Here is a 54,514-nt window from a genome sequence, read left to right as displayed (position 1 = left end):
CGGACGCAAGCACCGTTTCGCCAACGAACCGGGCAGATCCCCGGTCTGCCATATCAAAAGCTTCCACCCGCAGGACGACCACTACGGCCTCTCAGCCCTGCAGTCGGCGGCAATGGCGATTGACGTTCACAACGCCGCCTCCCGCTGGTCCAAGGCGCTCTTGGACAACGCAGCCCGTCCCTCCGGCGCGCTGGTCTGGACCGGCTCTGACGGCCAGGGCCAGATGTCAGACGATCAATTCCGCCACCTAAGTGAAGAGATTCAAACAAATTTCCAGGGTGCCCAGAACGCCGGCCGCCCGATGGTGCTGGAGGGCGGGCTGGATTGGAAGCCGATGGGGTTTTCGCCCTCCGACATGGAATTCCAGAAAACCAAGGACACTGCCGCCCGCGAAATCGCGCTGGCCTTTGGGGTGCCGCCGATGCTGATCGGCATCCCCGGCGATGCGACCTACGCCAATTACCAGGAGGCCAACCGCGCCTTCTACCGGCTGACCGTGCTGCCCCTGGTCTCCAAGGTGACCGCCGCGCTGAGTGACTGGCTGGCCACCTGGACCGGCGACGCGCTGACACTGAAGCCTGACCTCGACCAACTGCCCGCATTGGCGGCAGAGCGCGAGGCGCAGTGGCGGCGGGTCGCTTCCGCGGATTTCCTCACCCATGAGGAAAAGCGGCGTCTGCTGGGGTTGCCCACAGAAACCCTGCCCACAGAGCAGACGGAGGGCGGACAGGATGACTGAGCACCCGATGCACGCATTCGATTGTTCACCGGGATTGCGCCTGTCCGCCCATGAGCGGGTGGCCCAGATCCAGCATGAGGCCATGAACCGCCGCCTCGACCGGATCGAACAGATGATGGAGCGGCTGGAAAAACGCCTCTGGCTCACTGTCTACGGTGTCGCCGCGGTAATCCTGGCGCAGGCCTTCCAATCCTTCCTGGCGGTGCAATTGCCGTAACTCCAAAGACTTGCGAGGCAGACATGATGCAGGGAACACCCCAGCTGGAACACAAATTCGCACGCTTCGGCGAGGATCTCTCGCTGAAGGAAGCAACCGAGATCAAGGGTTACGCCAGCCTGTTCGGCCAGGCCGATCAGGGCGGCGACGTGGTCGAGCGCGGCGCCTATGCGGCCTCGCTCAAGGCGCTCCGCGATCAGGGCCGCAGCGTCAAGATGCTGTGGCAGCACGACCCGCACCAGCCCATCGGCGTCTGGGACGAGGTGCGCGAGGATGCGCGCGGTCTTTATGTGAAAGGCCGCATCCTCACCGCCACCCCCAAGGGCGCCGAGGCTGCCGCGCTGATCGAGGCAGGCGCCATTGACGGCCTCTCGATCGGCTACCGGACCCAAAAGGCCACCCGCGCCCCGGACGGCACCCGCCACCTGACCCAGGTGGAGCTGTGGGAGGTGTCGCTGGTCACTTTCCCGATGCTGCCGGCCGCGCGTGTGGCGGGCAAATCCTCCGCCGCGGAAGCCGAAGCCGAAGCGCTGCGCGCCCTGGCCGACGGCCTGCGCCAGATCACCCGCGGCCTCAAAGCAGGCCAGACCTAAAACAGGCCAGACTTAAAACAGGACAGACATCATGAGCAATCAAGACCTCCCGGCCCAAACCGGGGATGCAGCGCCCCTGGCGCATGAAGTGAAACAGGCCATTACCGGCTTTCTTCATGAATTCAAGGGGTTTCAGGACGACGTGCAATCAAGGCTGAAACAGGCAGAAGAGCGAGTGAACATGCTGGACCGTAAGACTATCTCTCCGAACCGCCCCCATCTGGCCGCCAGCCAGGACGCCGGCGCCCCGCATCACAAGGCGTTCAACGCCTACCTGCGCAGCGGCGACGACGACGGCCTGCGCGGCCTCGAACTGGACGGCAAGGCGATGTCCACAGCCGTCAACAGCGACGGCGGCTACCTGGTCGACCCGCAGACCGCGGAGACCGTGAAATCGGTGCTGAACGCCTCCGCTTCGATCCGTTCGGTGGCCTCGGTTGTGCATGTGGAGGCAACCTCCTATGACGTGCTGATCGACCACAGCGAAATGGGCGCCGGCTGGGCGACCGAAACGGATCCCGCAGCAGAAACCGCCACCGGCTCGATCGACCGCATCACCATCCCGCTGCACGAACTCAGCGCGCTGCCCAAGGCGTCGCAACGGCTGCTCGATGACAGCGCCTTTGATATCGAGGGCTGGCTGGCCGGGCGCATCGCCGACAAATTCGCGCGGTCCGAGGCCGATGCCTTCATCAACGGCGACGGCATCGACAAGCCCACCGGCTTCCTCAGCTACACCGTGGCCGAAAACGGCAGCTGGACCTGGGGCAACCTCGGCTACATCGCCTCCGGCATTGATGCCGACGTCGGCGACGGCGATGCGGTCATCGACCTGGTCTATGCGCTGGGGGCGGAATACCGCGCCAATGCCACCTTCATCATGAACTCCAAGACCGCGGGAATGCTCAGGAAGCTGAAGGACGCCGATGGCCGCTTCCTGTGGTCCGACGGGCTGGCCGCGGCGGAGCCTGCGCGCCTGATGGGCTACCCGGTGCTGATCGCCGAGGACATGCCCGACCCGGCCTCCAACAGCTTTTCCATCGCCTTCGGCGACTTCCGCGCCGGCTACACCATCGCTGAACGCCCGGACCTGCGCGTGCTGCGCGATCCCTTCAGCGCCAAGCCGCATGTGCTTTTCTATGCGACCAAGCGCGTCGGCGGCGACGTCAGTGACTTTGCCGCGATCAAGCTGATGAAATTCGGCGTGAGCTGACGCTTGCGCTGATGGCGGACCGGCAGCCCGGTCCGCCGGCTGGCACGCACCCAATATTTCCCTGCCGTCTAGCTGCTCCCCCTCCGTCCGAGCGGCAGGGAACGGTGCGTGCCGGCCGAACCTTGGAAACGGACAGCAGACCCGGGCCGGCTCAGGGGGAGGCCCGCAGGAGTGAGATGATGATGCTGAGCGAAGTGACCCCCGTGCCCGAGGCCGCCCTGCCGCTGGCCCAGTTCAAGGCGCATCTGCGTATGGGCACCGGCTTTGGCGAGGACAGCCTGCAGGACGAGGTGCTGTTTGGCTTTCTGCGCGCCGCCCTGGCCGCGATCGAAGGAAGGACCGGCAAGGCGCTGATTACACGCGATTTCGAGCTGGAGATCCGCCACTGGCGCGACCGCGCCCGGATGGTGTTCCCCATCGCCCCGGTACAGGAAGTGACAGAGGTGGTGGTCCGCGACGCCAGCGGTGCGGAGACGGTTCTGGATCCCGCCGCCTACCATCTGGAGCGCGACAGCCAGCGCCCGCACCTGTGCCCAGCCGCCAGCCTGCTGCCGGCCATTACCGCCGGCGGTCTGGCACGGATCACCCTGCAGGCCGGCATGGCCGCAGATTGGGGCGGTTTGCCCGCCGATCTGGCCCAGGCGGTGATGCTCTTGGCCGCGCATTACTACGAATACCGGGCCGACACCGGCCTGCATGGCGGCTGCATGCCCTTTGGCGTCACCAGCCTGATCGAACGCTACCGCAGCCTGCGGCTGACCTTGGGAGGCCTGGCATGAAACGCCCCCCGAACCTGACCCGCAAGCTGGTGCTGGAGGACCCCCAGCGCAGCCCCGACGGCGCCGGCGGATACACGGAAACCTGGGTCGCGCTTGGCACCCTCTGGGCTGAGGTGAAACCCCTCAGCGGGCGTCTGAGCAGTGACAGCCTGTCTTTGCAGAAATACCGCATCACCCTGCGCGCTTCCCCGGATGGTTTTGCATCCCGCCCGCGCCCTGATCAGCGCTTCCGCGACGGGAACCGCCTCTACCGCATTGATGCGGTTGCGGAAAGCGAACCCGCAGGCCGGTACCTCACCTGTTTCGCGGTTGAGGAGGTGAGCACATGACCTACGCCATCGCAGGCGGGCTGCAATCCGCCGTCTACACCCATCTGACCGGCGATGCGGATCTGACCGCCCTGGTCGGCAGCGCCATCTATGACGCTCTCCCCGCAGGCCCCTTGCCGCAGACCTATGTGGCGCTTGGCAGCGAAGAGGTGCTGGACCGCTCCGACAAGACCGCAGGCGGGGCCGAACACCGCTTCTTTGTCACCGTCACCACCGACATGGCCGGCTTTGCCACCGCCAAATCCGCCGCCGCGGCCGTCTGCGACGCGCTGGTCGGCGCCGCGGTGCCTTTGCCGCGCGGCCAGATGACGGGCCTCTGGTTCGACCGGGCCAAGGCGGAGCGGCTCAGCACCGGCGGCCGGCAAATCACCCTCCGGTTCCGGGCGCGGGTGGATGATATTTGAACCGCAGAAACCCATGAAACCAATTGAAATACATGGAGAAACCCCATGACAGTTCAAAACGGCAAGGACCTCTTGGTCAAAGTGGACATGAACGGCGCCGGCCTGTTCGAAACCATCGCCGGCCTGCGCGCCACCCGCATCAGCTTCAACGCCGAAAGCGTCGATGTGACCAGCCTCGAAAGCCAGGGCGGCTGGCGCGAACTGCTGGCCGGCGCCGGCGTGCGGTCCGCCAGCATTTCCGGCTCCGGCATCTTCCGGGACGAGGCGACGGACGAACGCGCGCGGCAGTTGTTCTTTGACGGGCTCACGCCGGAGTTCCAGGTCATCATCCCCGATTTCGGCATCGTGCAGGGGCCGTTCCAGGTGACCGCCCTGGAATACGCAGGCAGCCACAATGGCGAGGCAACTTATGAGCTGTCGCTCGCCAGCGCCGGCCAGCTCAGCTTTGCGGCGGTGTGATCCGATGGTGAACCCGCACGCAGGCGAGGCAGAATTGCTCGTGAATGGAACCCCTTACGCGCTGAAGCTGACGCTGGGTGCGCTGGCGGGGCTTGAGGCCGCGCTGGAGGAAGGCACGCTGGTGGATCTTGTGCAGCGGTTCGAGCAGGGCCGGTTTTCCGCCCGCGACGTGCTGGCGCTGCTGGCAGCCGGACTGCAGGGCGGCGGGCATGAGCTCAGCCGCGAGGACCTCGCCTCCGCCGCCATAGACGGCGGCCCGATGCAGGCGGCACGGGTGGCGGCGGAACTTCTGGTGCGCAGCTTTGCCGTGCCGGACAGCCCATGAGCGCGCTCGACTGGCCCGCCCTGATGCGCGCCGGGATCGCGGGGCTGAAGCTGCTGCCGCGCGATTTCTGGCAGCTAACCCCGGCTGAGCTGCGGCTGATGCTGGGCGACGCTGCTGCGCCGCAGCCGCTGGGCCGCGACCGGCTGGCGGCGCTGATGAGGAACTTCCCGGACGCCGCCAGCCCGGCAAGCCCGCAGGACAAGGAGACAACAGATGACTGACTCATCCGCGATGGCGGAACTGGAACTGCAGGGCGAGGCGTTGGGAGAAGCGCTCGACGGCGCCTCTGGCATGGCCGCCGCCTTTGCCGAGGTGCTGGCGCGGGTCAAGGAAGGCTTTTCCGAGACCGGCCGCGACGCCCAGATTCTGGACCGCAGTCTTTCCAAGGGCTTGCGGCGCGCTTTTGACGATCTTGTGTTCGATGGCGCCAGCCTGTCAGAGGCGATGGACACGCTGGCGCGCTCAATGATCCGCACCACCTATAACGCGGCGATGAAACCGGTCACCAACCATGTGGGCGGGCTGATATCCGACGGTATCGGCAGTCTGATCGGAACCATTCTGCCTTTCGCCAACGGTGCCGCCTTCAGCCAGGGCAAGGTGATGCCATTTGCCAAGGGCGGCATCGTCACCGGGCCGGTGGCGTTTCCGATGCGCGGCGCCACCGGGCTGATGGGCGAGGCCGGGCCGGAGGCGATCCTGCCGCTGACCCGCGGCGCCGACGGCTCGCTGGGTGTGCGCAGCCAGGGCGGCGGCGCGGTGAACGTGGTGATGAATGTCTCCACCCCCGACGTCAAAGGCTTTGAACGCAGCCGCAGCCAGATCGCCGCGCAGCTGTCGCGGGCTCTGAGCCGCGGCGGGCGCAACCGTTAAGGATGGAGGTTAACACCATGAATTTTCACGAAGTCCGCTTTCCCGCCTCGCTCAGCTTCGGCTCCGTCGGCGGACCTGAGCGGCGCACCGATGTGGTGACCTTGGCCAACGGGTTCGAGGAACGCAACACCCCCTGGGCGCACTCCCGCCGCCGCTATGACGCCGGGCTGGGCCTGCGCGCGCTGGAGGATATCGAGGTGCTGATCGCCTTCTTCGAGGCGCGCCAGGGGCAGCTTTACGGCTTCCGCTGGAAGGACTGGAGCGACTACAAATCCGCCCGGCCCAGCTCCGGGGTAGCGTTCGACGATCAGGTGATCGCCACCGGTGACGGCAGCACCGTGGCGTTCCAGCTCGCCAAGACCTACCGGTCCGGTGAGTTCACCTACCAGCGCCCGATTGCCAAGCCGGTTGCGGGCACCGTGCGGGTTGGGATCGAGCAGGATGAGCTGCGCGAAAGCGTCGATTACGAGCTGGACACCGCCACCGGCCTCATCACCCTGGCGCACCCGCCGGAGAAGGGGCTGAGCATCAGCGCCGGGTTTGAATTCGACGTGCCGGTGCGCTTTGACACTGCCAGCATCCAGACCAGCGTGGCGTCATTCCAGGTCGGCGAGGCACCTGCCGTTCCGGTGGTGGAGGTGCGGGTATGAGCAGTGTTCCCAATAACTTGCGCGCCCATCTTCAATCCGGCATCACCACCGTCTGCCGCGCCTGGGCACTGACCCGGCGCGACGGCGCGGTGTTGGGATTCACCGACCACGACTGCGTCCTGTCCTTTGACGGCATCACCTTCCAGCCCGGCAGCGGGTTGACGGCGCGGGCGGTGCAGCAGGCCACCGGCCTGTCGGTCGACAACACCGAGGCTTTGGGGGTTCTGAGCGATGCCGCGGTGCGCGAGGAGGACATCGAGGCGGGCCGCTTTGACGGGGCCGAGGTGCGCTGCTGGCTGGTCAACTGGCGGGATGTTTCGATGCGCTGGCTGCAGTTCCGCGGCTCCATCGGCGAGATCCGCCGCGCCGGCGGCGCCTTTGAGGCGGAGCTGCGCGGGCTCACTGAGGCGCTGAACCAGCCGTTGGGGCGGGTTTACCAGAAGCCCTGCACCGCGGTGCTGGGCGATGCCGCTTGCCGTTTTGATCTGGAGACACCCGGCTATGCCGCGGAGCTGGAAGCGGCAGAGGTGGTGCGCAGCCAGGATTTCCGCTGGGACGCGCTGCCGGGGTTTGAGCCGGGCTGGTTCGACGATGGCCGCCTGACGGTGCTGAGCGGCGCGGCAGAGGGGTTGTGGGCCGCGGTGAAGGCGGATCAGGCCGACGCCGCGGGGCGCAGGGTTTCGCTGTGGGAGCCGATCCGCGCACGGGTTGCGCCGGGCGATCTGGTGCGGCTGGAGGCCGGCTGCGACAAGCGGCTGGAAAGCTGCCGGCTGAAGTTCAACAACATTCTGAATTTTCAGGGCTTCCCCGACATCCCCGGCGAGGACTGGGTGATGGCGGTGCCGCGCCGTTCGGGCTCCAACACCGGGGGCAGCAGGCGATGAGCCGGGTGGTGGCAGCGGCAAGGGGCTGGATCGGCACGCCCTATGTGCACCAGGCGTCGTGCAAGGGCGCGGGATGCGATTGCCTGGGCCTGATCCGGGGCCTGTGGCGGGAGCTTTACGGGGCTGAGCCCGAAGCGCCGCCCGCCTATACGATGGACTGGTCGGAGCCGCAGGGCGCCGAGGCGCTGTGGCAGGCGGCGGCGCGGCATCTGCTGGCGAAACCCCTAGGTGAGGCCGCCGCCGGCGATGTGATCCTGTTCCGGATGCGCGAAGGATCGGTGGCAAAGCATCTGGGTCTTCAAAGCATTGCTGAAGAACGAAACGCGAGGGCAGCAACCGTCCCGCTGGCCCGGGCGGTTAAATTGGCAAAAGGCCCCGCATTCATCCACGCCTACGCCGGCCACGGGGTTGTCGAAAGCCCGCTGAGTCCGCCCTGGCAGCGCCGCATCGTGGCGCGGTTTCATTTCCCCAAGGAGCTGATCTGATGGCAACCATAGTTCTTTCCGCCGCCGGCGCGGCGATTGGCGGCGCAATCGGCGGCAGCGTCATGGGCCTGTCCTCTGCGGTGATCGGCCGGGCGGTGGGCGCCACCCTGGGGCGGCTCATCGACCAGCGGCTGATGGGCAGCGGCGCCGAAGCCGTGGAGACCGGCAAGGTCGACCGTTTCCGGCTGACCCAGGCCAGCGAAGGAGAGCCGGTGGCGCAGGTCTATGGCCGGATGCGGCTGGGCGGCCAGGTGATCTGGTCCTCGCGGTTTCTGGAGACCTCCACCACCACCGGCGGCGGGGGCGGCGGCAAGGGGCGGCCGCGGCCGCCGGAGCCGGAGGTGACCACCTACAGCTACTCCGTGTCGCTGGCGGTTGCGCTCTGCGAGGGGGAGGTGGCCCATGTTTCGCGGGTCTGGGCCGATGGCGAGGAAGTGTCGCCCAAGGATCTGAACATGCGCGTCTACCGCGGCACCGCCGATCAGCTGCCCGATCCGGTGATGGAGGCGGTCGAGGGCGCGGGCAAAGTGCCTGCCTACCGCGGCACGGCTTACGTGGTGATGGAGGATGTGCCGCTGGCGCGCTTCGGCAACCGGGTGCCGCAGTTCTCCTTTGACGTGCTGCGCCCCGAACAGCCCGCCAGCAGCACCCATGCAGAGGATCTGGGCCAGCTGGTGCAGGGCGTGGCGCTGATGCCGGGAACCGGCGAATACGCGCTGGCGGTCGGCCGCGTGACCTATTCCGGCGGGCCGGGGGATGCCAAGGCCGCCAATGAGCATACGCACGCAGGGATGTCCGACCTCAAGACCTCTTTGACCGCATTGCGCAAGGAACTGCCGGCCTGTGGCGCGGCCTCGCTCATCGTGTCGTGGTTCGGCAATGACCTGCGCTGCGGCAGCTGCCGCTTGAAACCCAAGGTGGAGCACAAGGACGCCGAGGGCGACATGGCGTGGTCCGTCAGCGGCCTGAGCCGCAGCGCGGCGGAGCGGGTGCTGACCAAGGACGGCACGCCGCAATACGGCGGCACGCCGGCCGACGGCTCAGTAATCCAGGCGATCCAGGAGATGCACAAGCGGGGCCTGCGGGTGATGTTCTACCCGTTCATCCTGATGGACCAGGCGGAAGGAAACACATTGCCCGACCCCTGGACCGGCGGCGTCGGCCAGCCGCATCTGCCCTGGCGCGGGCGCATCACCCTGTCCGCGGCACCGGGCCAGCCCGGATCGCCGGACGGCACCGCCGCGGCGGATGCGCAGGTGGCGGCGTTCTTTGGCAATGTCACGGCCAGCGATTTCAGCGTCAGCGGCGGCAGCGTCAGCTACAGCGGCCCGCAGGAATGGACCCTCAGCCGCTTCATCCTGCACAATGCGGCGCTGTGCAAGGCGGCTGGCGGGGTCGAGGCCTTCTGCATCAGTTCCGAAATGCGGGGGCTGACCCAGATCCGCGGCGCCAATGGCTTTCCGGCGGTGGCGCGGCTGCGGGCGCTGGCGGCAGAGGTGCGCCAGCTGCTGGGGGCCGGGACCAGGATCAGCTATGCCGCCGACTGGTCGGAGTACTGGGGCTACCAGTCGCCGGAGGGCGACCGGTATTTCCACCTCGACCCTCTGTGGGCGGACGACAACATCGATTTCATCGGCATCGACAATTACATGCCGCTGAGCGACTGGCGCGGCGGCGAGGATCATCTGGATGCGCAGGCGGGCGTGCCGGCCATCTATGACCTTGGTTACCTGCGCGGCAATGTGGAGGGCGGCGAGGGGTTCGACTGGTACTACCGATCCGGCGGCGCGCGGGCGGCGCAGATCCGCACCCCAATCACCGACGGGGCGCACGGCGAGCCCTGGGTGTGGCGCTACAAGGACATCCGCGGCTGGTGGGGCAATCCGCACCACGAGCGGATTGGCGGGGTGCGGCAGGAGGCGCCCACCGCCTGGGTGCCGCAGTCGAAGCCGGTGTGGTTCACCGAACTGGGCTGCGCCGCCATCGACAAGGGCACCAACCAGCCCAACAAGTTCCTGGACCCGAAAAGCTCAGAATCCAGATTGCCGTATCATTCCAACGGGATGCGGGACGATCTGATGCAGATCCAGTATCTGCGGGCCATTCTGGGCTATTGGGGCGCGGCGGAAAACAATCCGGTTTCCGAGGCATACGGCGGGCCGATGCTGGACATGGCCAACGCCTATGTCTGGGCCTGGGACGCCCGGCCGTTTCCGGCCTTTCCCAGCCGCAGCAAGGTCTGGAACGACGGCGAAAACTACCTGCGCGGCCACTGGCTGAACGGGCGGGCCGGGCAGCGCACGCTGGCCTCGATTGTGGAGGAAGTGTGCCGTCGCGCCGGGCTGCAGGACATTGATGTCTCGCAGCTTTACGGCGTGGTGCATGGCTATGTCGTGCCGGATGTGGCCGACGCCCGCGCGGTGCTGCAGCCGCTGATGCTGCGGCACGGGTTCGACGCGGTGGAACGCGGCGGCGTCCTGATGTTCCGGTCCCGCAAGGGCAGCAGCGGCACGTCGCTGCTGCCGGAGCATCTGGCGGTGAGCGATGAGATGGACAGCAGCCTGGAGCTGAGCCGCGCCAGCGAGGCGGAACTGGCGGGCAGGGTGCGGCTGCGCTTCACCGAGTGGGGCGGCGACCATGCTGTGCGGTCGGTGGAGGCGGTGCTGCCGGATGAAGCAACGCACAGCGCCAGCCAGAACGAGCTGCCGCTGTCGCTGACAAGGGCCGAGGCGCGCCAGACCGTCAGCCGCTGGCTGGCAGAGGCGCGGATCTCCCGCGACACGGTCCGGTTCGCGCTGCCGCCCTCGATGCTGCATCTTGGTGCGGGGGATGTGGTCTCGCTGCCGGTGGAGGGCAAGGACCAGTTCTACCGCATCGACCGGGTCGAGCAGGCAGAGGCGCAGATGCTGGAGGCGGTGCGGATCGAGCCCGGCACCTATGACCTGGCCGCGGTGGCGGAGGAGCTGCCGGGGGTCAACGCCTTTGCCGCGCCCGGGCCGGTGCTGCCGTTGTTCATGGATCTGCCGCTGATGCGCGGCGACGAGGTGCCGCATGCGCCGCATCTGGCGCTGACCGCCGCGGCCTGGCCGGGCAGCGTGGCGGTCTATGGATCGGAAGCGGATGAGAATTACGCTCTGGAACAGGTGGTTGCGGCGCGGCAGGTCATTGGCGTCACGCAGACGCCGCTGTTTGCCGCCGGACCCGGGCGCTGGGACCTGGGCAAGGATCTGCAGGTGAAGCTGATTTCTGGCACGCTGGAGAGCCGCAGCGCCGAAGCGGTGCTTAACGGCGCCAATGCCGCGGTCATCGGCGACGGCACGGCCGGCAACTGGGAGCTGTTCCAGTTCCGCGAGGCGGAGCTGATTGCGCCGCAGACCTATCTTCTGCGCGGCCGCCTGCGCGGCCAGCTGGGCAGCGACGCGCTGATGCCGCAGGTCTGGCCTGCCGGGTCGTATGTCGTGCTGCTCGATGGCACGCCGGTGCAGATGGACCTGTCGCCGGAGCAGCGCCGCAGGCTGCGGCACTACCGGATCGGCCCGGCCCAGCGGGGGCTGGAGGATCCGTCCTACCTGCATCTGCAGGAAGCGTTTGAGGGCATCGGCCTGAGGCCCTATGCGCCGGTGCATCTGCGGCTGGACGGGGGGCTGGGGCAGGACACCGGCGTCACCTGGGTGCGCCGGACCCGGATCGAGGGTGACAGCTGGGACCTGGAAGAGGTGCCGCTCGGCGAAGAGACCGAATCCTACCGCATCCGGGTGCTGCGCGGCTCCGCGGTGCTGCGCGAGGCGGTTTCCGCCAGCACCTCCTGGAGCTATCCGGCCGCTTGGCAGGCGGCGGACGGGGCGCAGGCGGGTGACGTGATCGAGGTGGCGCAGCGGTCTGCCCGGTTCGGTGCGGGCCTTGCAGCCAAGGTTGTGCTGGCATGAGGCAGCCGGTGCTGCCCGGAGATGTGTCGGCGGTGGCGCGGGCCCTGCTGCGGGTGCCGCAGGATCAGCGGCTTTCCCTCTGCCGCCGGATCTTTGGCGGCGCGGCGGAGGCGGCAGCGCATTGCGCAGTGCTTGGCAGGCTGCACCGGAGCTGGGGCGACGGCAGCCTGAGCGCAGCGGCCCGGCGGTTCGAATTGGCGGAGGAGCCGTTTCTGGATGATGCGGCCTATCTCAGCTGCACCCGGCTGGTGCTGCGGGAACTGTCGGCAGTGCTGGAGACGGGCGGGGAGGCATCCACCCGTCAGGCTGGCGGGGTCAAGGAGGGCCGCAGGCCCCCGCGCCCGGGCGCGGCTTGTCCTTGAGGCTGTCAGACTGGTTATACACTTGGGCAGGCGTCTTGAGGACGCAGGATGCGCCCTCAAGCGCTTCCCAGCAAAATCTCTGCACCATCAGGCGCTGCCTGCCCTCCGGCCAAGCGGCTGACCATACCTGCGGATGCATGGCACCTGCGCCGTCCGCCGCAGGCGCGCGGCGCGGGCCGTTCCGGGCAAAGCCCAAAGCAAAAAAACCTCAAGGCCGACCTATCCGGAGGCGCAGGAGATGCATTTGAGCGCCGCCGGGTCCAGCGCCAGCCGCTTCAGAGAGATGTCTTCGCCGCAGTCCTCGCAATAGCCGTATTCGCCCTCCTCGATGCGGGCCAGCGCGGCCTTCAGGCGCCGGGTTTCCAGCTGGCGGCGGGCGGCTTGCGCCTTGGCCATCGCCTGCATCTGCAGGGCGTCCATGCGCGACAGCCGTCCCACCATCTGCTGGTCCAGCGCCACCACGCCCTGCGCCTCTGCGCCGCGGGCGTCCTCTGCCGCAAGCTCTGCCAGCCGGGCGGTGATCTGCGCCTGCAGGCGCTGCTGATCCGGGTCATTCATATCAGAAATATAGCCCATCACGGGTTTGCGTTTGCCGAAAAAGACCTTAGATGGCTATCTTGAGCGGAGAAAGGATGCATCGCCATGTTCAAAACGCAGCAAGCCGTCGCCTCGCTGGATCCCGTCTGGGACCGGATTACCCAGGAAGCCCAGGACGCTGTCGATTCGCAGCCGCTGATGGGCGGGCTGATCCATGCCTGTATCCTGCACCACAAATCGCTGCAGAAGGCGCTGTCCTACCGGATTTCCGCCAAGCTGTGCTCCAACGAGATGTCGATGACCATCCTGCGGGAGATCGTCGATGCGGCCTATGAGTCCGATCCCGGCATCGTCGAAGCCTCGCGCGCCGACCTGATGGCGGTCTATGAGCGCGACCCGGCCTGCCACCGGCTGTTGCAGCCGATCCTCTACTTCAAGGGGTATCAGGCGGTTCAGGCCTACCGCATCGGCCACTGGCTGTGGCAGCAGGGCGACTGGGACCTGGCCTATTTCTTCCAGATGCGGATCTCCGAGATCTTCGGCGTCGATATCCATCCGGCGGCGGTGATCGGCAAGGGGATCATGATCGACCATGCCCATTCCATCGTGATCGGCGAGACCGCGGTGGTGGGCGACAACGTGTCGATGCTGCATTCGGTGACCCTGGGCGGCACCGGCAAGGAGGAAGAGGACCGGCATCCGAAGATCGGCGACGGGGTGCTGATCGGCGCCGGCGCCAAGGTGCTGGGCAATATCAAGGTCGGCCATTGCAGCCGGATTGCCGCCGGCTCGGTGGTGCTGGCAGAGGTGCCGCCGTGCAAAACCGTGGCAGGCATCCCGGCGCGCATCGTCGGCGAGGCGGGCTGCGATCAGCCCTCGGTCAACATGGACCAGCGGTTCCCGAACGGCACCAGCAGCGACTGAGGCCTGCGCCGCCGGCGTTGGCGCATCTCGTATTTCTGCAAAGAAGAAGGGGCGCGGAATGCGCCCCTTTTTTCTGTCCGGCCTGCCTGGCCTGTCCGGGAAAATTGTTTTCTAATAGCGTGTTGGCGGCGGTAAATGATCTGCGGGGCGCGGCTGGCGGCCGCTGCGGTTCCGCATTGCGGCAAGGGCGGCGGAGGCTGGTCCTTATCGCTGCCCGCGGCCCCGGGCTGGCTTGAACCTGGCTGCGCCGGCGCGCATATTCCTGTGGAACACGATAGTTATCTGCAGTTTCGATTTGGGGGACAGATCATGATTTATACAACCGAAGGCCGCGGGCGGCTGTTTGGCTCGATCCTGGAGACGGTGGGCAACACGCCTGCGATCCGGCTGAACAATATCGCTCCGGCGCATGTGACCATGTATGTGAAATTCGAGGCGTTCAACCCGGCGGGATCGGTGAAGGACCGGCTGGCGCTGAACATCATCGAGGCGGCGGAGCGCGAAGGCCGGCTGAAGCCGGGCCAGACCGTGGTGGAAGCCACCAGCGGCAACACCGGCATCGGCCTTGCCATGGTCTGCGCCGCCAAGGGCTACCCGCTGGTCATTACCATGCACGACGGCTTCTCGGTCGAGCGGCGGCAGCTGATGCGGATGCTAGGCGCCAAGGTGGTGCTGACCCGCAAGGAAGACAAGGCGGTCGGCATGGTGGTGAAGGCCAAGGAACTGGCGGAGGCCAACGGCTGGTTCCTGGCGCATCAGTTCGAGACCAAGGACAACGCCGACATCCACGAGAGCACCACCGCGCGGGAAATCCTGGGCGATTTTGACGGGCAGCGGCTGGACCATGTGGTGCTGGGCTATGGCACCGGCGGCACGGTTTCGGGCCTGGGGCGGGTGCTGAAGGGCGCGCGCCCCGATCTGAAGATCACCCTCAGCGAGCCGTCCAATGCGGCGCTGGTGCAGTCGGGACAGGCGCAGGAACGCAACGAGGAGGGCGAGCCTGCGGCGACCCATCCGGCCTTCACCCCGCACCCGATTCAGGGCTGGACCCCGGATTTCATCCCGCTGGTGCTGCAGGAGGCGCTGGACAACGGGTATTTCGACGCGCTGGAGCCGGTGAGCGGCGAGGACAGCATCAAGTGGTCCCGGCGGCTGGCGGCGGAGGAAGGCATCCTGGCGGGGATTTCCAGCGGCGGCAGCCTGGCGGCGGCGATGAAGGTGGCCGAGACCGCACCGGAGGGCTCTGTGCTGCTGGCGGTGCTGCCGGATACCGGCGAGCGCTATCTGTCGACGCCGCTGTTTGACGGCATCCCGGCGGATATGGATGAGGCGGAGCAGGCGCTGTCGGCCTCGACGCCCGGGTTCCAGTACTGAGCGGCGCGCCGCCGCTGGCATGGCGCCGCCGCTGGCGGGGTGCTGGCGGCGGCTGTGGCGCAGGTGAGTATTTTGGGAAAGGTGAAAAGGGGGCGGGGGCGCTCCCTTTTTTGAGTCCCGATGGCTGATGGCTGAACTGTAGATCTAGCTGTCTCAGTGCACACTGTGCGGGACCTTGCTGCCGTTCAATTGAGTCACCCTGACCGGTAGATCTATTCTTGGGGTATGAACTCTAGACGAAGTGCAAGGAGCTCTGCGGCAAGTGCAGATTGGATGCAGACGTGATCAACCACGTCATCCAGTTTATCGCAATGAGTTGTAATCTCGCCAACCACTTTTTCCGCTTGGGAATTGCTAAAGCCCTTCTCGATCAACTCTTCCCTCAATTGAGTTGAAAGGAAGCGTGTTTCCTCAAACAGGCAAGGCGAGATATCTTCCCCAACCGGGACATCCCTGACGCAAATTCCTGTAATATGTCGATAACAATCAATGAGTTGACTTCCATCATCCACCCCCTTGGAAATGCAACTATCCAGTTTTTCAAGATGCTCATGGAAGTTGGGCGCTGAGTGTAGATCGCCTCGATCCTCGGCAAATGTTATGCTTGGCAGGATTAAGCAGAAATAAATTGCGGACAACTTCGGTCCGAGACTGAACTTACTCAACAACAGCATAAGAAAATCTTCACCTAACCTTCAGTATTCCATCGAGTTCAAATTAGTTTCGGAAAACGAACACGGCATTAATTATTGCTACGAAGGGCGGCGGCTTTGGGCTCGTTGCTGCCTTCGTCCAGAAAACGCCGCCCCTGAAATAACAAAAGCCCCCGTGAGGTCGTCATCTTTTTGGATGCTCTGGCGCGCCTCTTCGGAAGGGATCAGAAGTCGCGGGAATTTCGCAGCATTGACAACGAACCTATGCAATCTCATGCTTCCGAGTTCACTGTTTTATCTTGCAGTCAGTGGCCAATAATCGCTCGACCGATTTAACAGACTGCCCCCTTGTCGATCCAATTGGAATTTCTTTCCAGTACAAAATTTTTAGAAGAAGCAAATCGAAACTTGAAAGCTCAACATCATCCGCGCCATGCGAAAAACGGAAATCAAAAATGCTTCCAACCTCTACACCCTCTGACAGCCCGAGCGAGTTATAAAACTCTTCCGCAATGCATCTTCGCATCTGGACTTCATCCAAATCTGCACGGATCCAGATTTGCGCTCTCTCAATCCTGTTGTGGTCAGTTAGGTGATTAATCACCATGCAGGGTTGATCGACATCTAGGAAGTTTTGGAAAATCCTTCGAAGCTCAGCTTTACCGTCAGCATTTGCTGCAACGCTATCCGGTGTGATCCAACCTGTCACATAGTCGTCGAACCTGTCGTTGGCTATCTCTTTGTCAACAAAAACTAGGTAAGCAAAGTTACTGGCCCCGCTGGGTCTAGTGAACAAAGGCCTAATCCCTGTTGTTTTCAGTACTTGTTTAGCAACGTTGACCAGGGCATCCCCTGCTACCTGCGACAACTGATCAGAAGCGAAATGTCTTTCCCCTCGAACAACAACATAGAAATCTTCTACACGCTTCATCAAAGGCACTTGGCATGCAGCACCATCATCAAAGCAATATTCGCGCTGATGTGCCATTTTCGCAAACCGCTCTGGAAAGGACAGACTATTTTCTCGGTCGTAAGCGGAAATAGATTCACAGTCCTGCCTTTCTAGTAACCCACCTGCACCTGTAGCTGCAGGAAGAAAGGTGGCGAAGAAAAGTGAAGTAAGAAATTTGGAATTCATTATCCGCACCTTAGCTGCGAGCGCCCTTGCTCAAACAGTATTGACCTATGTCGGAAGTCACATGAATCTTCTACCAAGGCAACCTGCTTACTGGAGAGTTGCAGACCTACAGGAACCCAATTCTGGCTGTCCGCTGTGCCACACGAAGGTCGGGTAACCGTCGTTCGCGACGTGTTGCACATGCGAGGTGCTACTGGGTGGCCAAGGACTGCTGTGGGCTCGAAGCGGCCAATTGAGACGAGCGGCTGTATCACACACAAAAAACCCCGGCGCTGAGGCCGGGGCTTTGGTGTTTTGCACTGATGCGTCGGATCAGGCCAGCATCACCATCGGGTTTTCCAGGTTGTCGACGATCGCCTTCAACAGGTCCGCGCCGAGGGCGCCGTCGATGACGCGGTGGTCGACCGACATGGTAACGCTCATCACGGTGGCGACCTTCAGCTCGCCGTCCGAACCCACAACAGGTTTCTTGACGCCGGAGCCGACCGCCAGGATGCCCGCGTGCGGCGGGTTCACGATGGCGTCGAAATTGTCGATGCCGAACATGCCGAGGTTGGAGATCGCGAAGCTGCCGCCCTGGTATTCATGCGGGGCCAGCTTGCGGTCGCGGGCGCGCGACGCCAGGTCCTTCATTTGCGAGGACAGCGCCGAGAGCGATTTGCTGTCTGCGTCCTGCAGCACCGGAGTGAACAGCCCGCCTTCGATGGCGACGGCCACCGCCACGTCGGAGGCTTTCATCTTGAGCACCCGGTCGCCGGCCCAGACCGCGTTGGCGTCCGGCACCGCTTGCAGCGCCAGCGCAACCGCCTTGATGATGAAGTCGTTGACCGAGAGCTTCACCCCGCGGCCCTCAAGCTGCTTGTTCAGCTCGCCGCGGAATTTCAAGAGCGCATCGAGCTGGATGTCGCGGCGCAGGTAGAAATGCGGGATGGTCTGCTTGGCCTCGGTCAGGCGGGCGGCGATGGTCTTGCGCATGCCGTCCAGCTTGACCTCCTCAAACTCGCGGCCCTCGTACATGCGGGCAACCATGTCGGCGGAGGGGCCGGCAGGGGCTGCTGCGGCAGCGGGGGCTGCTGCGGCGGGGCCAGTGTCGGTGCCGCCTGCCTTAGCTGCGGCGGCGGCCTGCGGCTTGGCGTCCATGACGTCGGCCTTGACGATGCGGCCCTTGGGGCCGGAACCGGTGATCTGGCTCAGGTCCAGGCCCTTGTCGGCGGCGATGCGGCGCGCCAGGGGGGAGGCGAAGATGCGGCTGCCGTCGGCGCCCTGCGGCGCGGCGGGGGCGGCTTTGGCCTCTTCCTTGGGGGCGGCTGCGGGGGCTTCTGCGGCGGCAGGGGCGTCAGCCTTGGCCGGGGCGCCGCCGCCGTCAGAGGTGCCGGCGGACGGGATGTCGTCGGCGCTTTCGCCGTCTTCCAGCAGCACCGCGATGGGGGTGTTGACCTTCACGCCCTCGGAGCCTTCGGCGATCAGGATCTTGCCGACCACGCCTTCGTCCACGGCTTCAAATTCCATGGTGGCTTTGTCGGTTTCGATCTCGGCGATCAGGTCGCCGGAGGAGACGGTGTCACCCTCCTTGACCAGCCATTTGGCAAGGGTGCCTTCCTCCATGGTGGGAGAAAGCGCGGGCATCAGGATTTCGGTGGGCATGTCAGCGCTCCTCAATCAGAACAATTTGGTCATAGGGCGCCCTGGGGCGCCGGGTGCCGCGGGCAAGCAAAGTGATCGCGGCTTCGATCTTGTCTTTCTTCTCCGCCATCCAGACGTAGGCTTCCTGATGGGAGGGCCGCGAGCCGATCAGCCGTGTGTCTGCTGCCAGCCGTTCGGGAACCAGTGCGGTGACTGTGCGCCCGTCGACGGTCAGCGTGACGCGGTAGCATTCGGTTTCGGGATCGCGGCCCCTGATTTCCATCTTCGTCCTTAGCGGTAGGTCACTTGCTTCACGGCCTCGACCACTTCATCCGTGGTGATCAGCGCGTGGCGTTCCAGGTTGGCGGCGTAGGGCATCGGAACGTCCTTGCCGGTGCAGGTGATGACCGGCGCGTCCAGATAATCGAACGCCTGCTGCATCACCTCGGAGGCGATGTAGCTGCCGACGGAGCCCTGCGGCCAGCCTTCTTCGACCGTCACCAGGCGGTTGGTCTTTTTGACCGATTCAATCACCGTGGGCAGGTCCATCGGGCGCAGGGTGCGCAGGTCGATGACCTCAGCCGCGATGCCGTCCTGGGCCAGCTTGTCGGCGGCTTCCAGCGCGTATTGCATGCCGATGCCGAAGGAGACGATGGTGGCGTCAGAGCCTTCGCGCCAGATCCGGGCCTTGCCGAAGGGGATGGTGAAATCATCCAGTTTCGGCACGTCGAAGGCGCGTCCGTAGAGGATTTCATTCTCCAGGAAGATCACCGGGTTGTTGTCGCGGATCGCGGTCTTCATCAGGCCTTTGGCGTCGGCGGCGGAGTAGGGCATCGCCACCTTGAGGCCCGGGATCTGCATGTACCAGGCGGCGTAGTCCTGGCTGTGCTGGGCGGCGACGCGGGCGGCGGCGCCGTTGGGGCCGCGGAACACCATCGGGGCGCCCATCTGGCCGCCGGACATATAGAGCGTCTTGGCCGCCGAGTTGATGATGTGGTCAATCGCCTGCATGGCGAAGTTGAAGGTCATGAACTCGACAATCGGGCGCAGGCCGCCGAAGGCCGCGCCGGTGGCGATGCCGGCAAAGCCGTGCTCGGTGATCGGGGTGTCGATCACCCGCTTGGAGCCGAATTCGTCCAGAAGCCCTTGGGACACCTTGTAGGCGCCCTGGTACTCGGCGACTTCCTCGCCCATCAGGAACACGTCCTCGTCGCGGCGCATTTCCTCGGCCATGGCGTCGCGCAGCGCTTCGCGCACGGTGGTCTGCACCATCTCGGTGCCTTCCGGGTAGTCCGGCTCCAGCACGCGGCTTTCAACCGGCGCAGGCGCGGCAGCAGCGGCGGCGGGGGCTGCGGGAGCCTCAGCTGCGGGAGCCGGGGCTTCAGCAGCCGGGGCAGGGGCAGCGGAGGCATCGTAGCTTTCGCCGTCTTCCAGCAGCACCGCGATCGGGGTGTTGACCTTCACGCCTTCGGTGCCTTCACCGATCAGGATCTTGCCGACCTTGCCTTCATCGACGGCTTCGAACTCCATCGTCGCCTTGTCGGTTTCAATCTCGGCGAGGATGTCGCCGGAATTCACGGTATCGCCTTCCTTGACCAGCCATTTGGCCAGGGTGCCTTCCTCCATGGTCGGCGACAGGGCGGGCATCAGAATTTCAGTTGCCATGTCTCAGTTTCCCTCCGGGGCCGGGGTGATCATCCCGACGATGTTTCCTTGTCCGTCTTCCACATAGGCGCAGCGGCCGATGCCGGGGTAGTCGGTCGGCGGCAGTGCCTCGGCGCCGCCATTGGCCAGCGCCCAGGCGTAACGTTCGTCGCAGTCCGCGACCTCAAAGGTCATGGTGCCGCCGCGCACAGGGCTGCCTGCATCCGGCGCATCGCCGAGGCGCTGCATCAGACCGCCGGTGAGGCCGAGGCCCATGCCGATCTGGTTGCCTTCGATCAGGTGATAGCCAACGTCTTCGCCGCCGGGCATCGGGTCGAAGCTCCAGCCGAGCAGGCCGGTGTAGAAGGCCTTGGCCTGCTCTACGTCGCTTGCGTGAATTTCAAAATGAGGCATCGGTCACGCCTCGTCGTAGATGTCGGTCCACAGCTCTTCCAGAGCCGGTTCCGGGCTCTCCTTGGCGAATTCTGCGGATTTGCTGACGATCTCCTTGATCTCCTTGTCGATCGCCTTGAGATCCTCTTCGGTGGCGTGCTTGCCGGTCAGCAGCATCTCGCGGACCTGCTCGATCGGGTCGCGCTCCTCGCGCATTTTCTGGACCTCTTCGCGGGTGCGGTATTTAGCCGGGTCCGACATCGAGTGGCCGCGGTAGCGGTAGGTCTTCACTTCGAGGATGTAGGGGCCGTCGCCGCTGCGGCAGTGGGCCACGGCGCGCTCGCCGGCCTCCTTGACGCTTAGGACATTCATGCCGTCGACCGCTTCGCCCGGGATGCCGAAGGCCTTGCCGCGTTCCCAGATCTCGGCGCTGGAGGTGGAGCGCTGCTGGGCGGTGCCCATGGCGTACTGGTTGTTCTCGATCACGAAGACCACCGGCAGCTTCCACAGGGCGGCCATGTTGAAGGTCTCGTAGACCTGGCCCTGGTTGGCGGCGCCGTCGCCGAAATAGGCGAAGGTCACGCGGCCGTTGCCCTTGTACTTGTCGGCAAAGGCGAGGCCGGCGCCAAGCGGCACTTGGGCGCCGACGATGCCGTGGCCGCCATAGAAATGCTTCTCTTTCGAGAACATGTGCATGGAGCCGCCCTTGCCCTTGGAGTAGCCGCCCTCGCGCCCGGTCAGTTCGGCCATCACGCCGTCGGGGTCCATGCCGCAGGCCAGCATGTGGCCGTGGTCGCGGTAGGAGGTGACCCGCTTGTCGCCTTCCTCGGCGGCGGCCTCCAGGCCCACGACAACCGCTTCCTGGCCGATGTAGAGGTGGCAGAAGCCGCCGATCAGGCCCATGCCGTAGAGCTGGCCCGACTTTTCCTCGAATCGGCGGATCAGCAGCATCTCGCGGTAGTGTTTCGTCAGTTCTTCGGCAGAAACGTTTGGTTTCTTTGCGCTTTTTCTAGCGGCCATGGTGGTCAGCTCCCCCTGAAGGCTAGATAGTTTAGTGTTAAACAAATTCATAGCGGGTTTTGGCGCGGCTGAATAGTGCTATTCTGACGCGGCCCGGACGCAGGGTAAAGATCCGCCGATCAGCGCGCAAAAATGCCACGCTTGGATGCAGCAGGCACAGCCGCTGGCAGGGCGGAACCGGAGGATTTCAGAAGGGAGCGGGGAGGTGCGGAAGTCCGGCAAAACCCGGCCCCCGAAAACCGTCGGCTAGTCTAGCCGGTTTTCTTGCAGCGCAACGGCGTGCCGGTAGCGGTCTTTGCAGAGAGGATCAGCGGATCACGATCTCGTCCGCGCGGACGAGACCGAGAACCGTGCGTGCCTGTTCGTCAAGGAGGTCGAGGTCGAGGTAGTCATCGGACAGGCGGCGGGTCAGGTTCTCCATCTCGCCGATGCGGGACTGGAGACGGCCGAGATCCTGCTGAAGCTCTTGTGCCTCGGCCTGGATCTCGACCCTCCGGAACAGCCCGAAGTCGCCCTGTACCGCCGCAAACGTGAAGTAGGCGCTGAGCGCGAATGCGATGGCAAAAAAGGCGATGGCGCCGAGGGACGGCCGTGTGCTTCGGGTCACTTTGGAGGTGCCTGTATGTTACTGCTCTTGATGTATTTTGCGCCGTTTGCCGGCGTCTAAAATCAGAATGCCACAAGCGAATCTGCTTGGGAATCCCAAATCTGTCCAAAGCGGGGAAAATTTGCGGAAGATGCTAAGCAACGGAAGGCGTCATAGGATTACGTCCTCCAGCGCCTTGGGGTGGGAAGTGATCTGCTCGTAGCCGTCCCGGGTGATGATGAAGCTGTCGCCGACCTGGGCGCGGAACGTGTCCGTCGAGACGGAGCCGTCGACGGCAAACACCATGCCGGGCTGCAGCACGGTGGTGTCGCCGGTGACCAGCTGCGGGCGTTCGAGAAAGCTGAAGCCGGTGGCGCGGCCGCAGCGGAACGGGTAGCTGAAGCCCGCGTCCTGGATCGCTTCGGCATAGGCGCGGTGCACCTCCTGCGCCTCGACGCCGGGGCCAAGTCGGTCCAGCGCCGCCCGCTGGCTGGCCACCGCCACCTCGTAGATGCGGGCCTGTTCCGGGTCTGCTTCGCCGATCCAGAAGGTTCGGTCGAAGCCCAGCTTGAAGCGGTGGAAATTGGTCATCCCGCAGAAGCAGAGGAATACCGGCTCGCCGTGCTGCATGACGCGGGTGGAGGCGCGGTGGTGGGTCTTGGTGATGTCCTTGCCCGAGGCCATGATCTGCAGGAAATGGGTGCTGGGCGACATGTTGGCATCGCTGTAATGGCTGCGCAGCAGCTCAGCCGCGGTGCGGGTGCCGGCCTGGGAGGTGGCGATGGCGACCTCGTATTCCGGCACGCCGGCGGCAATGGCACCGCGGCCTGCCGCCATCATGGCGCCTGCGACCTGGCCTGCGTGGCGCGCGAGCTGTAGCTCTTCGGGGGATTTGATCATCCTGAGGCCGGACAGAGCCGGGGTGATGCTGGTGATCTCCGCGCTGCCCGCCAGCTCATTCACGCAGGCGCGCACCATTGGCGGCATGTGGTCCGTTTCCAGGCCGATGCGGCGGGCCGGGGCGAGGGCGGCCGGCAGTTCTGCCCGCCACTCGGCGCCGTCGCCGTCGTTCCAGGCGGCGATGCGGTCCACCTGCGCAACCTCCTCCGCCATCACCACGTCGATCACCGGGGTGATCAGCAGGGATTGCCCGTCGCGCGGGACCACCAGGATGGTGGGGCGGCCGAACTCCATATGCAGGTAGTCGTAGTAGCCGGTCAGGTAATAGACGCTGTCGTCGTCAGTGATCAGGGCCACGTCGATGGCGGCCTCCGCCATTTTCTGCCGCAGGCGGCTCATGCGGTCCTGGAACATGGCGGGCCTCCCTGCTGCGCCAGTGGTTGCAGCGACGCTACGGGGAAGGACTGTCACGGGGCAAAGCTTTTATTGTCCCGTGACAATGAAAACGCCCCGGCGGGAAGGCCGGGGCGCGGTTATGCGGGAGGGCGTGTGGCTTACTGGTCCAGCGCCGCGACGCCGGGCAGGGTCTTGCCTTCCATCCATTCCAGGAAGGCGCCGCCGGCGGTGGAGATGTAGCTGAAGTCGCCGGCCGCGCCGGAGGCGTTCAGGGCCGCCACGGTGTCGCCGCCGCCGGCAACCGAGATCAGCTGGCCGGAGCGGGTCATCGCCGCTGCCTTCAGCGCCGCCGCGTTGGTGGCGGCGTCAAACGGCTCCAGCTCAAACGCGCCCAGCGGGCCGTTCCAGATCAGCGTCTTGCTGCGCGCAAACACCTCGATGATGCGGGCGAGGCTTTCCGGGCCTGCGTCCAGGATCATGCCGTCCTCGGGGCACTGATCGGCGGGCAGGATCTGGTGCTCGGCGTGGGCCTCGAACTTTTTGGCGACCACGATGTCGGAGGGCAGGATGATCTCGCAGCCCGCGGCCTCTGCCTTGGCGAGAATTTCGGCGGCGGTGTCCTTCATGATGCGCTCGGCCAGCGAGATGCCGACCGGCATGCCCTTGGCCACCAGGAAGGTGTTGGCCATGCCGCCGCCGATCACCAGGTGGTCGACCTTCTCGATCAGGTTGCCCAAGAGTTCCAGTTTTGTGGAGACCTTGGCGCCGCCGACGACGGCGGTGACCGGGCGCTGCGGCTGGCCCAGGGCGCTTTCCAGCGCTTCCAGTTCCGCCTGCATCAGGCGGCCGGCGCAGGCGGGCAGCAGGCGGGCGATGGCTTCGGTCGAGGAATGCGCGCGGTGGGCGGCAGAGAAAGCGTCGTTGCAGTAGACCTCGCCCAGGCGCGCCATGCCGGCGGCCAGATCGGGATCGTTCTTGGTTTCTGCCGCGTGGAAGCGGGTGTTTTCCAGCAAAAGCACTTCGCCCGGCTGCAGCGCGTCGGCTGCGGCCTCGGCGCCTGCGCCGACGCAATCGGCGGCAAACAGCACCTTGGTTTCAAAGGCGCGTTCCAGCGTCGGCACCAGCTGATTGAGCGACAGGTTCTCGCGGCGCTCGCCGCCGGGGCGGCCGAAGTGCGCCAGCAGGATCGGCTTGCCACCCGCGGCCAGAATGTCGCGCACGGTGGGGGCGATGCGGCGGATGCGGGTGGAGTCGGTCACCACGCCGTCGACGATCGGCACGTTGATATCCACGCGCACCAGCACGCGCTTGCCGTTCAGATCCATGTCGTCGAGTGTTTTCCAGCCCATCTCTCGAGCCCCCTTATGGTGAAAGTGCAGTCAAATCCGCGGGCTGTTTCGGGGGTTTTTGCGCATCAGTCAATGCTCCCTTGGCATTTCCGGGCGCTGGCCTTAACTATCGTTGCAAATTTCGACGACAGGAGGGCCACATGGCCGAGATCAAAGATCCCGAAAACACCATCATCATCGAGCTGAAAGACGGCAACGTGGTGATCGAACTGCTGCCCGACGTGGCGCCGAAGCATTCCGAGCGGATGAAGGAACTGGCGCGTGCCGGCGAATATGACAACGTCTGCTTTCACCGGGTGATCGACGGCTTCATGGCGCAGACCGGCGACGTGGCCAACGGCGACATGGAAGACGGCTTCAACATCCGCATGGCGGGCACCGGCGGCTCCAGCCTGCCGAACCTGCCGGCCGAGTTCTCCAAGCTGCCGCATGACCGCGGCACCCTGGGTGCGGCGCGGTCTGCCAACCCGGACAGCGCTAACTCGCAGTTCTTCATCAACTTCAAGGACAACCACTTCCTGAACGGCCAGTACACCGTTTACGGCCGTGTCATCGAAGGCATGGAGCACGTCGACGCGATCACCCGCGGCGAGCCGCCTGCGAACCCGGACCGGATGATCTCCGTCAAGGTGGCTGCGGATGCGTAACGCGCTGGCCGCATTGGCCCTGCTGGCGGCAGGGCCTTCCTTTGCCACCGGCCTGGAGGTCCAGGTCGAGGGCGAAGCCAACGGCACCGTCAAGATCGACCTGTTCGAGGATGTGGCGCCCAAGCACGTGGAGCAGATCACCGCGCTGGCCGCCGAAGGCCAGTATGACGGGGTGGTGTTCCACCGGGTGATCGAGGGCTTCATGGCGCAGACCGGCGACGTGCAGTTCGGCAAGGCCGGCGGCGACATGCGCCGGGCCGGGCAGGGCGGCTCTGACCGTCCCGACCTGCCGGCCGAGTTCTCGGATATCACCTTCGGCACCGGCGTGGTCGGCATGGCCCGCGCGCAGGACCCGAACAGCGCCAATTCGCAGTTCTTCATCATGTTCGAACCGGGCCCGTTCCTGGACGGCCAGTACACCGTGGTCGGCAAGGTGACCGAGGGCATGGATGTGGTTGATGCGATCAAGCGCGGCGAAGGCCCGAATGGCGCGGTGATCGGCCAGCCCGACACCATGACCAAGGTGACCGTCACCGAATAAGCTCTTCCGGCTTCCCGGAAGACGCAGGCCCGCGCCCGGCACCCCGGGGGCGGGCTTTTTTGCGTCCGGGGTGATGACGGTCGGTCACAAGCCCGTGCCGGCACCTGTTCCGCGCCTGCCTGGCGCCGTTTACTGGGGCAGGGAGGCGCTGGTCATGTTCAAGAGTTTGCTGTTGTGTCTCGCTTTGCTGCTGCCCTGGAGCGCGCAGGCGGATCCGCAGGTCTGGAAGCGGGAGTGGCCGCAGACCGATTTCAGCCGCACCGCGGTGCCGGAGTGGCGCCAGATCCGGTCCGGCGGGGTGCGCAAGGATGCCATTCCGGCGCTGGATTCGCCCAAGTTCGTGACGGCTGCCGAGGCCCGGCGGCTGAGCGCGCGGGAGCCTGTGATCACGCTGGAGCTGGACGGCGCCCGTCCTCGGGCCTATCCGCTGCGCTACCTGACCTGGCATGAGATCGTGAACGACGTGGCGGCGGGGGTGCCGGTGGCGGTGACCTATTGCCCGCTGTGCAATTCGGCAATGACATTCGACCGGCGCACCGCGGCGGGGACGCTAAGTTTCGGCGTCAGCGGCAAGCTGCGGTTTTCCGACATGGTGATGTATGACCGCGAGAGCCAGAGCTGGTGGCAGCAGGCGACCGGCACCGGCATCGTCGGGCGGATGACCGGGACCCGGCTGAAGACGCTGCCGAGCTGGGTCGAAAGCTGGCAGGAGTTCACCGCCCGCAACCCGGACGGGCTGGTGATGGCGGAGCCGCGGTGGAACCGGGACTACGGGCGCAACCCCTACCGCGGCTATGACACTGCGAAATGGCCGTTCCTGTATGACGGCAGCCCGCCGCCGCACGGGCTGGCGCCGATGCAGCGGGTGGTGCGCGTCGGCAGCCGCGCCTGGCCGCTGGCGCGGCTGGCGCGGGAGGAGGAGATCCGCGAGGCGGGGCTGGTGCTGAGCTGGCGGCCGGGACAGGCCTCGGCGCTGGACAGCGGCCGGATTCCTGCGGGCCGTGACATCGGCAGCGTCCGGGTGCGGGACGCGCAGGGGCGGGACGTGGCCCATGACGTAATGTTCGCCTTTGCCTTCCACGCCTTCTGGCCGGACGGCAAATGGATGCTGAAATAGCAAAAGGCGCGCCGGGCTGGCGCGCCTTTGCCTGGTTTCAGAACCTAAGACCCGTCAGAACAGGAAGTTGTCCGCGTCCTGCAGCTGCGCCACGGTGATGTCCTCGACCAGGATGGTCACATCGGCAAAGGACACCAGCACGTCATCGCCCTGGGCCTGGAATTGGAGGCCGCCGAGATCGTCCGCACCGCGGCCGATGCGGATATGGTCCTCGCCCGCGGTGAAATCGGTGATGGTGTCATTGCCGTGGCCCTGGTGGAAGACAAAGATATCGGCGTGGGCGCCGCCGGCCAGCAGGTCGTCGCCCTTGTGGCCGAGCAGCACGTCGCGGCCGTTGCCGCCCATCAGGGTGTCGTCACCGGTTCCGCCGGACATCGTGTCATTGCCGCCGCCGCCGGACATCCGGTCATGGCCGCCGCCGCCCTTCATATTGTCGCGGCCGGCGCCGCCAAAGAGCCTGTCGCCCCCGCGGCCGCCATCCAGGAGGTCGCCGCCGGAGTCACCCTTCAGCTTATCCTGATCATCGCCGCCGAGAAGCGTGTCGTTTCCGCTGCCGCCTTGCAGCGTGTCGTTGCCTGCGCCGCCTGCAAGCCTATCGTGACCGTAAGTGACAGAGCTTCCACCGCCTTGAATGGTGCCATCGCCTAGAAGAGAGTCGTTGCCGTTGCCCCCAAACAGGCTGTCGTCGCCAAGGCCTCCGTACAGGCTGTCTCTCCCAGCGTTGCCAAAAACTCGGTCATTCCCATAATCGCCATGGATAATGTCGCCACCACCTTCACCAAACAAATGGTCGTTGCCATATCCCCCGAGGATCAGGTCATAGGCCTTGCCGCCGAAAACGCTGTCGTCACCGTACCCCCCCATGATGAAATCGAAGGAAGCGCCGCCGGTTATCGTGTCATTCCCGCCGCGGCCATGGATCATGCCTTTGCTGTTAACATCACCGGTGGTTCTGCTGATGATAGTGTCTGCCGAGTCGCTACCTTCCTGGATTTCTCTGGTTACGCTTCCGTTTTCAATCACCTCGACGTTTAAAAGGTAGTCTTCTACCTCGCCCGTAGAGGAAAAAACGTATACGCCATAGGTAGGGTGAAAGCCGTAACCGCCAATTTCTTTGTCTGCGTCAATAACAAAAGTGTCATGCCCGCCGCCGCCGTTGATGGTGTCATCGCCGGTGCCGGACTGGATGGTATCGTCGCCGCCGTAGGTCTCGATATACTCGCCGCCGTTCCAGGCTGAGGTATAGGTGTCATTCCCGGCCAGCTGCTGCTGCAGCAGGGTCTCCAGGTCCTGCGTGGCCAGATCCTCGTAGGTGAGGTCGAGGCCCGTCACGGACAGAACGGTTGTCCCGTCATAGCGCATCGTGAAGGCGGATATGGTGCTGCCTGCCGTGACCTCGTTCGAGGAATTGTAGTTAAAGGACCCTTGAAAGGTGATGGTGAAGCCGTTGAAACCCACCACCAGCCTGGAGGCCGTGGCGTCAATCACGTCCACATCCGCGGGGTCGAAGGCGGAGAGATCATAATCGGGTACGGAATTGGAGGCGTCCGTTACAACGACGTTTACCATAATGCGTCCTGTCTATCGGCTTAAATCTTGCAAGAGTTGTTTGCGGTATGGGTAAATCGCTTAAAGGGAATGGTAAAGCCGGGACTGCTTGACGTGGCGTCCCCCAGATGCCGGAGCGCAACAGAAAACGCCGCAGGGAAACCCTGCGGCGTTCTGGAGGTCCCTGTCAGACCCGGCCGTTCTGAAGGCCTGCCGGCGGGCGGCTCAGCCTTCTGCCTTGTGTGCCTTGGTGGCGGCCTGGACCGCAGCCGACGGCGCCGGGGCTGGCGCTGCAGCCGGGGCGGCTGCCGGAGCGGATTTGCGGCCGCCCGGGTTCAGCGGGTCGTCCTGGCGCTGCACGGAGCCTTCGAAATGGGCGCCGCTTTCGATTGCGATGGTCTTGTGGATGATGTCGCCCTCGACCCGCGCGGTGGAGGTCAGGCGCACCTTGAGGCCGCGCACGCGGCCGACGATGCGGCCGTTGATCACTACGTCATCGGCGGTGATTTCGCCCTTGATGGTGGCGGTTTCGCCGACGGTCAGCAGATGCGCGCGGATGTCGCCCTCAACCGTGCCTTCGACCTGGATGTCGCCGGTGGTCTTGACGTTGCCGGTGATGTGCAGGTCCGAGCTCAGCAGCGATGCGGCGGGCTTGGCCTTGGGCATGCTGGAGGTGTAGTCGCTGGCCGCAGGCGCAGCTGCCGGGGCCGCCGCGGGTGCCGGGGTTGCGTCGGCCTGCTTCGGCCCGGGCTCGTTGATTTTGCTCTTAGAAAACATTTCTCGCAGCCTTGATGTAGATCATGGGGTTAACAGCTTGCCCGTTGACCCTGACCTCGTAATGGAGGTGGGTCCCGGTGGACCGTCCGGTGTTACCCATATCAGCAATGTGATCCCCGCGCGAGACCCTTTGGCCCTTGGTCACGCGGATCTTGGAGTTATGGGCGTATCTGGTTTCGATGCCGAAGGCATGGCGGATGGTGACCATCTTGCCGTAGCCGGATTGCCAGCCGGCATGGGTGACGACGCCGTCGGCGGTGGCAAAGATATCGGTGCCGGTGCTGCCGGCGAAGTCTGAACCCTTGTGCAGGCGGCGGCCGCCGGTTTTCGGGTCGCGGCGGTAGCCGTAGCCGGAGGTCTGGCGCACGTGGCCGAGGTTCACCGGGGTGGCGAAGGGCGCCTGTTCGGCGGCCAGCCGGTAGAGGTTCAGCTGGTCGAGCTTGGCCAGGATGGCGTTGGCGCGCAGCTCTTCCGGGGCGGGCTCCTCGCCGCGGGTGGACATCGCCAGCGGCTCCAGCGGGCCTCCCTGGCCGTTGTAGCCGCGCCGCACCTGTTCGAGGATGCGGTCGGGCGGCATGCCGGCGCTGCGGAACATCTTGTCGAGCGGGGTTACGGAGACAGCCACCGCTTCCTCCAGCTGGCGGAAGATCTGGCTGTTGCGCTCATCCATCAGCTGCAGTTCCAGCTCCAGCTCGTCGCGCTGCTGCAGCGCGCCCCGGGCGTCGGCCAGGACCTGGTCGCGTTCGGTGGCGGTGTCCGCCAGCACGTTTGCCAGCAGGTCCATCTGCGCCTCGGCGCTGGCCATCGCGGCATGGGCGCCGGTGCCGCCGCCGGTCTCTTCCTTGAGCTGCGCCAGCTCGCCGCGGGCGGCGTCGCGCTGGCTCATGGTGTCGCGCAGGGTGGTCTGGATCACCTCGATGCCGGTTTCCAGCTCGCGGCGGCGGGTTTCCGAAGCCAGCAGCTCCGACTGCATCGCCGAGATCTGCGCCAGCGCTGCGTTGAAGCGCTCCTGCGCGGCCAGCGCCTCTTCGGCGCGGGCGTCGCGCTCATCGGAAATGGCGTTCAGCCGTTCGCGGTAGGTCTGCTGGTCGCGCTTGGCCAGCTCGCGGAAATTGCCGGAGCCGATGCTGTCCATCAGCACGATGGCGGTGGCGACGATGGCCCAGGCGGTGAACAGGGTGACGCCGGCCACGGCCACAAGCTGGGTTTCGGAGCGCAGCCGGATGAAACGGGTGTCGGTGTCGGATTTCAGGAACACCCGCCGCTCCGGGAAGCGGCGTTCGAGAAAACTGTGAATTCTGATCGCGAGCCGTGTGCGCAATGTCCGGTCCTTGTCCAGTCTCGTCGTGCAGTCCCGTTGCGCCGCCGCGGGGCGGGTCCGGGACCTTGGCCGAAGTCAATAGACAGGGCGGGCCGGTTGGGCAAGCCTGTTGACCCATTGCAGCGGGCCGCGGCGGTCTGGGGCAGGGGATCGGCGGGAAATTGCCGAGCGGCACGCGTCGGTTTCTGCGGCCAGGCTCCCGGGGCTGAGGCTTGCCCAACCGGCCGGGGCCGGACCGGCAGAAAGCGGGAGAGTTGTGCGGCCAGTGCGGGGTCGATAGCAAGTCATGGTATTTCCAAGAAAGAACGTCCTATGCCGTCCCTACCTTCCGTCAAAGAACAGATTCAGAAGCCGGAAAACTGCCGAACGGTTTACCGTTACAAACCGGATCTGGTGGACGCTCAGGACTTTCCGGTGGCGTTTGAGCCGGATGTTGACAGCTACAGCCGAAAACGCGCGGGCTTCAGAACTGATGCACATCTTTTGGAGCTGCCGGGGACACCTGGGAAAGCGATGGTTTACCGCCCATCGGACATGAGCGGTTGTCCGGAGCAGATTGGAAGTGTCCGGCTTGCGCGGAACAGTGTGCCTGAATTTCTTCCGGACTGCCTGTCGATTTCGGGCAATCCGGTGATTAGTGCTTCTTTGAAACAGGCAATCCAGGCGGCTGACCCGGACGGCGCGCATCAGTTCATCCCCTGCATGATGTACAATGCCAAGGGGCAGCGCATTTCGAGCCAGGACTATTACCACTTTGTCTGCGGCCGCACGGTGTTCCTGCTGGATCAGGACAAACAGTACGGTCAGCTGCGCGGGGATGCCACGCCGTCGTTTCAGAAAGAAATGTTCGACTCGCTGGGGCGGGCGCGGTTCCTGTCGTATCTGCCCGTGTGGTGCCATAAGGCCAGCGGCGGGCTGCCAATCTTCTTCTCGCAGGAGGCTTTCGGTCACATCCGGGCGGCAAACCTGCGAGGATTTGGGGAGTTCACCAAGTACAATGGGCGGGACAAGCAGCCGGATGGAACACCTGCGGAAACGGTTGCTCATATCTGGGTGGACATGGACGGCTGAGCCGCTGCCAGAGGCGGCGTCAGCTATTCAGCCAGCAATCTGCCATGTCGGAAGGAGCCGGGTCAGCCCGGCGGTTCCTGCTCCCGTTCCTCCTGTGCTTCGGTCCAGCCGTTTTCCCAGGCCTGGTGGTCGGCGTTGTCGAAGGCATAGGGGTTGGCGGTGAAGGGCAGGCCGTTCAGGCAGGCAAGGTAGCCCTCGTCAAAATGCGCGCCGCGCGGGTCCATGCCGCAGGGCTTGTGGGCGGTGTCGCGCAGATGGGCGGCAAATTCCGGGTAGCGGGCAAGGTCGGTCTGGTCGAGCCCTTCCGGGTGCTGCTCCAGCGCCCGGCGGCCGCGGCGGGTCAGCTGCCAGCCGCCGTCCGGCGCCGGCTCCAGAATGCGAGCGGTCTGCAGATCCGCCAGATGGCCCGCCAGCCGCGCGCGCAGTTCCTCCGGCGGCAGGCCGGGGGTTTCATTGGCTTGCTGGAACAGGGCGGCAAGGGCGGTTTCGCAGCTCTCCAGCGTGACCGGACCGGTTCCGGCCTTGTGCATGATCAGGGCAACAAGACTGGCGGTGCTCAGCAGTGGAAAGTCGTTCTCGAACATGGGGCACCCGTTTTCCGGGACTTCCCAGTCTACGCCGCCGCGGGCCTAAGGTAAAGGCTGCGGGCGGGGCGGCGGGCCGCCGGGTTCACCAGCCCGGCAGCGGTTTCACCTGATCGGCCAGCGGCCAGTAGAAATCCGGCGGCAGGCCGGCGTCGGCGCGTTTTTCCTCGTTGAAGGGTGGTTTCAGCGCGCCGCGGAAATACTTGCGCACCAGCGCGTGGAACTCCTCCTTGGGGTCCAGGTTGCCGCGCCCGCAAAGGAAGTTGAACCATTTGGAGCCATAGGCGACGTGGCTGACCTCCTCGGCATAGATCAGCTCCAGCGCCTCCACCGCCTGGGTCAGGTTTGTCTTGCGGAAGATACCGATCATGCCGGGGGTCACGTCGAGGCCGCGGGCCTCCAGCACCATCGGCACGACGGCGAGGCGGCCCATCAGGTCGTCTGCCGTGTCCTCGGCGGCGCGCCACATGCCGGCATGGGCCGGCAGGGCGCCGTAGTGGCTGCCCAGCGCTTCAAGGCAGTCGCACATCAGGTTGAAATGCTTGGATTCCTCATCTGCCGCCTTGACCCAGTCGTCGAAGAACCCGAGCGGCATCGGCACATGGGAAAAGCGCGCGATGATGTCCCAGTGCAGGTCGACGGCATTGAGCTCGATATGGGCGACCGCGTGCAAAAGCGCGATGCGGCCTGCTTCCGATCCCGGTTTGCGCTTGGGCACGTCGCGCGGGTTCAGGAGTTCCGGCTTTTCCGGCCGGGCCGGATGCATCGGCGGGCTGGCGGTGCCGATGGGGATCTCCGGTGCCTCGCCCTTGCGGCTGGCGAACCATTCGGCGGCATGGCGGCGCGACAGGGCCGTCTTGGCGCGGCCGTCGGCGGTGGTCAGCACCTCGGCGGCGCGTGCGGCAAGCGAAAGGGGCTGATCGGTCATGCGGGTCTCCTGTTGCGGCGGGCAGCGGTGCCGGGTTCACTTGATTTGAGCGGCGGAGTCCAGAGCGGAAACCGGGATGCTCACGCGCCTGCGGGGGTCAGCGGTCTGATCGCCCTGGCTGCCTTGGGTCCGGCAGCGCGCGTTCCGCGCGCTGCGCGCCGCCTCAAAGGGCGGCGCCTGGCCCAACAGCTGCGGCTGCGCCCGTCAGGGCGCGGGCAGGGCTGGCGGGAGCGCTTTGGCTACAGGGCGCGGACGGCGTCCAGAACCTCCTCGGCGTGGCCGTCGACCTTCACCTTGCGCCAGACCCGGGCAATGTTGCCATCGGCACCGATCAGGAAAGTGGACCGTTCGATGCCCCAGTGCTTCTTGCCGTACATGCTTTTCTCTTTCCAGACGCCGTAATCCTCGCAAACGGTGCTGTCCGCATCCGACAGAAGCGGCGTTGTCAGCCCGTGTTTGGCGGTGAAATTCTCATGCTTCTTGAGGCTGTCCTTGGAAATCCCGAAAACGTGAGCGCCGGCATCGGCGAAGGACTGCAAAGCCTCTGAAAAGGCGATGGATTCTTTGGTGCAGCCGGGGGTATTATCGCGGGGGTAGAAGAACAGCACCACGGGCGCGCCCCGGAGGCTGGACAACGTGACCTCTCCGCCGCCGCCGCGGGGCAGGGTAAAGGAAGGGGCGGGATCTGAAACGTCGAGCATTGGCCTGTCTCCTGTCTGTTGCGCAAATCACTGCGCGGCGACCATAACCCATGAACAGCGAAGGGAAAGCCGAGATCAAACCCGCCGGCGAGAATAACCGCGCCGCCGCCGAGGCGGTGCCTGTGGCCGGGCCGGTGCCCGGGCCGGACACCGATGCCGGAGCCGGGGCCGGGGTGGTGCCGTCCGGGCCGCGGCGGCGGAGCCGCTTGCGGCTGCTGCGCCGCCTGGCCTGGCTGCTGGCGCTGCTGTCGTTTCTGGGCGCGGGCGCGGTCTATTTCGGGATCGGCACCCGGCTGGACGCGCCGGACTGGCTGCGCAGCCGGGTGGAGACCCGCATCGAGCGCCACCTGAACGGGCTGCAGATCGAATTCGGCGCCATCCACCTGGTGGTCAACAGGGGCTGGCGGCCGCGGGTAAGCCTGCGGGACGTGGTGTTGCGGCACCCGGACGGCGCGGTGTTTGCGCAGCTGGCCGATGCCCAGGCCAGCCTGGCGATGCGGCCCTTGCTGCGCGGCCGGATCCAGCCCAAGCAGATCACCCTCAGCGGGCTGTTTGCGGCGCTCCGGCGCAACAAGGACGGCTCATTGGCGCTGAGCTTTGCCAGCGGCGGGCTGCCGGCCCGGCGCGCGGAAAGCCTGGTGCAGCTGATCGAGCAATGGGACAGCCAGCTGGAAAAGCCGGTGCTGGCGGCGCTGACGGGCGTGGAGACCAACGCGCTGACGCTGTCCTATACCGATGACCGGCTGGGCCGCGGCTGGACCCTGGACGGCGGCCGCATCCGGCTGCAGCGCGACGGCGCCGCGGTGTCGCTGTCCGGCGCGTTCTCGGTGCTGAGCGGGCGCGGCGAGGTCGGCACGGTGGAGGCCAGCTACCGCTCCGAGATCGGCAGCCCGGAGGCGGAGTTCGGGGTGCTGGTCTCTGACATTGCCAGCGAGGATATTGCGGTGCAGAGCCCGGCGCTTGGCTGGCTCGGGGTGCTGCAGGCGCCGATCTCCGGCTCCCTGCGCGGCGCGGTCGCGGCGGATGGCGCGGTGCTGCCGGTGCAGGCCAGCCTGCGCATCGGCGAGGGGGTGATCCAGCCGGAGGCGCAGACCCGCCCGGTGCCGATCAGCGGCGCGCGCAGCTATTTCACCTATGATCCCGCGCGGCAGATTCTGGCGTTCTCCGAGCTGAGCATCGAAAGCGGCTGGGGCTCGGGGGTGATGCAGGGGCAGGCCAGCCTGGCCGGCATCGAGAACGGCCAGCTCACCGGGCTGGCGGGTCAGCTGCGGTTCTCCGACTTGGAGCTGAACCCGCGGCGGATGTTCGAATCCCCGGTCAGGTTTCCCGCGGTGGATGCGGATTTCGATCTGCGGCTGCGGCCCTTCCGGCTGCGGCTGGGCGAGATGCTGGTCCGCGACGGCGAAAGCCGCATCCATTTCGACGGCACCGTCGGGGCCGGTCAGGAAGGCTGGAACTATGATCTGAACGGCAGCGTCGACACGGTCAGCGCGGCACGGGTCAAGGAGCTGTGGCCAGCTGTGCTGGCGCCCAAGCCGCGGGAATGGGTGCGGGACAACCTGCGGTCCGGGCGGATTCGCGACGTCGGCTTCCACATGCGCGGCCGCGGCCCGGGCAAGCCGTTTGTCAGCCTGGACCTGGGGTTCGACAACGCCGAGGTGCTGTTTCAGAAATTCATGCCGCCGGTGCGCGGCGGTGCCGGGCAGCTGAGCCTTTACGGCACGCGCTTTGTGGTGACGGCGTCGAGGGGCACGGTGCTGCCGGAGCAGGGCGGCGCGGTGGATGTGGCGGGCACCTCCTTCATCATCCCCGACGTGTCGGCCAAGGAAGGCACGCCGGGGATTGCCCGGATCAAGGCGCGCGGCTCTGCCACCGCGGCGCTGTCGCTGCTGAACCGGGAGCCATTGCAGGTGATGGACAAGGCCGGGCTGCCGGTGGATCTGGCTGCGGGGCTGGTGGAGGCGGAGGGCACGCTGGCGCTGCCGCTGAAGAAAGATGTGCAGGTGGAGGAGATCCAGTACCACTACCGCGGCACGGTGCGGGCGGCGGAGACTGCCAAGCTGGTGCCGGGCCATGTGGCAAAGGCGCCGGTGCTGGCGGTCGAGGGCGATCAGGGCCATGTCCGCATCAGCGGCGACGGCAGCCTGTCGGGGGTGCCGCTGAGCGCCAGCTGGCAGCAGCAGATCGGCAAGGATGCCCCCAAGGACAGCCGCGCAGAGGGCCGCATCGCGCTGACGGCGGAAACGGTGGAGGCCTTCAACATCGGCCTGCCGCGCGGCTCCGTTTTCGGCAAGGGAAAGGGGCGCTATGCGGTGGAACTGGCGCCGGGGGTGCCGCCGCGGCTGGAGCTGGAGTCGGATCTGGCGGGGGTCGGCCTGCGGATCCCGGAAATCGGCTGGCGCAAGGCGGAGGCTGCCAGGGGCAGGCTGTCGCTGTCGGCGGTGCTGGGAGAGAGCGCCACGGTGGAACGGCTGGAGCTGGCGGCGCCGGGGCTGGAGGCCAGCGGCCGGGTGGCCACCCGGCCCGGCGGCGGGCTCGATCAGGCGGTGTTTTCGTCCGCGCGGGCGGGTGACTGGTTCCAGGGCGCGGTGACCTTCCGCGGCCGCGGCAACGCCCCGCCGGGGATCGAGGTGACGGGTGGCAGGCTGGATCTGTTTCGGTCGCCGTTTGCCGCTGACGGGCCGTCAGGCAGCAGCAGCAGCGGTGGCGGGGCGGTGCCGGTCAGCCTGCGGCTGCAGAACCTGCAGGTCACCGAAAGCATCGGATTGCAGAATTTCCAGGGCCGGTTCTCGACCCAGGGCGGCATGAACGGCGAGTTCACCGGCAGGCTGAACGGCCAGACGCCGGTGGCCGGAACAGTGGTGCCGCATGACGGCGGCACCGCAGCGCGGATCCGGGCCAGCGATGCGGGCGGGGTGTTCCGTTCTGCAGGGATCTTTGAGCACGGGCGCGGCGGCTCGTTCGACATGACCCTGATCCCGGCGGGCACGCCGGGCGAGTATGATGGCAAGGTCGCGGTGCGCAACATCCGGGTCCGCAATGCGCCGTCGATGGCGGCAATCCTGAACGCGATCAGCCTGGTCGGTCTGCTCGATGAGATGACTGGGCAGGGCATCCTGTTCACCAGCATGGACGGGCGGTTCCGGCTGGGGGCCTCGCATCTGATCCTGCATGAAAGCAGCGCGGTGGGGCCGTCGATGGGGCTGTCGCTGGACGGCAATTACGACCTGCGGTCCAGCCGCCTGGACATGCGCGGGGTGATTTCGCCGGTCTACCTGCTGAACGCCATCGGACGGGTGCTGTCGCCGCGCGACGGCGAGGGGCTGTTCGGCTTCACCTTCACCCTGCGCGGCACTGCCGCCGACCCCTCTGTTGCCGTCAACCCGCTGGCGGGGCTGGCGCCGGGGTTCCTGCGGGAAATCTTCCGCGGGCCGGCGCCGCAGGTTCCGGGCCAGCAGCCCGCGTTCAGCGCCGGCAGCGGGGCGGCAGCGCAGGCGCCACAGCCGCAGGACCAGGAGCCGCAGGTGCAGGAGCCGCTCAGCGCCGGCAAGTAGCGCTGGCAAAAGATGCAAAACGCCATAGATTTCCCCTGCCGCACATCCTATAGCGCCTGCCATGAAACTGAGTGATTTCGACTTCGACCTGCCCGACGATCTGATTGCCACCCGGCCTGCCAACCCGCGCAGCTCGGCCCGGCTGCTGGTGGCCGCTGGCGGGGATCTGCATGACGGGCAGGTGACCGACCTGGTCCACTGGCTGCAGCCCGGCGACCGGCTGGTTCTGAACGACACCAAGGTGATCCCGGCGCGGCTCAGCGGGCAGCGCCACCGCGACAGCGCCCAAGGACCGGTGTCGGCCAGGATCGAGGCCACCCTGCTGGAGCCGCGTGCCGATGGCAGCTGGGCGGCGCTGCTGAAGCCGCTGAAGAAGATCAAGAGCGGCGAGGAGATCGTCTTCTCCGAGGATCTGACTGCCAGGCTGGAAGCCATCGAGGACGGCCAGGGGCATCTGCGCTTCAACCTGAGCGGCACCGATTTCGACGCCGCGCTGGCAGAGGCGGGGGCAATGCCGCTGCCGCCCTATATCGCTGCCAAACGCGCTGCGGATGAACAGGACAAGACCGACTACCAGACCGTCTGGGCGAAAAACTCGGGCGCGGTGGCGGCGCCGACGGCCTCCCTTCATTTCGACGCGCCGCTGCTGGACGCGCTGAGCGGCCGAGGGGTGGAGATTTCCTATGTCACCCTGCATGTGGGGGCGGGCACCTTCCTGCCGGTCAAGGTGGAGGATGTGACCACCCACCGGATGCATGCGGAATGGGGCAAGGTCAGCGCAGAGGCAGCGTCTGAGATCGCGGCGACCAAGGCGGCCGGCGGGCGGGTGATCCCGGTCGGCACCACGGCGCTGCGGCTGATCGAGAGCGCGGCCAAGGACGGGCAGATCCACGCCTGGGAAGGCGATACCGACATCTTCATCTTTCCGGGTTTTGCCTTCCAGGTGGCGGATGCGCTGATGACCAATTTCCACCTGCCGAAATCCACCCTTTTGATGCTGGTTTCGGCGCTGATGGGGCAGGAGGAGATCCGCAGGATCTATGCCCATGCGGTTGAGAACGGCTACCGGTTCTTCTCTTATGGCGATGCGTCGCTTTTGATCCCGGCATAGGCGAATACATCTCAGAAATGCGGCAGGAAATCGTAGACAAGCGCCGCAACTGAAGGCCCCGCGTGCGCGCACCGGGGTCATGAAACTGAAACCGGAATCGGCGATACCGGCCCGGCGGGCTTGATCGCCCGGACATAACAATCAAAGGTGTTGGCAGCCCGTCCCGTTGTGGAGGGCTGCTTTGCTTTCGAAGGAGGCATGAAATGCTGCAGGTGCTGTCGAGCGCATGGGCGCTGCTCTTGGGGGTTTGCTTGCTGATGGTGGGCAACGGCCTGCAGGGCACCATGCTGGGTGTGCGCGGCGAGCTTGAGGGCTTTTCCACTTTCCAGATGTCGATCGTGATGGCGGCCTATTTCGTGGGCTTCCTGGGCGGCTCCCGGCTGGCGCCGGAGATGATCCGCCGGGTCGGCCATGTGCGGGTGTTTGCGGCGCTGGCCTCCTTCATCTCTGCGGTGATGATCCTGTACCCGCTGCTGCCCAACACCGTTGCCTGGGCGCTGGGGCGGATGATCATCGGCTTCTGCTTCTCGGGCGTGTATGTGACCGCCGAAAGCTGGCTGAACAACGCCGCCGACAACACCAACCGGGGCAAGGCGCTGTCGCTCTATATGATCGTGCAGACCATCGGCATTATTGCTGCCCAGATGATGATCCAGATCGGCGACCCGGCCGGTTACGAGGCCTTCATCATCGCGTCGATCCTGGTGTCTGTTTCCTTCGGGCCGATCCTGCTGTCGATCTCGCCGACCCCGGCCTTCGACACCACCAAGCCGATGACCCTGCGCAAGCTGTTTGAAACCTCGCCGCTGGGCTGTGTCGGCATGTTCCTTCTGGGCGGCGTGTTCTCGGCTCAGTTCGGCATGAGCGCGGTTTACGGTTCCGCCGCCGGGCTGACCCTGTGGCAGCTGTCGGTGTTTGTCTCCACCTTCTATGTCGGCGCGATGATCCTGCAGTATCCGCTGGGCTGGCTTTCGGACCGCATGGACCGCCGGGTGCTGATCCTGGGTGCCGCGCTGGCGGGCGGCGCCGGAGCGGTCATCGGCTTCCTGTTCGGTGTCGAATTCAAGATGCTGCTGGTCGCGGCCTTTTTCATCGGCGGGCTGTCGAACCCGCTTTACTCGCTGCTGATCGCCTATACCAACGACTACCTGGAGCATGACGACATGGCGGCGGCTTCCGGCGGGCTGATCTTCATCAACGGCCTGGGCGCCATTGCCGGGCCGCTGATCACCGGCTGGCTGATGGAAGATGCGGTGTTCGGCCCGGCGGGTTTCTTCACCTTCATCGGCGCGCTGATGCTTGCGATGGCCGCCTATGCCGCCTACCGCGCGACGCAGCGGGCGTCGATCCCGGTGGGCGAGACCGGCAGCTATGCGGTGATGTCGCCGGCGGTGTCGCCGGTGGCGGTAGAATTCGCCCAGGAATACGCCATCGAAGCCGAGCTGGAAGAGCAAGAAACTGCCCAGGAACCGGGCTGATTGCGCTAACTAGCCAGAATTGTGAGGAATATTTCACCCATTGGGGTTGTCTGTCGCAATTTGTGACCCAAGCTTACTTGTAAAGGTAATGTAAAATGGCCTGAAGATAGGGTCAGGAGAAACTTGGAGTTACGACCGATGGCTGGTCCCAAAGAGATACTTGCATTCTGGCTCGACGAAGTGGGCGAGAAAGGGTGGTATCTGCAGGATGAGGCGCTGGATGAGGAGATCCGCGCGAAGTTCCAAAAGACCTGGGAGGAGGCCTGCGAGGGCAAGTTCTCCTTCTGGCTGACCTACCCGAGCGGCACGCTGGCCTACATCATCCTGATGGACCAGTTCCCGCGCAACATGTTCCGCGGCAACGGCAAGGCATTTGCCTCTGACCGGGCAGCAATGTCGGCCGCCAAGGTGGCAATCAACAGAAACTGGGACTTGAAAATCAACGAGCCTGCGCGGCAGTTCTTCTACCTGCCGCTGATGCATTCGGAGAACCTGTGCGACCAGGAACGTTGCATCCGGCTGATGATGGAGCGGATGCCGGAGACCGGCGGCAGCAACCTGCTGCACGCCCGCGCCCACCGCGAAGTGATCCGCCAGTTCGGCCGCTTCCCTTACCGCAACGAGGCGCTGCACCGCAGCAGCACCGGACCCGAGATCGACTATGTGACAGCAGGCGGTTACGGCGAGACCGTGCGGCAGATGCAAGCGGCCGGCTGACACCGGCGCAGACAGAAGTTTGAAACGCCGTGCCCTGACCCGGGCGCGGCGTTTTCTTTTGCCAAGCGGCAGGGCACGGGCCTGAACGGGCTTGCACCGGATCAACTGCCGGGTGGCGTGCAGGCCGCGCCGCCGTCCTTCAGCCCCGGCACGGCGCTAATCAGGCGGGCGGCAAGCTCGGCAGCGCCTGCGCGGGCCGCCTCAGCAGCGGCCTGCTGCGGCAGACCGCGCATCTCCGACAGGCTGTCCTGGATCTGCGCCAGACGGTGCTCCAGCTGTTCCAGCCGGACGGCGGGTGCGGTGCCTGTTCCATCCTGAAGGGCCGCGCGGAGGCTGGCCGTTTCTTCTTGCAATCCGGCCACGGCGGTGCGCAGCGGCGTCACACGGTCCGCGATGGCCGCGGCATTGGCAGTGACGCCCCCGGCGGCATCCATCAGCTTCCACCCCAGGAACAGGCAGACCGCCAGCAGGATCAGCGTGGCGTTCAGGAGAGCCTTGGCGAGGTCGATCAGGGTTTTTGTCATGCGGGTCCTGTCCTGCGCGGTGGATTGCGGATGGGTTCCGGCCTATGTTGGCCCGGAAGTGCCCGCGCTGCCAAGCGGAAACCTGCCGGAAAACGCATGGCCGCTATGCCGCAGCAGAGGATTATTGCAGTGCGGAAAAATATAGTTTAACGGTAAACTAGTTTTTGGAACCTGTTCGAGGGCGAGGGAGCACCATGGCCGCACAATCTTATGACGTGATCGTAATCGGCGCAGGCCCGGGGGGCTATGTTGCGGCCATCCGTGCCGCGCAGCTGGGTCTGAAGACCTGTGTGGTCGAGCGCGAGCATCTGGGCGGCATCTGCCTGAATTGGGGCTGCATTCCGACCAAGGCGCTGCTGCGGTCGTCGGAAGTGTTCCACCTGATGGAGCGCGCCAAGGATTTCGGCCTGAAGGCTGAAAACATCGGCTATGACCTGGACGCGGTGGTGAAACGCTCGCGCGGGGTGGCGAAACAGCTGTCCTCCGGCATCGGCCACCTGATGAAGAAGAACAAGATCACCGTGGTGATGGGCGAAGCCTCGATCCCGGCCAAGGGCAAGGTTTCGGTCAAGACCGAAAAGGGCACCGAGGAGCTGACCGCCAAGAATATCGTTCTGGCCACCGGCGCCCGCGCCCGCGAGCTGCCGGGGCTGGAAGCAGACGGCGATCTGGTCTGGACCTACAAGCATGCGCTTCAGCCGGTGCGGATGCCGAAAAAGCTGCTGGTGATCGGCTCCGGCGCCATCGGCATCGAATTTGCCAGCTTCTACAACACGCTGGGTGCTGACACCACGGTGGTTGAGGTGATGGACCGGGTGCTGCCGGTCGAGGACGCGGAAATCTCCGCCTTTGCCAAGAAGGCCTTTGTCAAACAGGGCATGAAGATCATGGAGAAAGCCATGGTCAAGCAGTTGGACCGCGGCAAGGGCAAGGTGACGGCCCATATCGAAGTGGGCGGCAAGGTGGAGAAACAGGAGTTCGACACCGTGATTTCCGCCGTGGGGATCGTCGGCAACGTCGAGAGCCTGGGGCTGGAAGAGCTGGGCGTCAAGGTCGACCGCACCCATGTGATCACTGACGAATTCTGCCGCACCGGCGTCGATGGCCTCTATGCCATCGGCGACATCGCCGGCGCGCCCTGGCTGGCTCACAAGGCGTCCCACGAGGGCGTCATGGTGGCCGAGCTGATCGCGGGCAAGCACGCGCACCCGGTGAAGCCGGAGAGCATTGCCGGCTGCACCTACTGCCAGCCGCAGGTCGCCTCCGTCGGCTATACCGAGGCCAAGGCCAAGGAACTGGGCTACGAGATCAAGGTCGGCCGCTTCCCCTTCATCGGCAACGGCAAGGCGATTGCGCTGGGTGAGGCCGAGGGCATGGTGAAAACCGTCTTCGACGCCAAGACCGGCGAGCTGCTGGGCGCCCACATGGTTGGCGCCGAGGTGACCGAGATGATCCAGGGCTATGTGGTGGGCCGCCAGCTGGAGACCACCGAGGAAGACCTGATGAACACCGTCTTCCCGCATCCGACGCTGAGCGAGATGATGCATGAATCGGTGCTCGACGCCTACGGCCGGGTGATCCATATGTAAGCAGCCCCGGCAAAGCCGGAGTTTGGAAAGGCGGCCTGTAACGGGCCGCCTTTTTTGCGCGCCGAACCGGCGGCGGGGCGCGGACCGGGCTGCGGGATGTGCTATTAGTTCACGCTGCGCTCTGGCCTCCCGGCACGCGCCGGGGTAACCAGAAGCAGAACAAGAACAATCAGGGGCAGCGGTCATGATGGCATCCGGGAAAACCCGCTGGGGCGCGATCCTGGCGGTCTGGGCCGCCGGCCTTGGCGCGGCGGCGCAATACGGCAAGGTTTCGGTTGTCTTTGAACAGCTTGGCGCACTTTACCCCGAGGCCGGCGCGGCGCTGAGCCTGAGTGTGTCGATGACCGGCGTGCTGGGCATCGTGATGGGCGCGGTGGCCGGGCTGTTTGTCTCTGCCTTCGGCTACCGGCGCGCGCTGGTCTGGGCGCTGTGGACCGGCGCCGCGATGTCGGCGCTGCAGGTGCTGCATCTGCCTTACGGGCTGTTCCTGGTTACCCGGGTGGCCGAAGGCCTGTCGCATCTGGGCATCGTGGTGGCCGGCCCGACGCTGATGGCGCTTTTGGCTGATGACCGCCAGCGGGGCACGGCGCTGACGGTATGGAGCACGTTTTTTGGCGTTGCCTTTGCGCTGCTCAATTGGCTGGGCCTGCCGCTGGTGGCGTCCCGCGGGCTGCTGGCGCTGTTTGCCGCCCATGCGGTGCTGATGGCGGCGCTGGCGGTGCTGCTGCACTGGGCGATGCGGGACCTGCCGGTGCCGCCGCGCCAGCCGATGCCGCAGCTGGCTAACCTGCCGGCACTGCATCTGCACATCTACCGCTCGCCGTTCAAGCTGGCGCCGGCCGCGGGCTGGCTGTTCTATACCACCTGCTTTGTGGCTCTGCTGACGGTGCTGCCGCCGCATGTGCCGGAGGGGCAGCGGGCCTTTGTGATGGGGGCGTTTCCTCTGATCTCCATCGCCTCGTCGATGGTGATCGGTGTGGCCCTGCTGCGGGCGATGCCGGCGGTGCAGCTGATCCAGCTGGGGTTTGCGCTTTGTGCGGCAGCGGGCCTGTGGCTGTGGGCAATGCCTGGGGACTGGCTGGCCTGCTTTGCGCTGGCCGCCGCCTTTGGCCTGGTGCAGAGCGGCAGCTTTGCCTCAGTGCCGCAGCTGAACACCACCGCGGCGGACCAGGCCGAGTCGAACGGCGCCATGTCGCAGGCAGGCAATGCCGGCAATGTGATCGGCACGCCGCTGCTGTTGTCGGCGCTGGGAGTGGCGGGCTACGGCGGCATGATGCTGGTGGTCTGCGTGCTGTTCCTGGCGGGCATTCTGGTGCATCAGCTGCTGGCCACGCGGCGGAGGGCCTGGGCCTAGGCGCCGCTCCCGCCCGTCACCGGCCCCTTCTGGGTACCGTCTTCCGTTGGGCCGGGCGCCGCGCGGGGCGCGGCGCGCCGTAAATCGCGCCGGATTCCGGGCAGGCAAACACGCGTTTTCCGCCTGCTGCCAGCTGCTGTCAGCAAACTTCATCCTGTTCGCGCAATGTTCTCATTTTGCCCTTGGCGTTTTCCACAGCATTCCCTATCTGTAGGGCGGGCGTCCGCCAAGGGTTCGGCGGCGCGGGTACGGGGGCATTATGGCTGAGCTGAAATCCATCGAAGTGCGCGGCGCGCGCGAGCACAATCTGAAGAGCATCGACGTGGATATTCCGCGCGATGAGCTGGTGGTGGTCACCGGCCTTTCGGGTTCGGGCAAGTCCTCGCTGGCGTTCGATACCATCTATGCCGAGGGCCAGCGCCGCTATGTGGAATCTCTCAGCGCCTATGCGCGCCAGTTCCTCGACATGATGGAAAAACCGGATGTGGACCATATCAGCGGTCTTTCCCCGGCAATCTCGATTGAGCAGAAGACCACCTCGAAGAACCCGCGTTCCACCGTTGGCACGGTGACGGAGATCTATGACTATCTGCGCCTTTTGTTTGCCCGCGCCGGCACGCCCTATTCCCCGGCCACCGGGCTGCCGATCGAGGCGCAGCAGGTGCAGGACATGGTCGACCGGATCATGGAGATGGAAGAGGGCACCCGCGGTTACCTTCTGGCGCCGATCGTCCGCGACCGCAAGGGCGAGTACAAGAAGGAATTCCTGGAGCTTCGCAAGCAGGGCTTCCAGCGGGTGAAGGTGGACGGCGCGTTCTATGAGTTGGACGAGCCGCCGGTGCTGGACAAGAAATTCCGCCATGACATCGACGTGGTGGTCGACCGTCTGGTGGTGCGCGAAGGCATGGAAACCCGGCTGGCGGACAGCTTGCGCACCGCGCTGGATCTGGCCGACGGCATTGCCATTCTGGAGACCGCGCCCAAGGAGGGCGAGCCGGAGCGGATCACCTTCAGCGAAAACTTTGCCTGCCCGGTCAGCGGCTTCACCATTCCGGAGATCGAGCCCCGGCTGTTTTCCTTCAACGCGCCGTTCGGGGCCTGTCCGGAATGCGACGGGCTGGGGGTTGAACTGTTCTTTGACGAACGCCTGGTGGTGCCGGACCAGAGCCTGAAGGTCTATGACGGCGCGCTGGCGCCCTGGCGCAAGGGCAAGTCGCCCTATTTCCTGCAGACCATCGAAGCCATCGCGCGGCACTACGAGTTCGACAAGAACACCGTCTGGAAGGACCTGCCCGAGAAGGTGCAGAAGGTGTTCCTGTATGGGTCCGGCGAAGAAGAAATCATGTTCCGCTATGACGAGGGCGGGCGGGTCTATCAAGTTGAGCGGACGTTTGAGGGTGTCATCCCGAACATGGAGCGGCGTTACCGCGAGACCGATTCCAACTGGATCCGCGAGGAGTTCGAGCGCTACCAGAACAACCGCCATTGCCATCACTGCGAAGGCTACCGGCTGCGCGACGAGGCGCTGGCGGTCAAGATCGCGGGGGTGCATGTGGGGCAGGTGGTGCAGCTGTCGATCCGCGAGGCGCTGGCCTGGATCGAGGATGTGCCGAACCATCTGAGCCAGCAGAAACAGGAGATCGCCCGCGCCATCGTCAAGGAGATCCGCGAGCGGCTAGGTTTCCTGAATAACGTGGGTCTTGAATACCTTACGCTGTCCCGTTCATCCGGAACCCTGTCTGGCGGCGAAAGCCAGCGGATCCGTCTGGCGAGCCAGATCGGCTCTGGCCTGACCGGGGTGCTCTACGTTCTGGACGAGCCGTCCATTGGGTTGCACCAGCGCGACAACGACCGGCTGATCGGCACCCTGAAGAACCTGCGCGACCAGGGCAACACGGTGATCGTGGTGGAGCATGACGAGGACATGATCCGCCAGGCGGATTATGTGTTCGACATCGGCCCCGGCGCCGGGGTGCATGGCGGCGAGGTGGTGAGCCACGGCACGCCGCAGATGATTGCCTCGGATGCGGGATCTATCACCGGCCAGTATCTGGCGGGTACGCGGGAAATCTCAGTGCCCACGAAGCGGCGCAAGGGCAACAAGAAGAAGATCAAGGTGGTCAAGGCCACCGGCAACAACCTGAAAGAGGTGACGGCGGAGTTTCCGCTGGGCAAGTTCGTCTGCGTGACCGGCGTGTCCGGCGGCGGCAAGTCGACGCTGACCATCGAGACGCTGTTCAAGACCGCCTCTATGCGGCTCAATGGCGCGCGCCAGACGCCTGCGCCCTGCGAGAGCATCAAGGGGCTGGAGCATCTGGACAAGGTGATCGACATCGACCAGCGCCCGATCGGGCGCACGCCGCGGTCGAACCCGGCAACCTACACCGGCGCCTTCACCCCGATCCGCGACTGGTTTGCCGGACTGCCGGAGGCCAAGGCGCGCGGCTACAAGCCCGGGCGGTTCTCCTTCAACGTCAAGGGCGGCCGCTGCGAGGCCTGCCAGGGCGACGGCGTCATCAAGATCGAGATGCATTTCCTGCCCGACGTCTACGTCACCTGCGAAACCTGCAAGGGCGCGCGCTACAACCGCGAGACGCTGGAGATCAAGTTCAAGGGCAAGAGCATTGCCGATGTGCTGGATATGACGGTGGAGGACGCACAGCAGTTCTTCCAGGCGGTGCCGGCAATCCGTGACAAGATGGACGCCCTGATGAGGGTTGGCCTTGGCTATATCAAGGTGGGCCAGCAGGCGACCACCCTGTCCGGCGGAGAGGCGCAGCGGGTGAAACTGTCCAAGGAGTTGTCGAAACGCTCCACCGGGCGGACGCTGTATATCCTGGATGAGCCGACCACCGGCCTGCATTTCGAGGACGTGAAGAAGCTCTTGGAAGTGCTGCATGAACTGGTGGAGCAGGGCAATTCTGTGGTGGTGATTGAGCACAATCTGGACGTGGTCAAGACCGCCGACTGGATTATCGACATCGGCCCGGAGGGCGGCGACGGCGGCGGCGAGATCGTTGCGGCTGGCACGCCGGAGGCGGTGGCCGATGAGCCGCGCAGCCACACCGGACGCTATCTGAAGGACATTCTGGCGGCGCGGAAGGTGGCGGCGGAATAAGGGTAGCGTTTGAGGTGGGAGGGGCGCTGCCCCTCTTGGCCTCTGGCCAATTCACCCCGGAGTATTTCTGCAAAGGTGAACAAGGGGCGGGTGCGCCCCCTGTTCTTATGCGGTTTGCGCGGCGGCGGGGCGGGCCAGCATCAGCGGCGCCAGGAACAGCAGCAGGAAAGGCGTGTTCATTACCACGTTGAACCAAGCGCCGGCAGCAAGGGAGCCGAGGCTGTCGGGGATGTACCAGGCGAGCAGCGCCGGGATCAGCAGGCGGCGGCCAAGGGCCGGGTCGGTGCTGAAGACATGCTCTGCCACCAGGTAGATCAGAACGCAGAAGCCGCACATCAGCCCGCCGCTGATGGCAGTCATCAGCGCGGCCGGCCCGGGGGTGAGCGCCTGGGCGCCGTCCACGGGCAGGAAGGCAAGGTCGATGAACAGGCCAAGTGCCGCGCCCAGCGGCGTGGCCAGTGCCAGCACCATCGCGAGGCCGAAGGCGGCGGAGAGGATCGAGACGGTCTTGAGCATGCGGGTTGCGGCGGCGTGGGTCATTGGAAGGCTCCTGTGTTGTGCCGCCTGCAGGATGCGGCGGGGCAGGGAGGTAAAACAATTACCTGGGAGGTAAGTGAATTTCCGGGTGCATCGGCCTAAGCTGCGCAATACGGAGGCACAGCATGGCAGAAGCATTTGGTGCGGTTCTGAAGAAATGGCGCGGGCTGCGGCGGATGAGCCAGATGCAGCTGGCGCTGGAGGCCGGGGTCTCAGCCCGGCACCTGTCGTTTCTGGAAAGCGGCCGCTCTCATCCCAGCCGCGGCATGGTGCTGCGGCTCAGTGATGAACTGCAGCTGCCGGGGGCGGCCCGCAACCAGCTGCTGACAGCGGCGGGGCTGGCGCCGTCCTATATAAGCCGGGCGCTGGACGATGCGGAGCTGGCGCCGCTGAGGCAGGCGGCAGAGCGGATGCTGGAGCGCCACGCGCCCTATCCTGCGATGATGATCGACCGGCACTGGAAGCTGCTGGAGGTGAACCAGGCGGCGCAACTGATGCTGGGCGCCGCCGGTGTCACCAAGGGCAGCAGCCTGATCGATGCGCTGCTGGACAATACAGCGCTGCGCGCGGCGCTGGACAATCTGGAGGAAGTGGAACGGCACAGCCTGGCGCGGCTTCGCACCGAGCTGGCGCATTCCGGCGCCGATCCGGTGCTGGAGCGGGCAGTGGCACGGCTGCAGGCCAATGCGGCGGCCCAGGGCGCGGTACCGGAGGCCGCGCTGCCGGCGGTGATCCCGGCGCGCTACAGGATGGACGGGCAGGTGCTGTCGTTCTTCTCGACCATCACCCAGTTCGGCGGCACCGGCGATCTGATGATGTCCGAGCTGAGGATCGAGATGCTGTTTCCGGCGGATGAGGAGACGCGGCAGGCGATGGAGGCGATGGCCCGGTCCTGACCGCCCGCCGCGCAAGGTGTCAGTACGGCAGGTCGCCTGCCGCGCCGATCAGGCGCAACACCTTCTGGGTTTCCCGGTTCACCTGATAGACGTAGCCGCCGGCCTGGACATAGCTGCCGTAGGGGTCGGGTGCCCATTGGCCCGGCTGGCCGATCCAGGTGTAGTCGTCCAGGATGTGATCGCCGCGGCGGTAGAATTTCTTAGTCACGCCGGGCGGCACGCAATGGGAGGCTTTCACCGCCAGCCCCTGGGGGCATTGCAGGCGCGCCTCTTCATTGCCGCCATTGCCCGCAGCCAGCGGAATCGCCAGCGCGCAAGCCGCGGCAAGAACGGTGAACGGAACAAGGTGACGGCGTACCATTTCCAGGGAATCCTTTTTTCGCTGCTCTTCACATAACGGGCTGTACGCCAAATCCAAGAGAGCGGAAAAAGGGTGGCGGCGCGCCGCCAGTTGCGGTTCAGGCAGCGGCAAGAACCCGCGCTTCGAAGCTGCGCAGGGCGCGGCGGGCGGCATTACCGTAGCCGCGGCCGGTTTCGGCGCAAATTTCCGGGAACAATTCGCGGATTTCCGCCTGTGTGCCGGCGTCAAAGCCGGCCGTGGTTTCCGGACCGGGCTGGTAGCTTTCGCTGAGGGCGCCGTCGGCCCAGAGAATCTGGTGGCTGCCGAACAGCAGGTGGAAGTATTCGGCCTCCGCCAGGTCCAGCGCCGGGCGGATGGTCAGGTCATTGACCAGGTCCTTGGCCTTGACCAGCACCTCGTCCTCGCCGAACAGCAGCTCCGCCTGGAAGCCGGAGACCAGCATCCGGTGCTGCGGCGAGACCAGGAGGTCGCGGCTGTTGCCGCAGCTGCCGGCGGCAAAGCGGACCGGGGCGGTGTCCGGGGTACAGACGGTGTGGCGGGAGCCAATCCATTGCAGCACCTGCGGGCCGTTGTCGTAGGTCATCACTTCCATGCCGGGGCGCAGGTCCTCGACCGCGACTTCGCCGCCGGGCACCCGGATCATCGTGCCGCGCAGGAAACAGGGCACGGTCTGGGTGATTTCCACCAGACCGGTGTCGGAGTTCCCCTCTCCGTTGTCTGCGGTGTAGTTGAAGTAGACGGTTTCCAAGTCGCCGTCGGTGACAACGGTCAGGGTGCCGTCGGCGTTCAGGGTGATCTGCTGGCCTGTTGTCAGCGTGACGGTATCGCCGGCCGAAACGGCCTGGTCGTTGATGTGGGTGATGGTCAGCGTGCCGGCGGTGGTGCTGTCATTTTCAAGGACATCAATCACCCGGGTCTTGTTTACGGCGATGTCTTCCTGGTCGTCCTGGGCGACGACCGCGGTTTGAACAGACCCGCCGGCGATCAGCAGGTTGCTGTCATAGCTGCTGTCAGCAGTATCTGCGATACCGATCTTGAGGGTATTGACCTCGCCCGCGTTCACCGGGGCGACAAAGGTCAGGGTGATGGTGAAGCCATCCATCTCCGTGTTGTACTGGTCGCCAGTATTGTCCACGTAGATGTTTTCGGTGCCGTCATTGATGTTGCCGATCGAGGCTGTGCCGTCGCCGATCGACACCTGAGCTTCGACCCCGTTCACCCAGACACCGACCACGTCGTTGTACTGGGAGTTGGCGAATTCGGGGTATTCCTCGGACGACAGCACGAAGTCGATGGTCATGGTGTCGCCATCGGGGATGAACTCGATTTCGAGGAACGAGGCGTCGTAGGTGTTAGCGCCTGCCAGCGCGTCGAAATCGGTGTCCCGGTTCACACCGCTTGTATTGGTGCTGGTGTTTCCGCGGACATTGGTATTGGAGGATCCGTCGCTGTTGGTGAAATCGCGGGCGTATCCGGTCGACAGGATGACGCCTGAATCCGCGGGCGCCACGCCGGGAGTGGTGGTGTCGGCACCGGTGTAGATGCCGGAGGACAGGTTGTCGCCGCTATAGGTCGCGCTGGTGACGGTGAGGCCATCGCCAAAGATCTCCTCCGCCATCTGGGTGGCGGTGGCGGTGGTGTCGATGCTGAGTTCGGTTGCGGTGGCCATTCCGGCAGCCCTGAGAGTATTTATTAAAATGTTATCGTTCGCCCTATCAAATGGCCCTGAACCTTGACGGAAGTGTGGCGGGCAGGCGCCAAAATCCGGGAGATTGGCGCAGGCTTCACGGTATTCTTCTGAAAGGGCCGCAAATGCAAAACAACCGGCCCCTTTCAGGGCCGGTTGTTTGGTGTCAGGTGTGTCTGGCCTCAACGGCGCAGAGGCGCCTGTCAGCCTTCGCGGCTGCGTTTTTCGAAACGGGGCAGCATGGCAGAGAAATCCATGCCCTTGCCGTCTTCCTCCTCGACGAACTTCTTATAAAGCGCCATTGCCAGTTCGCCCATCGGGGTGTCTGCATCGGCGCTCTCGGCCGCCTGCTGGCTGAGGCCCAGGTCCTTGAGCATCAGCTCCGCCGCAAAGCCGGGCTGGTAGTTGTTGTCGGCGGGCGACTGCGGGCCGACGCCGGGGGCCGGGCAATAGGCGTTCATGGTCCAGCTGTAGCCGGAGGAGGTGGAGACCACGTCGAACATCTTCTGCCGGTCCAGGCCCAGCTTGTCAGCCAGGGCAAAGGCCTCGCAGGTGGCAATCATGGTGACGCCGAGGATCATGTTGTTGCAGATCTTGGCGGCCTGGCCGGCGCCGGCTTCGCCGCAATGCACGGCCTTCTGACCCATGATATCAAACAGCGGTTCCGCTGCGGCAAACGCCTCTGCCGAGCCTCCGGCCATGAAGGTGAGCGTGCCGCCGGCAGCGCCGCCGATGCCGCCGGAGACCGGCGCGTCGACGGAGAGGAGGCCTGCGGCCTCGGCCTGTTCCGCGACCGCGCGGGCGGAGTCCACATCGACAGTGGAGCAGTCGATCAGCGCGGCGCCCTTGGCCATGGCTGGGATCACTTCTGCCGCGACAAGGCGCAGGATGGCGCCGTTGGGCAGCATGGTGATCACCGCATCGGCGCCTGCCGCGGCTTCCGCGCCGGAGGCCGCCATCTTGACCCCTTCGATGCTGACATCAGCCATGTCGAAGCCGGTGACGTCATGGCCGGCCTTGGCCAGGTTGGCGGCCATCGGCCCGCCCATGTTGCCCAGCCCGATAAATCCGATCTTCATGCGAGTTCCTCCTCAAATGTCAGCGCATCGGCGCCGAGCGGCGCCAGCAAGTCGTCAACCGCCTGTGCCGGCACCGGCTGGCCTGCATATTGCCATTGCGGATTGCGGTCCTTGTCAATGATCTGGGCCCGGATGCCCTCCAGGAAATCGCTCTTTTCCATGGCCCGGAAGGTGTAGCGGTATTCCAGGTCCAGCGCCCGGCGGATGGCGGGGCCATCGGCGCGCAGGCGGCGCAGCATCTCCAGCGTGCAAGCCATTGACAACGGCGAGTTGCGCTTCAGCGATTTTAGCGCAGCCGCGGCAAATTCGCTGTCATCCGCTTCAAGCCCTGCAAGGATGTCTTCCAGGCTGTCCTTGCCGAAATGCCTGGCAGTGTCTTCGCGGACCGTGCGCAGCTTGCCTTCCGGCGCGGGATTGGCGGCGTCCTCCACCAGCTTCGCGCTGCCGGTCTCCTCCAGCGCGGCGATCAGCGCGGGCCAGCCCTCCTGCGGGATGAAATAATCGGCAAAGCCTGCAAGGATGGCATCGTCGGCCCCCATCCGCGCCGCCGTCATGCCGAGGTATTCGCCCAGGTGATCCGGCGCCAGCGCCAGCATCAGCGAGCCGCCCACATCCGGCACCAGTCCGATGCCGACTTCCGGCATGGCGATCTGGCTGCTTTCGCCGACCACCCGGTGGGTTCCGTGGCAGCCGATTCCGACGCCGCCGCCCATGGTGAAGCCCTGCATGAAGCTGATCACCGGCTTCTTGTATTCGAAGATCCGCGCGTTCAGCCGGTATTCATCGCGCCAGAAAGTGCGGCCATAGGAATAGTCGCCCTTGGTGCCGGTGTCATAGAGCTCGGCAATGTCGCCGCCCGCGCAAAAGGCCTTGTCGCCCTCGGCGTCAATCACCACCAGCTTGACGGTGTCATCGCCGGCCCATTCGCGCATGGCGGCGTCGATCGCCATGCACATGCCGTAGCTCATCGCGTTCAGCGCCTTGGGGCGGGTGAAGGTGATGCGGCCGGCGTGGCCGGACTTGCGGATATGGATATCACTCATCGGGCGTGCTCCATCAGTATTTGCGCCGCGTGCAGTCTGCCGATTGCAGATTACTCCGCAATCAGCTGGCGCGCGACAATCAGGCGCATGATCTCGTTGGTGCCTTCCAGGATCTGGTGCACCCGAAGGTCGCGCACGATCTTCTCGACGCCGTAGTCGGCCAGGTAGCCGTAGCCGCCGTGCAGCTGCAGGCAGCCGTTGGCCACATCAAAGGCGGTATCGGTGACCATCAGCTTGGCCATGGCGCAGAACTTGGTGGCGTCATGGGCGCCGGTATCCAGCTTCCACGCGGCCTGGCGCAGGAAGGTGCGGGCGGCCTGCAGGCGGGTTTCATATTCCGCCAGCCGGAACTGCAGCGCCTGGAACTGGTTGATGGATTTGCCGAAGGCCTTGCGCTCGGACATGTACTGGACGGTCTGGTTCAGCGCCGCCTGGGCGCCGCCAAGCGCACCTGCGGAGATGTTCAGGCGGCCGCCGTCGAGGCCCGCCATTGCGTAGGAAAAGCCCTTGCCCTCCTCGCCGATCAGGTTGTCCGCGGGGATCGCGCAGTCGTCGAACTGCACCTGCGAGGTGGGCTGCGCCTTCCAGCCCATCTTGTCCTCCAGCGCGCCGAAGGAGAGGCCCGGATTGCCGTCCTCGACCACCACGGTGGAGATGCCTTTGGGGCCATCCTCGCCGGTGCGGCACATCACGACATAGGCGTCGGAGTAGGAGCCGCCGGAGATGAACGCCTTGGTGCCGTTCAGGATGTAGCCCTCATTGCTGCGCTCGGCGCGGGTTTTCAGCGCCGCGGCGTCGGAGCCGGAGCCGGGTTCGGTGAGGCAGTAGGAGAAGATCTTCTCCATGGTGCAAAGCGCGGGCAGCCATTTCTGCTTGGTCTCCTCGGAGCCGAACTTGTCGATCATGCCGCCGCACATGTTGTGGATCGACAGGAAGGAGCCTATCGCAGGATCGGCCATCGCCAGCGCTTCGAACACCAGGGTGGCGTCCAGGCGCGTGAGGCCGGAGCCGCCGTATTCCTCGGACACGTAAAGCCCGCCAAAGCCGAGCTCTGCCAGCTGCGGCCACAGGGATTTGGGGATGGTGCCTGCCTTTTCCCATTCGCGGGAATGCGGTGCGATGTTTTCCTGGCCGAATGCATGGGCCATGTCGAAAATGGCCTGCTGTTCCTCTGTCAGTGCGAAATCCATGCGCAGCTCCTCCCGTCGCTCAGATGAATTGAACAGTTGTTTATTTAATAGCGGCCGGCGGACGCTGAGGCAAGCTGCGCAAATGCAAAGCCGCCGTGCAGCAATGCCGCGCCGGATGCCGGGCCAGCGCGGCAGCGGGGTGAGGGAAATCTTAAGAAAATTCGCCGAGTGTCGGGGGCAAAGACCCAATTCGCAGGCAAAGCCTGGCGGAAGCATTCCACAAAGGAGCTGTTCACGTGTCCAGAACAGGCGCACAACATTTCTTG

At 65.3% G+C, this 54,514-nt stretch carries 55 protein-coding genes (2 of these 55 running past the window's edge); 31 read left to right on the top strand and 24 right to left on the bottom strand.

What is annotated here, in order from left to right; all coding sequences use genetic code 11:
• The 16 genes from KUW17_RS03545 to KUW17_RS03470 form a co-directional block, all read left to right on the top strand.
• A protein-coding gene (locus tag KUW17_RS03545; RefSeq protein WP_222475951.1) for a phage portal protein crosses the window boundary here: on the top strand, positions 1 to 739 show its 3' portion. It extends 491 nt beyond the left edge of the window; 739 of the gene's 1,230 nt are visible here — the last part of the coding sequence; its start codon lies beyond the left edge, outside the window; it ends in the stop codon at positions 737 to 739.
• Positions 732 to 956 (top strand): hypothetical protein, encoded by a 225-nt coding sequence (locus KUW17_RS03540; RefSeq protein WP_222475949.1) that lies wholly within the window; start codon positions 732 to 734, stop codon positions 954 to 956. The genes KUW17_RS03545 and KUW17_RS03540 overlap by 8 nt, the downstream gene beginning before the upstream one ends.
• Positions 957 to 982: 26 nt before the next feature.
• The gene (locus KUW17_RS03535) at positions 983 to 1,549 is read left to right on the top strand and encodes an HK97 family phage prohead protease (RefSeq protein ID WP_409996767.1); all 567 of its coding nucleotides are present in this window, start codon (positions 983 to 985) and stop codon (positions 1,547 to 1,549) included.
• A 31-nt stretch (positions 1,550 to 1,580) separates the two neighbouring features.
• Positions 1,581 to 2,762 carry a phage major capsid protein gene (locus tag KUW17_RS03530; RefSeq protein ID WP_222475945.1) on the top strand — a complete coding sequence of 394 codons (1,182 nt, stop codon included), beginning with the start codon at positions 1,581 to 1,583 and terminating at the stop codon, positions 2,760 to 2,762.
• A gap of 179 nt (positions 2,763 to 2,941) precedes the next feature.
• Positions 2,942 to 3,541 (top strand): head-tail connector protein, encoded by a 600-nt coding sequence (locus KUW17_RS03525; protein ID WP_222475942.1) that lies wholly within the window; start codon positions 2,942 to 2,944, stop codon positions 3,539 to 3,541.
• Positions 3,538 to 3,870 carry a head-tail adaptor protein gene (locus KUW17_RS03520; protein ID WP_222475941.1) on the top strand — a complete coding sequence of 111 codons (333 nt, stop codon included), beginning with the start codon at positions 3,538 to 3,540 and terminating at the stop codon, positions 3,868 to 3,870. The genes KUW17_RS03525 and KUW17_RS03520 overlap by 4 nt, the downstream gene beginning before the upstream one ends.
• Positions 3,867 to 4,274, top strand: coding sequence for a DUF3168 domain-containing protein (locus tag KUW17_RS03515; RefSeq protein WP_222475939.1), 408 nt, complete (start codon positions 3,867 to 3,869; stop codon positions 4,272 to 4,274). The genes KUW17_RS03520 and KUW17_RS03515 overlap by 4 nt, the downstream gene beginning before the upstream one ends.
• A 45-nt stretch (positions 4,275 to 4,319) precedes the next feature.
• Positions 4,320 to 4,733, top strand: coding sequence for a phage major tail protein, TP901-1 family (locus KUW17_RS03510; protein WP_039170035.1), 414 nt, complete (start codon positions 4,320 to 4,322; stop codon positions 4,731 to 4,733).
• A 4-nt stretch (positions 4,734 to 4,737) separates the two neighbouring features.
• Positions 4,738 to 5,058: a gene transfer agent family protein gene (locus tag KUW17_RS03505; RefSeq protein ID WP_222475937.1), complete on the top strand. Its 321-nt coding sequence runs from the start codon at positions 4,738 to 4,740 to the stop codon at positions 5,056 to 5,058.
• Positions 5,055 to 5,279, top strand: a complete 225-nt coding sequence (locus KUW17_RS03500; RefSeq protein WP_222475935.1) for a rcc01693 family protein — start codon at positions 5,055 to 5,057, stop codon at positions 5,277 to 5,279. The genes KUW17_RS03505 and KUW17_RS03500 overlap by 4 nt, the downstream gene beginning before the upstream one ends.
• Entirely contained in the window at positions 5,272 to 5,931 is a 660-nt protein-coding gene (locus KUW17_RS03495; protein WP_222475933.1) for a phage tail tape measure protein, read from the top strand. The genes KUW17_RS03500 and KUW17_RS03495 overlap by 8 nt, the downstream gene beginning before the upstream one ends.
• 17 nt (positions 5,932 to 5,948) lie before the next feature.
• The gene (locus KUW17_RS03490) at positions 5,949 to 6,581 is read left to right on the top strand and encodes a DUF2460 domain-containing protein (RefSeq protein WP_222475931.1); all 633 of its coding nucleotides are present in this window, start codon (positions 5,949 to 5,951) and stop codon (positions 6,579 to 6,581) included.
• Positions 6,578 to 7,465 (top strand): DUF2163 domain-containing protein, encoded by an 888-nt coding sequence (locus tag KUW17_RS03485; RefSeq protein WP_222475930.1) that lies wholly within the window; start codon positions 6,578 to 6,580, stop codon positions 7,463 to 7,465. The genes KUW17_RS03490 and KUW17_RS03485 overlap by 4 nt, the downstream gene beginning before the upstream one ends.
• Positions 7,462 to 7,950, top strand: coding sequence for an NlpC/P60 family protein (locus KUW17_RS03480; protein WP_222475929.1), 489 nt, complete (start codon positions 7,462 to 7,464; stop codon positions 7,948 to 7,950). The genes KUW17_RS03485 and KUW17_RS03480 overlap by 4 nt, the downstream gene beginning before the upstream one ends.
• A complete protein-coding gene (locus KUW17_RS03475; protein ID WP_222475928.1) occupies positions 7,950 to 11,876 on the top strand; it encodes a glycoside hydrolase/phage tail family protein in 3,927 nt (1,308 codons plus the stop codon). Before KUW17_RS03480 ends, KUW17_RS03475 begins: the two co-directional genes overlap by 1 nt.
• The gene (locus KUW17_RS03470) at positions 11,873 to 12,238 is read left to right on the top strand and encodes a hypothetical protein (protein WP_261396953.1); all 366 of its coding nucleotides are present in this window, start codon (positions 11,873 to 11,875) and stop codon (positions 12,236 to 12,238) included. Before KUW17_RS03475 ends, KUW17_RS03470 begins: the two co-directional genes overlap by 4 nt.
• Before the next feature lie 219 nt (positions 12,239 to 12,457).
• Here the strand turns inward: KUW17_RS03470 and KUW17_RS03465 are convergent, their stop codons facing one another.
• Complete coding sequence (locus KUW17_RS03465) at positions 12,458 to 12,814, bottom strand: TraR/DksA family transcriptional regulator (protein ID WP_261396952.1); 357 nt, start codon at positions 12,812 to 12,814, stop codon at positions 12,458 to 12,460.
• Between the two features lie 66 nt (positions 12,815 to 12,880).
• Here KUW17_RS03465 and cysE point away from each other — a divergent pair, with 66 nt between their 5' ends.
• Both cysE and cysK read left to right on the top strand, forming a co-directional pair.
• On the top strand, positions 12,881 to 13,699 hold the full coding sequence (gene cysE / locus KUW17_RS03460) for a serine O-acetyltransferase (protein ID WP_222475927.1): 819 nt from the start codon (positions 12,881 to 12,883) through the stop codon (positions 13,697 to 13,699).
• A 309-nt stretch (positions 13,700 to 14,008) separates the two neighbouring features.
• Positions 14,009 to 15,073 (top strand): cysteine synthase A, encoded by a 1,065-nt coding sequence (cysK, locus tag KUW17_RS03455; RefSeq protein ID WP_222475926.1) that lies wholly within the window; start codon positions 14,009 to 14,011, stop codon positions 15,071 to 15,073.
• A gap of 212 nt (positions 15,074 to 15,285) precedes the next feature.
• Here cysK and KUW17_RS03450 read toward each other — a convergent pair whose 3' ends face one another.
• From KUW17_RS03450 to KUW17_RS03405, 10 genes are all read right to left on the bottom strand, one after another.
• Positions 15,286 to 15,585 (bottom strand): hypothetical protein, encoded by a 300-nt coding sequence (locus KUW17_RS03450; protein WP_222475925.1) that lies wholly within the window; start codon positions 15,583 to 15,585, stop codon positions 15,286 to 15,288.
• A gap of 427 nt (positions 15,586 to 16,012) precedes the next feature.
• On the bottom strand, positions 16,013 to 16,864 hold the full coding sequence (locus KUW17_RS03445) for a DUF2927 domain-containing protein (protein ID WP_222475923.1): 852 nt from the start codon (positions 16,862 to 16,864) through the stop codon (positions 16,013 to 16,015).
• 312 nt (positions 16,865 to 17,176) lie between these two features.
• Complete coding sequence (locus tag KUW17_RS03440; RefSeq protein ID WP_222475922.1) at positions 17,177 to 18,508, bottom strand: pyruvate dehydrogenase complex dihydrolipoamide acetyltransferase; 1,332 nt, start codon at positions 18,506 to 18,508, stop codon at positions 17,177 to 17,179.
• Between the two features lies 1 nt (position 18,509).
• On the bottom strand, positions 18,510 to 18,770 hold the full coding sequence (locus KUW17_RS03435) for a hypothetical protein (protein WP_222475921.1): 261 nt from the start codon (positions 18,768 to 18,770) through the stop codon (positions 18,510 to 18,512).
• Positions 18,771 to 18,778: 8 nt separating this feature from the next.
• Positions 18,779 to 20,152, bottom strand: a complete 1,374-nt coding sequence (locus tag KUW17_RS03430) for a pyruvate dehydrogenase complex E1 component subunit beta (RefSeq protein ID WP_222475920.1) — start codon at positions 20,150 to 20,152, stop codon at positions 18,779 to 18,781.
• A 3-nt stretch (positions 20,153 to 20,155) separates the two neighbouring features.
• Positions 20,156 to 20,545 (bottom strand): VOC family protein, encoded by a 390-nt coding sequence (locus KUW17_RS03425; RefSeq protein ID WP_222475919.1) that lies wholly within the window; start codon positions 20,543 to 20,545, stop codon positions 20,156 to 20,158.
• 3 nt (positions 20,546 to 20,548) lie between these two features.
• Entirely contained in the window at positions 20,549 to 21,544 is a 996-nt protein-coding gene (gene pdhA, locus KUW17_RS03420) for a pyruvate dehydrogenase (acetyl-transferring) E1 component subunit alpha (RefSeq protein ID WP_222475918.1), read from the bottom strand.
• A gap of 307 nt (positions 21,545 to 21,851) precedes the next feature.
• On the bottom strand, positions 21,852 to 22,151 hold the full coding sequence (locus KUW17_RS03415) for an FtsB family cell division protein (RefSeq protein ID WP_222475917.1): 300 nt from the start codon (positions 22,149 to 22,151) through the stop codon (positions 21,852 to 21,854).
• Positions 22,152 to 22,301: 150 nt separating this feature from the next.
• Positions 22,302 to 23,444, bottom strand: a complete 1,143-nt coding sequence (locus tag KUW17_RS03410; protein WP_222475915.1) for a M24 family metallopeptidase — start codon at positions 23,442 to 23,444, stop codon at positions 22,302 to 22,304.
• Positions 23,445 to 23,584: 140 nt separating this feature from the next.
• Positions 23,585 to 24,775: a phosphoglycerate kinase gene (locus KUW17_RS03405; protein ID WP_222475913.1), complete on the bottom strand. Its 1,191-nt coding sequence runs from the start codon at positions 24,773 to 24,775 to the stop codon at positions 23,585 to 23,587.
• A gap of 140 nt (positions 24,776 to 24,915) precedes the next feature.
• Between KUW17_RS03405 and KUW17_RS03400 the strand changes: the two genes are divergently transcribed.
• The 3 genes from KUW17_RS03400 (at position 24,916) to KUW17_RS03390 (ending at position 27,080) form a co-directional block, all read left to right on the top strand.
• Positions 24,916 to 25,422 carry a peptidylprolyl isomerase gene (locus KUW17_RS03400; protein ID WP_222475911.1) on the top strand — a complete coding sequence of 169 codons (507 nt, stop codon included), beginning with the start codon at positions 24,916 to 24,918 and terminating at the stop codon, positions 25,420 to 25,422.
• A complete protein-coding gene (locus tag KUW17_RS03395) occupies positions 25,415 to 25,963 on the top strand; it encodes a peptidylprolyl isomerase (RefSeq protein ID WP_222475909.1) in 549 nt (182 codons plus the stop codon). Before KUW17_RS03400 ends, KUW17_RS03395 begins: the two co-directional genes overlap by 8 nt.
• A 154-nt stretch (positions 25,964 to 26,117) precedes the next feature.
• Positions 26,118 to 27,080 carry a DUF3179 domain-containing protein gene (locus KUW17_RS03390; RefSeq protein WP_222475907.1) on the top strand — a complete coding sequence of 321 codons (963 nt, stop codon included), beginning with the start codon at positions 26,118 to 26,120 and terminating at the stop codon, positions 27,078 to 27,080.
• Positions 27,081 to 27,134: 54 nt separating this feature from the next.
• On the opposite strand, the gene KUW17_RS03385 is transcribed toward KUW17_RS03390, so the two are convergent.
• From KUW17_RS03385 to KUW17_RS03375, 3 genes are all read right to left on the bottom strand, one after another.
• A complete protein-coding gene (locus tag KUW17_RS03385; protein WP_222475905.1) occupies positions 27,135 to 28,649 on the bottom strand; it encodes a calcium-binding protein in 1,515 nt (504 codons plus the stop codon).
• A 204-nt stretch (positions 28,650 to 28,853) separates the two neighbouring features.
• Positions 28,854 to 29,405, bottom strand: a complete 552-nt coding sequence (locus KUW17_RS03380; protein ID WP_222475903.1) for a polymer-forming cytoskeletal protein — start codon at positions 29,403 to 29,405, stop codon at positions 28,854 to 28,856.
• A complete protein-coding gene (locus KUW17_RS03375; protein WP_222475901.1) occupies positions 29,395 to 30,726 on the bottom strand; it encodes a M23 family metallopeptidase in 1,332 nt (443 codons plus the stop codon). Before KUW17_RS03375 ends, KUW17_RS03380 begins: the two co-directional genes overlap by 11 nt.
• Positions 30,727 to 31,038: 312 nt before the next feature.
• On the opposite strand from KUW17_RS03375, the gene KUW17_RS03370 reads away from it, so the two are divergent.
• Positions 31,039 to 31,797 carry an imm11 family protein gene (locus KUW17_RS03370; protein ID WP_222475899.1) on the top strand — a complete coding sequence of 253 codons (759 nt, stop codon included), beginning with the start codon at positions 31,039 to 31,041 and terminating at the stop codon, positions 31,795 to 31,797.
• Between the two features lie 62 nt (positions 31,798 to 31,859).
• Here the strand turns inward: KUW17_RS03370 and KUW17_RS03365 are convergent, their stop codons facing one another.
• From KUW17_RS03365 to KUW17_RS03355, 3 genes are all read right to left on the bottom strand, one after another.
• The gene (locus KUW17_RS03365; RefSeq protein WP_222475897.1) at positions 31,860 to 32,381 is read right to left on the bottom strand and encodes a hypothetical protein; all 522 of its coding nucleotides are present in this window, start codon (positions 32,379 to 32,381) and stop codon (positions 31,860 to 31,862) included.
• An 85-nt stretch (positions 32,382 to 32,466) separates the two neighbouring features.
• Positions 32,467 to 33,309 (bottom strand): ferritin-like domain-containing protein, encoded by an 843-nt coding sequence (locus KUW17_RS03360; protein ID WP_222475895.1) that lies wholly within the window; start codon positions 33,307 to 33,309, stop codon positions 32,467 to 32,469.
• 239 nt (positions 33,310 to 33,548) lie between these two features.
• Entirely contained in the window at positions 33,549 to 34,010 is a 462-nt protein-coding gene (locus KUW17_RS03355) for a peroxiredoxin (protein ID WP_222475894.1), read from the bottom strand.
• A gap of 50 nt (positions 34,011 to 34,060) precedes the next feature.
• On the opposite strand from KUW17_RS03355, the gene KUW17_RS23460 reads away from it, so the two are divergent.
• From KUW17_RS23460 to KUW17_RS03335, 4 genes are all read left to right on the top strand, one after another.
• Positions 34,061 to 37,564 (top strand): AsmA-like C-terminal region-containing protein, encoded by a 3,504-nt coding sequence (locus tag KUW17_RS23460; RefSeq protein WP_222475893.1) that lies wholly within the window; start codon positions 34,061 to 34,063, stop codon positions 37,562 to 37,564.
• 61 nt (positions 37,565 to 37,625) lie between these two features.
• Positions 37,626 to 38,675: a tRNA preQ1(34) S-adenosylmethionine ribosyltransferase-isomerase QueA gene (queA, locus tag KUW17_RS03345; RefSeq protein WP_222475892.1), complete on the top strand. Its 1,050-nt coding sequence runs from the start codon at positions 37,626 to 37,628 to the stop codon at positions 38,673 to 38,675.
• Positions 38,676 to 38,878: 203 nt separating this feature from the next.
• Positions 38,879 to 40,153, top strand: coding sequence for an MFS transporter (locus KUW17_RS03340; RefSeq protein ID WP_222475891.1), 1,275 nt, complete (start codon positions 38,879 to 38,881; stop codon positions 40,151 to 40,153).
• Between the two features lie 138 nt (positions 40,154 to 40,291).
• On the top strand, positions 40,292 to 40,870 hold the full coding sequence (locus KUW17_RS03335) for a DUF924 family protein (protein ID WP_222475890.1): 579 nt from the start codon (positions 40,292 to 40,294) through the stop codon (positions 40,868 to 40,870).
• Between the two features lie 101 nt (positions 40,871 to 40,971).
• Here the strand turns inward: KUW17_RS03335 and KUW17_RS03330 are convergent, their stop codons facing one another.
• Positions 40,972 to 41,394: a hypothetical protein gene (locus KUW17_RS03330; protein WP_222475888.1), complete on the bottom strand. Its 423-nt coding sequence runs from the start codon at positions 41,392 to 41,394 to the stop codon at positions 40,972 to 40,974.
• 194 nt (positions 41,395 to 41,588) lie between these two features.
• On the opposite strand from KUW17_RS03330, the gene lpdA reads away from it, so the two are divergent.
• The 3 genes from lpdA (at position 41,589) to uvrA (ending at position 47,455) form a co-directional block, all read left to right on the top strand.
• Positions 41,589 to 42,983: a dihydrolipoyl dehydrogenase gene (lpdA, locus tag KUW17_RS03325; protein ID WP_222475886.1), complete on the top strand. Its 1,395-nt coding sequence runs from the start codon at positions 41,589 to 41,591 to the stop codon at positions 42,981 to 42,983.
• 184 nt (positions 42,984 to 43,167) lie between these two features.
• Positions 43,168 to 44,337 carry an MFS transporter gene (locus tag KUW17_RS03320; protein ID WP_222475884.1) on the top strand — a complete coding sequence of 390 codons (1,170 nt, stop codon included), beginning with the start codon at positions 43,168 to 43,170 and terminating at the stop codon, positions 44,335 to 44,337.
• 259 nt (positions 44,338 to 44,596) lie between these two features.
• On the top strand, positions 44,597 to 47,455 hold the full coding sequence (gene uvrA, locus KUW17_RS03315) for an excinuclease ABC subunit UvrA (RefSeq protein ID WP_222475883.1): 2,859 nt from the start codon (positions 44,597 to 44,599) through the stop codon (positions 47,453 to 47,455).
• A 105-nt stretch (positions 47,456 to 47,560) separates the two neighbouring features.
• Here the strand turns inward: uvrA and KUW17_RS03310 are convergent, their stop codons facing one another.
• Positions 47,561 to 47,995, bottom strand: coding sequence for an excinuclease ABC subunit A (locus tag KUW17_RS03310; protein ID WP_222475882.1), 435 nt, complete (start codon positions 47,993 to 47,995; stop codon positions 47,561 to 47,563).
• 122 nt (positions 47,996 to 48,117) lie between these two features.
• On the opposite strand from KUW17_RS03310, the gene KUW17_RS03305 reads away from it, so the two are divergent.
• Complete coding sequence (locus tag KUW17_RS03305; protein ID WP_222475881.1) at positions 48,118 to 48,888, top strand: helix-turn-helix domain-containing protein; 771 nt, start codon at positions 48,118 to 48,120, stop codon at positions 48,886 to 48,888.
• 19 nt (positions 48,889 to 48,907) lie between these two features.
• On the opposite strand, the gene KUW17_RS03300 is transcribed toward KUW17_RS03305, so the two are convergent.
• From KUW17_RS03300 to KUW17_RS03280, 5 genes are all read right to left on the bottom strand, one after another.
• Positions 48,908 to 49,249: a hypothetical protein gene (locus KUW17_RS03300; RefSeq protein ID WP_226428347.1), complete on the bottom strand. Its 342-nt coding sequence runs from the start codon at positions 49,247 to 49,249 to the stop codon at positions 48,908 to 48,910.
• Positions 49,250 to 49,346: 97 nt separating this feature from the next.
• Positions 49,347 to 50,918: a choice-of-anchor L domain-containing protein gene (locus KUW17_RS03295; RefSeq protein WP_222475880.1), complete on the bottom strand. Its 1,572-nt coding sequence runs from the start codon at positions 50,916 to 50,918 to the stop codon at positions 49,347 to 49,349.
• Positions 50,919 to 51,139: 221 nt separating this feature from the next.
• Entirely contained in the window at positions 51,140 to 52,015 is an 876-nt protein-coding gene (mmsB, locus tag KUW17_RS03290) for a 3-hydroxyisobutyrate dehydrogenase (RefSeq protein ID WP_222475879.1), read from the bottom strand.
• Positions 52,012 to 53,058: an enoyl-CoA hydratase/isomerase family protein gene (locus KUW17_RS03285; protein ID WP_222475878.1), complete on the bottom strand. Its 1,047-nt coding sequence runs from the start codon at positions 53,056 to 53,058 to the stop codon at positions 52,012 to 52,014. Before KUW17_RS03285 ends, mmsB begins: the two co-directional genes overlap by 4 nt.
• A 50-nt stretch (positions 53,059 to 53,108) precedes the next feature.
• The gene (locus KUW17_RS03280; protein ID WP_222475876.1) at positions 53,109 to 54,248 is read right to left on the bottom strand and encodes an acyl-CoA dehydrogenase family protein; all 1,140 of its coding nucleotides are present in this window, start codon (positions 54,246 to 54,248) and stop codon (positions 53,109 to 53,111) included.
• 236 nt (positions 54,249 to 54,484) lie between these two features.
• On the opposite strand from KUW17_RS03280, the gene KUW17_RS03275 reads away from it, so the two are divergent.
• Positions 54,485 to 54,514: the 5' end (the start) of a hypothetical protein gene (locus KUW17_RS03275; RefSeq protein ID WP_222475874.1), read on the top strand. Its footprint extends 1,800 nt past the window's final position; 30 of the gene's 1,830 nt are visible here — the first part of the coding sequence; it begins with the start codon at positions 54,485 to 54,487; its stop codon lies off the right edge, out of view.

It is taken from the genome of Leisingera aquaemixtae (assembly GCF_019801145.1).
Lineage (GTDB): Bacteria > Pseudomonadota > Alphaproteobacteria > Rhodobacterales > Rhodobacteraceae > Leisingera > Leisingera aquaemixtae_A.
Note: the sequence above shows the minus strand (reverse complement) of the source record. Positions and strands in the feature narration are given on the sequence as shown.

Bases quoted from the DNA above. Each gene is read 5' to 3' on its own strand.
- KUW17_RS03540 (WP_222475949.1), top strand. From the start codon at position 732: ATGACTGAGCACCCGATGCACGCATTCGATTGTTCACCGGGATTGCGC.
- KUW17_RS03535 (WP_409996767.1), top strand. From the start codon at position 983: ATGCAGGGAACACCCCAGCTGGAACACAAATTCGCACGCTTCGGCGAG.
- KUW17_RS03530 (WP_222475945.1), top strand. From the start codon at position 1,581: ATGAGCAATCAAGACCTCCCGGCCCAAACCGGGGATGCAGCGCCCCTG.
- KUW17_RS03525 (WP_222475942.1), top strand. From the start codon at position 2,942: ATGATGCTGAGCGAAGTGACCCCCGTGCCCGAGGCCGCCCTGCCGCTG.
- KUW17_RS03520 (WP_222475941.1), top strand. From the start codon at position 3,538: ATGAAACGCCCCCCGAACCTGACCCGCAAGCTGGTGCTGGAGGACCCC.
- KUW17_RS03515 (WP_222475939.1), top strand. From the start codon at position 3,867: ATGACCTACGCCATCGCAGGCGGGCTGCAATCCGCCGTCTACACCCAT.
- KUW17_RS03510 (WP_039170035.1), top strand. From the start codon at position 4,320: ATGACAGTTCAAAACGGCAAGGACCTCTTGGTCAAAGTGGACATGAAC.
- KUW17_RS03505 (WP_222475937.1), top strand. From the start codon at position 4,738: ATGGTGAACCCGCACGCAGGCGAGGCAGAATTGCTCGTGAATGGAACC.
- KUW17_RS03500 (WP_222475935.1), top strand. From the start codon at position 5,055: ATGAGCGCGCTCGACTGGCCCGCCCTGATGCGCGCCGGGATCGCGGGG.
- KUW17_RS03495 (WP_222475933.1), top strand. From the start codon at position 5,272: ATGACTGACTCATCCGCGATGGCGGAACTGGAACTGCAGGGCGAGGCG.
- KUW17_RS03490 (WP_222475931.1), top strand. From the start codon at position 5,949: ATGAATTTTCACGAAGTCCGCTTTCCCGCCTCGCTCAGCTTCGGCTCC.
- KUW17_RS03485 (WP_222475930.1), top strand. From the start codon at position 6,578: ATGAGCAGTGTTCCCAATAACTTGCGCGCCCATCTTCAATCCGGCATC.
- KUW17_RS03480 (WP_222475929.1), top strand. From the start codon at position 7,462: ATGAGCCGGGTGGTGGCAGCGGCAAGGGGCTGGATCGGCACGCCCTAT.
- KUW17_RS03475 (WP_222475928.1), top strand. From the start codon at position 7,950: ATGGCAACCATAGTTCTTTCCGCCGCCGGCGCGGCGATTGGCGGCGCA.
- KUW17_RS03470 (WP_261396953.1), top strand. From the start codon at position 11,873: ATGAGGCAGCCGGTGCTGCCCGGAGATGTGTCGGCGGTGGCGCGGGCC.
- KUW17_RS03465 (WP_261396952.1), bottom strand. From the start codon at position 12,814: ATGGGCTATATTTCTGATATGAATGACCCGGATCAGCAGCGCCTGCAG.
- cysE (WP_222475927.1), top strand. From the start codon at position 12,881: ATGTTCAAAACGCAGCAAGCCGTCGCCTCGCTGGATCCCGTCTGGGAC.
- cysK (WP_222475926.1), top strand. From the start codon at position 14,009: ATGATTTATACAACCGAAGGCCGCGGGCGGCTGTTTGGCTCGATCCTG.
- KUW17_RS03445 (WP_222475923.1), bottom strand. From the start codon at position 16,864: ATGAATTCCAAATTTCTTACTTCACTTTTCTTCGCCACCTTTCTTCCT.
- KUW17_RS03440 (WP_222475922.1), bottom strand. From the start codon at position 18,508: ATGCCCACCGAAATCCTGATGCCCGCGCTTTCTCCCACCATGGAGGAA.
- KUW17_RS03435 (WP_222475921.1), bottom strand. From the start codon at position 18,770: ATGGAAATCAGGGGCCGCGATCCCGAAACCGAATGCTACCGCGTCACG.
- KUW17_RS03430 (WP_222475920.1), bottom strand. From the start codon at position 20,152: ATGGCAACTGAAATTCTGATGCCCGCCCTGTCGCCGACCATGGAGGAA.
- KUW17_RS03425 (WP_222475919.1), bottom strand. From the start codon at position 20,545: ATGCCTCATTTTGAAATTCACGCAAGCGACGTAGAGCAGGCCAAGGCC.
- pdhA (WP_222475918.1), bottom strand. From the start codon at position 21,544: ATGGCCGCTAGAAAAAGCGCAAAGAAACCAAACGTTTCTGCCGAAGAA.
- KUW17_RS03410 (WP_222475915.1), bottom strand. From the start codon at position 23,444: ATGTTCCAGGACCGCATGAGCCGCCTGCGGCAGAAAATGGCGGAGGCC.
- KUW17_RS03405 (WP_222475913.1), bottom strand. From the start codon at position 24,775: ATGGGCTGGAAAACACTCGACGACATGGATCTGAACGGCAAGCGCGTG.
- KUW17_RS03400 (WP_222475911.1), top strand. From the start codon at position 24,916: ATGGCCGAGATCAAAGATCCCGAAAACACCATCATCATCGAGCTGAAA.
- KUW17_RS03395 (WP_222475909.1), top strand. From the start codon at position 25,415: ATGCGTAACGCGCTGGCCGCATTGGCCCTGCTGGCGGCAGGGCCTTCC.
- KUW17_RS03390 (WP_222475907.1), top strand. From the start codon at position 26,118: ATGTTCAAGAGTTTGCTGTTGTGTCTCGCTTTGCTGCTGCCCTGGAGC.
- KUW17_RS03385 (WP_222475905.1), bottom strand. From the start codon at position 28,649: ATGGTAAACGTCGTTGTAACGGACGCCTCCAATTCCGTACCCGATTAT.
- KUW17_RS03380 (WP_222475903.1), bottom strand. From the start codon at position 29,405: ATGTTTTCTAAGAGCAAAATCAACGAGCCCGGGCCGAAGCAGGCCGAC.
- KUW17_RS03370 (WP_222475899.1), top strand. From the start codon at position 31,039: ATGCCGTCCCTACCTTCCGTCAAAGAACAGATTCAGAAGCCGGAAAAC.
- KUW17_RS03365 (WP_222475897.1), bottom strand. From the start codon at position 32,381: ATGTTCGAGAACGACTTTCCACTGCTGAGCACCGCCAGTCTTGTTGCC.
- KUW17_RS03360 (WP_222475895.1), bottom strand. From the start codon at position 33,309: ATGACCGATCAGCCCCTTTCGCTTGCCGCACGCGCCGCCGAGGTGCTG.
- KUW17_RS03355 (WP_222475894.1), bottom strand. From the start codon at position 34,010: ATGCTCGACGTTTCAGATCCCGCCCCTTCCTTTACCCTGCCCCGCGGC.
- KUW17_RS23460 (WP_222475893.1), top strand. From the start codon at position 34,061: ATGAACAGCGAAGGGAAAGCCGAGATCAAACCCGCCGGCGAGAATAAC.
- queA (WP_222475892.1), top strand. From the start codon at position 37,626: ATGAAACTGAGTGATTTCGACTTCGACCTGCCCGACGATCTGATTGCC.
- KUW17_RS03340 (WP_222475891.1), top strand. From the start codon at position 38,879: ATGCTGCAGGTGCTGTCGAGCGCATGGGCGCTGCTCTTGGGGGTTTGC.
- KUW17_RS03335 (WP_222475890.1), top strand. From the start codon at position 40,292: ATGGCTGGTCCCAAAGAGATACTTGCATTCTGGCTCGACGAAGTGGGC.
- KUW17_RS03330 (WP_222475888.1), bottom strand. From the start codon at position 41,394: ATGACAAAAACCCTGATCGACCTCGCCAAGGCTCTCCTGAACGCCACG.
- lpdA (WP_222475886.1), top strand. From the start codon at position 41,589: ATGGCCGCACAATCTTATGACGTGATCGTAATCGGCGCAGGCCCGGGG.
- KUW17_RS03320 (WP_222475884.1), top strand. From the start codon at position 43,168: ATGATGGCATCCGGGAAAACCCGCTGGGGCGCGATCCTGGCGGTCTGG.
- uvrA (WP_222475883.1), top strand. From the start codon at position 44,597: ATGGCTGAGCTGAAATCCATCGAAGTGCGCGGCGCGCGCGAGCACAAT.
- KUW17_RS03310 (WP_222475882.1), bottom strand. From the start codon at position 47,995: ATGACCCACGCCGCCGCAACCCGCATGCTCAAGACCGTCTCGATCCTC.
- KUW17_RS03305 (WP_222475881.1), top strand. From the start codon at position 48,118: ATGGCAGAAGCATTTGGTGCGGTTCTGAAGAAATGGCGCGGGCTGCGG.
- KUW17_RS03300 (WP_226428347.1), bottom strand. From the start codon at position 49,249: ATGGTACGCCGTCACCTTGTTCCGTTCACCGTTCTTGCCGCGGCTTGC.
- KUW17_RS03295 (WP_222475880.1), bottom strand. From the start codon at position 50,918: ATGGCCACCGCAACCGAACTCAGCATCGACACCACCGCCACCGCCACC.
- mmsB (WP_222475879.1), bottom strand. From the start codon at position 52,015: ATGAAGATCGGATTTATCGGGCTGGGCAACATGGGCGGGCCGATGGCC.
- KUW17_RS03285 (WP_222475878.1), bottom strand. From the start codon at position 53,058: ATGAGTGATATCCATATCCGCAAGTCCGGCCACGCCGGCCGCATCACC.
- KUW17_RS03280 (WP_222475876.1), bottom strand. From the start codon at position 54,248: ATGGATTTCGCACTGACAGAGGAACAGCAGGCCATTTTCGACATGGCC.